Source organism: Pedobacter sp. (assembly GCF_041645105.1).
Classification (GTDB): Bacteria; Bacteroidota; Bacteroidia; order Sphingobacteriales; family Sphingobacteriaceae; genus Pedobacter.
On sequence record NZ_JBAZQQ010000005.1, the window covers coordinates 576,715 to 618,399 of the forward strand.

A 41,685-nucleotide genomic window follows, 5' to 3' on the forward strand; every position below is an offset into this window, starting at 1 on the left:
TGAGTAAGGGGAATTCTAGATTTTCGCGAATGGTCATAGAATCATATAGTGCATTACTTTGAAATAAAAAGCCGATTTTTGACCTGGCTTGATCGAGTTCATCTTCAGCCATCTTGGATATATTTTCATTAAATACATTAATACTCCCGCTATCGGATTGAAGCAAGCCAATGATACATTTGATCAATACAGATTTACCAGAACCTGATTTCCCCAGTATGACTACATTAGTGCCTTTTTCAACCGTCAGATTAAATCCATCTAATATTTTTTTGTCTCCAAAGGCCTTAACTAGATCTTTAATGATAATTACAGGTTCTTTTTTCGCTGTTTCCATGATTTGTTAATTAAGTCCAAGTAATTCAGTGATCTGAACAGCAAGTAGGTCGATGATAAATATCAGTACAGAGGATAATACTACTGCTGAATTTGCTGAAATTCCAACTCCCTGTGTACCTTTTGTTGAATTAAATCCCTTATAGCAACCTACAATACCAACTGCAAAACCAAAGAAGAAGGTTTTAGTTATTGCTGGCAACACATCACTAAAATCCAGGCTTTTAAAAACCTGCAAAAAAAACAGGTCAAAACTTGTTACAGACCTAATGTTTACACCCAGATAAGCTCCAAATAAGGATATGGCATCTCCGAGAATAGTGAGCAGTGGAAGCATTAAGGTGGTTGCAAGAACTCTTGTCGCCACAAGGTATTTAAAAGGCTTAATACCACTAACAGTCATTGCATCTATCTGTTCAGTTACTTTCATCGAGCCTAGTTCAGCTCCGATGCTACTTCCGATTTTTCCGGCGAAGATCAAGGCTGTGATGACAGGGCCGATTTCTCTTACAATTGCAAGACCCACCATTACCGGCAGCTGTGATTCGACTCCATAATCTACTAGTGATGGCCGTAACTGCATAGTGAGCACTAAGCCCATGATGAAAGCGGTGAGTCCAACTAAGGGGAGGGAAAGGTAACCAATGGTATAACATTGGTTAAAAAATTCCTTAAGCTCGTATCTGGGTTTTATTCCCAGCGAAAAGAATCGCCCTGTGAAACGTGCTATGTTTCCGGTTTCATCCAGAAAGTTTTTGAAGCGAATGACTAATGACATATTTATAAAGGTAAGGGGTGAAAAGAGGGCTTGCTATGATGTCAGTTCGCAACCTAATGACCTTTATCATCATCGTTGATGATAAAGGTCATTTAACAACCAGGATTTGTAATACACTTTTGTAAGACTAGCTTTTATGCCTTGTTTAATAAATATTGAATTAATGAAAAGGAAATTAAACGATCAGGTATCATCTGATGAAAATGAGTTTTTGGATAAGCTTCATAAAATTGTAGCTGTTATTTTATGCTGGATAACCATGTTGATTGGTATTGTCCCTTTCACTTATGGCCAGGGAAATACCATTTCAAAAGAATTGTCTGGACAATTAAAGAATCAGACCAGTCAATTCAAACTTTACTACCCTAAATCTGTGAAACGTTATTATCATCAAAATGGATTTCAGCTTATATGGATTAAAAATAAAAATGAAGCAAAACAAACCTGGGAGGCAATGATGCTATTGGATTGTGTGCTACAATTTGGGTTGTCTCATGCTGATTATCATCCTCAAGAGTTGATATATGACAATTTACGCACTATGATCAATAATCCTGAAAAAGTGCCGGTTGGAGCACAGGCACGTTTTGATGTGTTGTTAACCGATGCCATAATTACCTTGATAAATCATCTTCACTACGGTAAGTTAAATCCTGAATTTTCATCAAAAAAGATAGATGGTATAAACAAGACTACTGGGTTTAATGCGGTAGTAGAACTTACAAAATCGCGTCTGGAACCTGATTTTATGGCTGCAATTTTAACTGCTCAGCCTAAATCAAAAGCTTACGTTGATTTGCAAAATTATATGCGGCTCGTAAAGGGACAATATGTGGGTGATTGTTATCAAACACCTGAATCAGAGGTAAGGATAATTGCCATAAACATGGAACGTCTGCGCTGGGCGGAGTCGTATACAAAGCAGACGGGAAATAAAACTTTGCCTTACCTGACTTGTGAGATTAAAGACGGACTTCCGGTTTTTCATAAAGATGTCCGCCATCTCGATGCATCTTTAGAGGCTGCGATGTATCCTGCTATTAAACACAAGCCATTAAAAATTAAAGCGCTGCCACTTCCCGACATACGTTTAAAAAAGGAATGATGAAAACAATATTAGTAATTGATGAGTGTCAGTTCCATTGATGATACTTATCATCTTTTTCGGGCACATTATTAAGGAGATTTGCTAATAAGAAACCATATTCCAGGAATTATGAAGACACTACTTTTATTAACAGATTTTTCAACCGATGGAAACCATGCGGCTGAATATGGCTATAACCTTGCGAAGGTATTAAATGCCGATGTAGTAATATGCAATGCTGTTACCATTCCTGCCCAGCTTTCTGAGGTTGGGGACATAGATTGGCCATTAAATCGATATGATGGAGTTATTGACGATAGTGATGAGGAACTAAAAAAGCTAAAGAAACATTTTGAACATACCGATCACAGCTCTGGTTTTCACCCGCAGATCAGCACCATGAATAAAACAGGGAGACTTGCTGACGTGGTGGAGAATGTAATGAATAGTTGTAATGCAGATATGGTGGTAATGGGTACCCACCGAAAAGGAATTTCTCATTTTTTATTAGACAATAATTGTAGAAATATGATTAATGCAACAACCTGTCCGCTGCTCCTGATTCCTGCTCATACGCCTTTCCGGGATTTCCGTAAAATAGCTTTCGCTACAAATTTTGACTATCCACAGAATGATATTGAAAATATTTGTAATATAATATCGCTGGCGAGTGTATTTGGTTCAGATATTTTGATGACCCATGTTCATCTAGCATTTCCTCAAAATTTAGATCATCAATTTATAGCAAGCGAATTGCTCACTGGGATAATCCAAAAAGCCAAATATCCAAAAATCTTCTATAGATCTGTTGAAAACGAAGATACCAGAACGGGCCTCGATTTGTTCTGTGAAGATGAGCAAATTGGATTATTGGTGATGGTACATCGTCCACACGATTTTATAGATGTTATTTTGAGGGGTAGTCATACGCAAAAAATGGCTGCAAAAGTCAATATTCCATTGCTTGTTTTACCAGACGACAACAATAGCCATAGAGTAAACTAAAAAAAAAACTTTTAGATGCCTGAAATTTCAGTTTTGTTAAATTCAATAGATTTGATAGTCCCTTTAAAGTATTCGTAGTCGCCATTGTCTGTATGCCAGGTCGCACTAAATTTAGTAGGAAATCTGATACCATTTTTTAGCTTATAATCATTTGCAGTTGCTGTCCAGCAGGTCTTTTGATATTTATTATTCTTTTTGGTAAAATATCTGTCTTGTGTGACAAACCGGATGCACTCGCCATTCTGATTGAAATGAAAAATCCCGCTTACTGAAATACCATTGTAAGTGATTGTTCCTTTTATACTTGAAGCATCAATAACTTCCCATGTAATGTATTTTTGCACAGCATAGTGTGGAATAATCATCGTTTCGGCAAGGATTGTAACTAGTTCTGATGCATCTATCTCTTTTCCTGCAGTGTTACTGATGGGGATTATTTTTATGAGTTTAATTGACATACTACCATGTGCATCTTTGTAAAGATCAAGAGCTTCCAGTGTAAGTAATCTAAAAATGCTGATCTTCATATAAACCAATCTTACAGGCTGTAACAGAAAATTAATCTGGTAGCAACTCATGGAACTCCATTTTGCCGTAGGGCCGAGTTTAAGCATGGTGTCATTCCATTTAATATGGGCACATTCTATCTTTTCAAATCCTGTATAGCCACATTGATGGAAAAATTTTTGCAGCAATTCCGGTAAAGTATTAAAATTGTTTGAAAGGGCAGGGGGCACATATGCAGATTGCTGACCTACTGAATTGATTGCTTTTAAAAAGGTATATCTTAGGCTTTCCATTGCTAAACGATTGTTTTTTAATATTTACACCCTGAGAAATTCTACTTCTGGTACGATAACGGCAGGACATCTGGCCTTACTTACCACTGAGGTGATTTCTGTTCCAAAAAGGATATCATCGTTGTGTGCTTTAAATCCACTCATTACGAGCATTAAAATGTTTTTTCTTTCTTCTATAATATTGCAAACATTCTCTGTAATACCTCCACCTTCACTCAGATATTCAATTTTCGGAATGAAATCACTGGAAGATGTTTTGATACTGTTATTCAAACGGCCTTTCTCTTTTTCCAGACTTGATTTACTGGTTTTGGCCAATAGTCCATAATTTGTGATTTGCAAACATTCGGATTCCGTGGCCGGAATGTAGTAGGAGTGATATAACAATATGTTTGTCTTTAATTGGCTTGCTAGATACAAGGCGTAATCGGCAGCATTTAAAGCACTATTTGTAAAATCCGTGAGTACAAGTATTATTTTTGTTTGATCGATTGCTTCCATGATACTTTGGTTAGTTTTAAGTTGAAGCGGATATTAGTTGTGTGCGATGTGCTCCAGCAACTCATTTTTAGTTTCATGGAAAGTCAACAATATGTTTTCCATTTCACGCTTTAAAAGCTGATGCTCTTCGATTAAACTTAACTTGATGTTCTTTATCGGACCATAGGTTAATGGCTCTAGTCTTTTTTGCAAATGAGTAATTTTGAGCCTTAACTTTGAAAGTTGTTGTTCTTGTCCATTGAATTTGACAAGATATTTCTTAATAACTTCAGCTTGCGAAACTTTATGACTTAGGTTTTTGATAATATTTGATTCGTCATGGACGAATTGCAGATCCGTCAACCATTGTTTTGTGATCAGGTAAAGTTCTTGTAGTTCTGCGCTTAATGCATTGTCTTCTATTGTCGTAGTCATGATCTTAGGATTATATACAAAGGTTCAGTTAATAATCTGTTATAACCATGATGGCTATCAGTCCATTAGATGATAGATGTCATCAGATGGTGTATTCAGTACCAAAATAGGACACGATTAAAGATAGTTTTAGATTTGATATAAATGGCTATTGAAACTGCTAAGCTGGGCACCTAGAAGTTATCCCCTGAGAGCTGGATTCTCTGAGTTCCGTGCCGGCATTGGTTAGAGAAGATTATCGGGAGCCGGTTGACCAGAGTTTAAAGAAGGTTATGGATACTGGGGGAATGTTTGAATTGGAGTATTCTTTCAACGACTTCATCAAGTTTATGCTTTTCTTTGTAAAGTCATAGCTATTAAACTCATCAAAGTTTAATTCCTGTTTACCATCACTGACGTGACTGCTCAGCCGGTGAGACAGACATGTTTTTATCTGGTCTGAACATCTGAATCACCATGAAAATTTAGTTCAATAGCTATAATTGTTAGCTATTTGCTGTGAAATAGCTAAATCCAATTAGGTTGGATACAAATATCATTTTGAAGAAGAACCTGAACCATCTTCATTTTTATGAAACGCGATTATTATTCCGGCTTTTAACGTATATTTAAGTATGAGGATATTGTTAACAGGTTCTACAGGTTACATAGCTCAGCGGTTACTTCCTATTTTGCTTGAAAATGGGCATCAGGTGATTTGTTGCGTTCGGGATAAAAGCCGATTTGATAAAAGTAAATATGCCAGGTTCGATTTGGAAGTTGTTGAAGTTGATTTCCTGAATAAAGAAAGTCTTTACCATATACCTACAGCTATTGATGTTGCCTATTACCTTATGCATTCTATGTCGGCAACAAAGGGTGATTTTTCCGAAGCTGAGCTGTCGACCGCAAATAATTTTAAGAGCATCATAGAACGTACATCCACAAAACAAGTTATCTTCCTAAGTGGAATTGTAAATGGTAAGAATTTGTCGAAACATCTAAATTCACGTTTGAGTGTTGAGGAAGCCTTACAATCGCATATGTATGCTTTAACTACTTTAAGGGCGGGGATTATTGTAGGTTCGGGAAGTGCGAGTTTTGAAATTATCAGGGATCTTGTAGAAAAACTCCCTGTGATGATTGCACCTAAGTGGATAAATACGCGTTGTCAACCCATTGGTATTCGTGATGTACTTTATTTTCTTGAAGGTGTGCTGATGCAAGATTATGCTTTCAATAAAACATATGATATCGGTGGATCCGAGGTGATTACTTACAAGGCTATTCTTTTGCGTTTCGCTAAAGTGAGGAGACTTAAGCGATGGATTTTTACAGTCCCGTTAATGACACCAAAGCTTTCTTCTTATTGGCTATATTTTGTGACCTCAGTTTCTTATCCTTTGGCTGGCAGTTTGGTAGAGAGTATGAAGGTTGATGTGGTGGCAAAGCCAAACGATCTGCAGGAAAGATTAAATATTAACCCCATTACTTATGAGCAATCTATCGAATTGGCTTTTGATAAAATAGAACAATGTCAGGTCATATCAAGCTGGCGGGATGCGATGAATGGATATGTCTATCCAGATCGGTTTAAAAAACTCATTGAAGTTCCCCTGGAAGGCTGTTTTAAAGATGTAAGATCAATGAAAGTAGATGATCGGGAGCGGGTACTAAAGAATGTTTGGGTCATAGGTGGCGAAACAGGATGGTATTATGCAAATTGGCTTTGGGGTATTCGGGGCTTCCTGGATAAATTATTCGGAGGAGTAGGATTGAAAAGGGGAAGAACAAATTCCAATACGATATCGACTGGAAGTGTAATTGATTTCTGGAGAGTAATTCTTGCGGATAAAAAAGATGGACGGTTATTGTTGTATGCAGAAATGAAATTGCCAGGTGAAGCCTGGCTTGAATTTAAAATAGATAATGAAAATAGGTTTATACAAACTGCGACTTTTCGACCTTTAGGTCTTACAGGTAGATTATATTGGTATGCAGTTTTACCTTTTCATGCTTTTATTTTTAAAGGAATGATGAAGAATATTGTTGGACTGACTTTCATCTTCACAATTATCTGCGTTTAGACATACTCATTGAAATTAAGGGCCCTGAAGGAATGCCTAATTGATTTAAGTTAAAATACACTGTAAAATAGGTTATAGAATTTGTTATTTTTCTATCAAAATATCTCTGCAAAAGATAAACTCATTTATTAGTTTCCCTGATAGAGATAAAATTTGATTTTTATACACATCAAAAACAGTGTACTAGATATAAAAGTGGAATTAATCCTGAATATTCTCTGGTATACATAATGGCTATTTTCTTCAAATCATCGTAATTTCTTTTGAGTTCAGTGCTTGGGTGAGTAATTCACCGCAGTGAAAATTTTAAAAGTTTTTACTCCGTTTTTTTATGTTTTAACCTGTTGTTAATGTGGTAAGGAGTGCTGTTTAATTTACTTCAGGGGTTGTTTCACCGTCGAAAATCCATTTGTTTTGAAAAATCGAACCAATAATTGTTTACTTTACATCGGAATCTGATTTTGCATAGAAATCAGATAGCTTTTTAAGATTTTATTACTCAGTCTGCTGAAAAACGAAGTTGATAACTCCCCAATAAGCATTTCTTTTTTCACTACGTGATCATTAACTTAAAATGACCAGTAATCTGGTACTTTATTTTATTCGGCAGATAAGTTAATGCTTGCCCATACATTAATCTTTTTTAGTAATTTTTAGATCTGTGAAATATCCCTCTGTACCAATATCGACCCATAGTCCTATACCTCCGCTTTTAGGTATTATATTTTTCGGTGAGTTGATAAAAATTGATGGCTGTTCTCGGTTATCTAAATATAATTTAGCCTGGTTACCTTCCACTTCAATACGGAGTGTGATCCATTTGTTCAGTTCCATATCGGTATAGGATTCATATTGTTCAGGAGCGTCTTTACGCAATCTATCAAACTTATAATCCGGATAGGCGTAATACTGGACCGAGTGGTTTCGCCGTACCTGATCTTCAGACCGTGCATTGGTCGGACGCAAATAGATACTTTCGTATGTAGAATTGTCATCGTTTATTCTATAGGCTACACCAATAAAACCACGGGCAAATTCAGGCGCTGTTTTAAGCAGCCTGCTCAATACTTTAACTTCAATGGTGCCATTTTTAAATTCGGTGCCTGCCAGCCGGGCAAAAGTAGGTTCATCGAATTTTGATACCGTTGAATCTTTGGTTATGCTCACAGCACGTTTGCCGTCGATTTTTACTTCATGTAATGAAACCTGGTTTGCCTTAAGTTCATATTTGCCCAAACTAGCTGTCTGGGCGAATATGAACGGGGCAAATGATAGACATATCAATGTTAAAATTAGTTTTTTCATTTGCGTTTATTTCTGTTAAAAATTAAATCTTTGTTTTTGCTTCTGATAAATTTACAGTTTTTCCAAGTGCACCAAACTCATGCAGGTCACCGAATACTTCTATACGAATAGACTGATCGATACCGCCGATGCGGAGAGCCTGAAAACCATTGTCGCGGATAAGTTTTTCGACCTCAGTATCAATTGATTTATCATCACTTGCATAAAACAATACTGCTTTTTCCGGAGATTGATAGGCAGCTTCAGTAAGAGATGCTACACCTAATGTACCCAGGGCTTTTACCAGCTTTGCTTCATTTGGAAGGAGAGCTGAATTGATTTGTCCCGCAGAGGCATTTGAATCAATTATTTTCTTGAAGCCACCATTTTCGTCCGGTGCGATTGGATTAGAGGGATCAATGATAATTTTGCCCTCCAGATCTTTTTTGTAATCTTTTAGAAAATCCGCGATAGCTTCAAAAGGAATGGATAGTATAACGATACCTGCGTTCTTTACCGCTGAAGCAATATCCCTTGGCTTTGCATTTGCTCCACATTGTTCAGAGAAAGTTTTTGCTTTTTCTAAATTTCTATCTGCAGCTATGAAAACCCGGCCAGATTTTGAAAGATTGGCTGCCACTGCCTGTCCAATGTTTCCCAGCCCTATAACGGCTACTGTTTGATTTGTTGTCATGATGTATTTCTTTAATATTGATGTATAAATTGATAATACAAATCTCAGCTAAAGTAAGAGCTTGTACCAATGAACTACATCAAGAAATACTATTGATCTGGTTTAAGATCTTACACGCTTATTCCTAAGTCGGCTTAAAAATTCAGGTGTAATTCCTAGAAAAGCCGCAATCTGAGTTTGAGGGAGGCGATTTGACAGATGTGCATAAGTCTCTGTGAAAAGTTCGTAACGCTCTTCTGCTGTCGAACTGATCGTTTGCAGCATTCTTTTTTGTAATCCTACGTAACTGTTCTCAATAAGTACCCTAAAAATCCGGTCGAACTTTGGGGCCTGGGTATATAATGAGATTAGGTTATCATAGCTGATCTGCAAGACCATGGTATCCTCAAGAGCGTCGATGCTTAATTCCGATGGATTTCTACTGTGAAAACTGCCGATGTCAAGCGTCCACCAGTTTTCTGCGGCAAATTGTATAATGTGGGAATTCCCTTTATCATCAACTTTATACATCCGCAAACAGCCGCGCACAACAAAGTTCATCTGATTGCATTGATCGCCTTCCTGCAAAACATATTGTTTTTTTCGGTAAAGACGGGGTTTGAAAAAATCCCTCACCAATTGTTTTTCATTATTATCAAGTAGAATTAACCTTTCGAAATATTCTATCAAAGGTGCCGCTGAAACATCTGGTGTATTCACTTGCATATGTACAATTATGTGAGTATAAAATTAGTTATTAATTTTCGGAAACGATAACGCTAGGTCATAGAAAGAAACATTGTATCAATACATCCTTTTCTTTATAATTTTGACCAACTTATGTTTTAATATTTGCATTGTTCAAAAACAATTTCTAGTTTTACATAACTAGTTATGTAAATAGTGATGATAAATGGAGATATTTGAGAAAACTGGCAAATCTGCCTTGGGAAGTCGCTTGAGGTTGTTTAGTTCTATGATTACCGATGATGCGGCTAAAATTTACAAATGGTATGGTCTCGATTTTGCACCAAAATGGTTTCCGGTGTTCTTTGTATTGGCTCAGGGTGTCGAAAAAACCATTACAGAGATCGCAGTTCAAATTGGACATTCTCAGCCCTCTGTGAGTAAGATTGTAAGGGAAATGACAAATGCGGGGCTGGTTAAGGAAAATCAGGAATCCTCTGACAAACGTCGTAATGTGGTGGCGCTAACTGAAAAAGGTAAATCATTTTCTGATAAATTGACACTGCAACTAGCAGATGTTGATGTTGCAATAGAAGGGATCATCAATGAAGCCCGGAATAACTTGTGGGAAGCATTGGCAGAGTGGGAATTTCTTTTAGATCAAAAATCACTATTTAAAAGAGTGCAGGACCAGCGCAAGCTTCGTGAGAGTAAAGATGTTCAGATCGTTTCCTATAAGGAAGAGTATCAGGCTGCTTTTAAATCGCTTAATGAACAATGGATTTCTACCTATTTCGAAATTGAGGAAGCGGACAATAAAGCATTGGACAATCCAAAATCTTATATACTTGATAAAGGAGGGAAAATCTTTGTGGCATTATATAATGAACAACCAGTCGGTGTATGTGCACTGATAAAGATGGACGATCCTGATTACCAGTATGAAATGGCAAAAATGGCCGTTTCTCCCGATGTACAAGGTAAAAGCATTGGCTGGTTGCTGGGGCAGGCAGTGGTAAGTGAAGCAAAGAATCTTGGAGCGTCAAAACTCTACCTGGAGAGCAATACCTTACTGAAGCCAGCGATCAACCTCTATCATAAACTGGGCTTCAAAAAAGTTGTAGGAAGATCAACACCTTATGCCCGATGCAATATTCAAATGGAACTATTACTTAACAATTAAACCTGTCAAATGAAAAATGTTGTAAAACAAGAAAATGGTGTACCTAGGCAGTTCCTGGGTGTGGATTTCGTTGTTCTTTCTATTGGAAATGATTCAATGGTCGCTAAGATGTTATATAAAAAAACTGATAATGTGCCTTTTCATCAGCATCCAAATGAACAAAGCGGATATGTGTTATTTGGCAAGTATATCTTAAGCTTTGGAGGTGAGGAGTATGAATTGACCACTGGCGATAGCTATTCAATACCGGCAAATGTGGAACATAGTATCCAGATCATAGAACCTGGTGAGGTATTGGATGTGTTTACTCCAATCAGGCAGGATTATTTGTAATTTCAAATGAAAATAGCAATTCTATATCAGAAAAATCCAGTTCCAGTAGTAGATGGAATTGTAAAACCCCACTAAGGAAGGTGGCTATGCCGACAGTGGTGCGGATATTGCATTTTCTTTAAAGAAGCAAGGTTTTAATGTTATCTTTCCAATTGCACAACCAGATGTACTCACTGATCTAGATTGGGTATTTCCCGATACTGAGGAGGGAATACAACAAGCGATAGATTTCGGTGCAGATACTTTCTGGCTCAATACTGTTCTTTACAGAAACCATCCTATAGAAATATTTATTAAAAAAGGCTTTCAGTAGTGGGTCAGATTCCTTCTGTTGTAGATACGTACGACAACAAAATTAAAACGAATTTATTGCTAAGTAATAAGGGACTAAAAATACCTGCATATAGGTTAATCAGTGGCGAAAAAATAGATCAGCTTAAAATCGATTTATCTTTTCCGCTTGTTGTGAAGCCCATACGTGGCAGAGGTAGTCAGGGAGTCAAGCTAGTTTCGTCTGAAAAAGAAATGCTAAGTGTGCTCCAAGGAATGTTTGAAGCCGCAACATTTGGGGACATGGTATATGTAGAGGAGTTTTTGCCAGGGGAGGAAATCACCATTAGTGTAATGCCACCTGGCAAGTACCAAATTAACGGATCAGATGTGTCAAAACCAGGATATTGGTGTCTGCCTCCGGTTAAAAGAATGAATCATAAGGATGGAATAGCGCCGTACAATGGTATTGTGGCGGTTACGCAAAATAGTGTCGTTATGGAAGACGCTGAAGTGTTGGAACCTTATGTTCAAAGTGTAATGAAAATGTGCAAGGCCGCTGCCCGTCTTGTTCAAGCTAGAGCCGTAATAAGGATTGATTGCCGGGCAGACTCAGTAGGAAATTTTTTCCTATTTGATCTGAACATGAAACCTAATATGACAGGCGCATCCCGACCGCATCGTTCGGATCAGGATAGTCTCACGGCAATAGCAGCACGCAGGATTGGATGGAGTTTTGATGACTTTTTAAGAAATATGCTTAACCAACGATGGGGCTTGGAACAAGGTCTCGAAAAACCTTTGTAATTACGAAAGACCAATTTTACTGATATTTTTAAAACAGGAAAATGAGTAAATAAAAATTGAATTTAGAAAAATGAGATGATTAAAATTTTTCCCGATGAAGTTACTTTTAGTTTAGCGTATTTTCAACTGTATAATTTTCTATTTTTATTTAATTTAGGGTAAAGTGTGCTGAATCGTGTTGATTTAATAATTGTTATACCGTTTTAACGTCAAAAAGGTAGCCTACAGCGGCAGTTATTGCCATGGCAGCTGTGCCCCAGAAACAAATTCTGATAACAGCTTTGATAATATTTGATCCACCGGCTTTTGCAGCAATAAAGGCTGATATGGCTAAAAATACAATAGAAAGCCCGTATTGGTAAATAACCATAAGATTTAACGGTGCAAAGATAGAAACCAGCATTGGAAGTATGCCACCTATAACAAATGAAGCTGCTGAAGCTAAAGCCGCTTGCATAGGTTTTGCCTGGGTAATTTCATTGATACCCAGTTCATCCTTTGCATGCGCACCCAACGCATCATGTGCCGTAAGTTGTATAGCAACCTGCATAGCCAATTTTTCTTCAACTCCTCTCTGTTGATAGATATCTGCCAATTCTTTTAACTCCAGATCAGGCGTGTTTTTTAGCTCAGTTTTTTCTCTGGTTAAATCGGCAATTTCTATGTCTGATTGTGAACTTACCGAAACGTATTCTCCGGCAGCCATGGATAAAGCGCCAGCAACCAGTCCTGCTAAAGCTGCCAAAACAATTGGTTCGCGTGTGGTGCTGGCAGCTGCGATGCCAATGGCCAAACTGGTTGTGGAAAGAATACCGTCGTTGGCACCTAAAACGGCTGCTCTTAACCAGCCACTTCTATTGGTATAATGTTCTTCAGATTGCATACTATGTTCGTTTTTCAAAACTCAATTACTTAATAACAGCTTTAAGTCCTTTTGCCCAGGCAATAATTTGGTCTTTCTCCTGAGTGGAAAGGACTGCCTAATCATTTCAATTACTTCATCAAGTTTATGCATTTTCTTTTTAACGTCCTAGCTATTGAATTCATCAAAGTTTAGCTCCCGTTTACCATCATTGATGTGACTGCTCAGCTATGAAAATTTACTCATAAAACTTTACAGCTTCTGGTACATCCTTAATATAGTTGAAAACTTTTAATTTTAATGGAGCTTGGATAGTGGATGCTGCAAATAAATGATTACCAGATTGAGTAGCAAGAAAGGAAGTTCAATGGCTACGCCTTTTAGGTCTTTATCTAAAAGAGATAAACAAATAATCATTAAAATGCCTGCTGCCATTAGGAAATTTCCCCAGACAAATGTTTTAGGAAACAAGATCATTAGTGCAGCGATGATGGTAATTGCTCCGTTTACCATTACTGCGGTTTTAGAAAAGTTCCATTTGCTGAACATTTCCAGCATTTCGGGCTTGCCCGAGAGCATTGCCCAGCCTTGTTTTAAGCCCATTGCTACAGCTACAAGGATAAGGATGGAATTCATAATTTTTAATATCATAAGATTTGTTTTTAGTTGTTTACAAAGGCAATTGATGTTGTCATTTGCCTTTGTAAAAGATAAAGATATTTTATCTTGTTGTGTAACCACCGTTTGCAAAAATGGTCTGTCCGGTAACCCACCATCCATCAGTAACTAAGAATTCTACTAGTGGAGCGATATCTTTAATGTCGGTGAGACCACCTAGTGCTGATGCAGATTTGTGGTAGGCAACTGCTTCTGGTGCTTCTTGTCCGTAGAAAAATGGGGTATCCATTGGGCCTGGTGCAACTGCTGTAACTGAAATCCCACGACTGCCGAATTCTTTTGAGGCCATTCTTGTAAAGTGTTCTACTGGTGCTTTTGCACCTGCATACGTAGAATAGAGTCCGGTGTAAGCGGCCAGAAGGGAGGTTACAATAGTGTTTATTTTTCCATTGTCGTTCAAATGTTTCCCCGCTTCCTGGATAAAGAAGTAAGCCACTTTTGAATTGATATCGAACATATTGTCGTATTCTGTTTCTGTGGTTTCCAGGAAAGGTTTTTTCAAAACCATTCCGACTGTATTAATGGCAATATCGATGCCCCCGAAATTTTCTTTTGTGGCTTGAAAAAGCTTTGTAATGTTTTCTATTTTAGTTAAGTCTGCCTGAAACAAGAATGCTTCACCGCCTGCATTTTTAATATCTGCCAATGTTTGTTCCGCATCAGCCCTTGTACTGTTACTATTGTAGTGGATAGCTACTTTTGCACCTTTTGATGCAAAGCTGCGGCTCAATAATCCGCCAAGATTTTTTGCAGCTCCTGCAATTAAAACTACTTTTCCTTTTAAATCGTTTCTTTCCATGTTAGGTATGTTTATTGGTTTTTGAATCATACTAAGGTCTGGAAGTGATTTATTTATATCATGGTGAACTTTTGGGAACTTTTAAACTGGTGAGTTTTTGTTGCTTTCTAAATTCGCCCGCAGTTTGTCCAGTGAATTTTTTAAAGAATTTAGAGAAATTAGAAGGGTCGTAGGTAAGGCTTTTAGCAATGAAAGCAATCGATAAGTCGGTTTCTTTTAAAAGTGATTTTGCTTTTTCAATAATTTTCAGGTCATAGAAATGGCAGGGGTGATGTCCGGTCGATTTTTGCAAGCTGTCGGAAAGATGGGAGTGGGTAATGTGTAATGCGTTAGCAATTTGATTTAACTCCAGAAAGTCAGTTGCATTGCCGTTGGCAACATCTTCAACATGCTGATCTAAAAAAGCAAAGTATTGTTCGGTTATTTGCGCAGAACGCTTGGTCTCGTTATGTTCCATATCACAGGTATTATAGAATTGACTTTCAAAGTTCGGTACTTTAACATAAACAAACATGGTGAACTTTTAGGATCTTTGCAGAGTTCTCTTTTTTTTGATTGGGAACATATTTCTTATTTTTACGCTTATAATTAATGAGTACAATTTAATTGTCTTGGGAGCACTTTTTATAAATTTTAATTTTGAATTACATGAATAGACTGTTTTGTATAGGGTTGTGGTGTTTATTTATTTTGACGTTTTCGATTTCAAGTTGTAAAAAAAAGAAAGAAATTGAGGAAATAAAGTTTTATAAAGTAGGGGACCGTTATGAAGTTGGAGCTGAGACTGGTATCATCTATAAAGTAGTGACCTTGTCTGGTAGTATGTTTGCCATGGCAGTTTCTTTGGATGAGGCAGATTTAGCCTGGTCAACTGAGTATGTAGAAACGAACATTAAAGACTTAAAAAATGGTTTAAATAACCAAAAGGCTATTCAGGCACTACCAGGTTGGGAAAGTAAGTATCCTGCTTTTAAATGGTGTGCTGATAAGAATAAAAACGGTACAGGAGGCTGGTATTTTCCCTCTCCTACAGAAATGCAGGAATTGTTTGCAGTTCGAATAGAGGAGAATGGAAGCAACATCTCATTAAGTGAATATTTAAAGAAAGTAGGTGGGATTGGCTTTGCTGAATCAGACGACAGAGGTTGGTCTCCATACTGGGCTTCATCTGAACTTTTTGGTGGAACATCAGCTAATTCAGCCACCTTTACTGAATCTAATGGTGTAAGTTATGATAAGAAAACTATTCATAAGGTGAGGGCGATCAAATATATCCAGATATATAAATAACCTGTTTAGAACATTTTATCTTGGCGCGTAACCAGGTATTAATATAAGATATGAGGAGAATTTTATTTAGGTTTTGGGTAGTTAACCTTCTGCTAATTATTGTGCTGTTTATGCTGTACAGAATCGTTATTGCTGAATTACAGCCTGCTGATGCCACTATTTTAGGAAGGTTTTTTAATTTTATGGATATTTTGTTAAACCTTGGTTTTTCAATGATCTATCTTGTTGTAATGGTTTCTGGTTCTTTCTCTGTTTTTCTAAATCAAATTGAAAAGATTAAGAATAGTTATTTGATGTCGTTTCTTACATTTTCAGGAATTCCGCTCAGTTGCGTTGTTTTTTTGGCTATAAATGTTTCAATGGATATTTATCAATATGACTTTACTCCCACTCCAGTAAAAACACTGTTGTGCTTCTCCATATTTTATTTAGTATGTTCTGTTATAGAATTTCTAATGTTCAGAAAAAAAGTAAAAAACCTTTTGAGGTGAATATGCAGCATCCAAGCATTGGTGCAAGTGGATTAAATTAGAAATAATATTATCGGTTATTCTAATTGGGCTTACTATTCAATGATTTATATTCTTATTGTTTAAATTTTGACGACATTTCCTTTAATTTACGCAATTCTGTAGGTATATCTGGGTTTGCCTGATAATAAATCGAGTAATATGATAATTCATTTAGCTGACTGGTAAAACTGGCTTTATCATAATTTATTTTAAATTTACTTACACTGGGGTTAATCTTACTGAAAGGCAATGCAGCACTGTTAATAAGTAGGTTACCAAGTACGGAAGCGATAAGATTATCTTTTATGTCTGTTAAAGAAGGTTCTTCATTTCCCCATTCATCAACGAATTTACCTTCGCCATTTAGCTTATACTTTGTGTTTTTATTCGTATTAGGAGTAAAGTTCTTTATTTCGTAACTTTTCTTAGGTACTCGAATTTTGATTGATTTTATAAACTGAAAAGGAATAGTTTCGATTCCTTTTTCAGAAGTAATGATTACGCTACTAGAATCAACTTTTTGCAATATCCCCTTGTGATTAGTATTGTTTTTTGCTTTTATTATGGCTAAATAAAGCTGAACAGATTGTGCATGTACAGAGATGAAACTGGCGGCGGTAAAGAATAATACAGTAAGGCAAATAAATGTTTTCATAGGGGGATTTTTTTTGGTGAATTTGAACTATAGTAATTTTAATAGTAGGGTGTTTTTTTCAAATCTGCTTCGAAGTTAAGTTAAATTTTAACACAAGCTTACTACTGGAAATATTAGTTACTTTTCATACATTTACTAATAATAAATCTGCAGTTATGAAGAAGAAAGTTGTCCTTATTCAGGATAATGAAGATATACTTGATATTATGGATCAGGTATTAGAAGAGGAAGGGTTTGAGGTTACGGCGTCACTGACAACTGAGCCTATAGAGAAACTTGATGAGATTGATCCTGATGTAGTTGTTGTGGATGAGCACATCAAGGGGAAAAAGAAAGGATCTGTGGTTATTGAGGAATTAAAGTCTCATCCTGATACGCAGGATGTTTCTGCGGTGTTGACCTCAACATCTGCTAACTTGTCTGAAAAGGCTACAGCATGTAAAGCTGATGACTATATTGAAAAACCGTTTGATATAGATCATATGGTAGAAGTCGTTAAGAAAAATACCTAGAAGTCGGGAGGGTAAATTAACACTGGATTTACCGTTGCCATTGTTGTTGGCCGGGCCAAACTATTAACGGCTCCTACCAATTAAAAGACATTAAGAATAGAAGTGTTGTAATGGATGTCTTCATTCAAGTATTTGTTGTTTTGCTATAATTAATTGGTTGTCAAGCAAATTGTTACCCCAGTCATTTAGTTTCCATAATGCTGCAACCAATTGATTACCTGAGGTAGTTAATTGATATTCCACCTCAAGAGGTTTTTGCCTTATAATAGTCTTGAAAATAATACCACTTTCCTCTAATTCCTTTAACTGCCTGCTAAGTACCCTTCTGTTCATATCAGCAATATGCATGAAAAAATCAGCAGGTCTTTTTATCCCTTGATTAAGATGCCATACAATAGGAATCTTCCATTTGCCACTGATCGTGTTAACCGCATGCTCCAAAGGACAAGTTTTATTTTCAGATACACGGAGTTTAGTTTTCATATGAAGATGATTTTACAAATGGTTGGGACAATTTTGTCCATTATTGTTTTGTATGGATCAGCTCCCGAAATTAGCATTTCTAATTACATTCATCAAAGAGAAAAAATAAATGGATAACTTATTGAGCAGGAAAGGTGCTTCAAAACCAGAACATATACCTAAAGAGGTGCTTGTTGAATTGAACAAAGGGACTCTTGAAAGTGTTAACCTAACAGAATGGTTGGCAGTTGATCACATAGAATTGATCGAAAATGTGCTTGCCGGATACCCGTATTTTCTAAATTTTGTGAAAAGGGAAATCGAGAGGTTAGAGTCGCCGAGTGTAAAAACCCTTATTGTTGAAATTGGAACTGCACTCTTACTGGCAACACATGAAAATCGAGATCAGGGATTGTTTAATTACCTGGCATCTCATCATTCTGATAGTGTAAGATGCTGGGCTGTATATATGGTTGGGTTAGATAAATCTCTTGATATTCATTCGAAATTTATAGCGATACGTCCTTTTGCAGCAGATCGTCATTTTGGGGTTCGAGAGTTAGCATGGATGGCCATGCGCAATGATATTGATGAAAATTTATCAGAAAGCATAAGGATTCTTGTAGAATGGACAGTTTCTGATGATGAAAATATCCGACGCTTCAGTACAGAGGCCACCCGTCCATGCGGTGTATGGTGTAAACATATCGCATTATTAAAGGATAAACCAGAAATCGCCTTAGCTTTACTCGAACCTTTAAAATCTGATACATCCGCTTATGTACAGCTCTCAGTTGGTAACTGGTTAAATGATGCTGGTAAAAGCAAACCAGAATGGGTTACCAAACTTTGCAATTCCTGGGTAGAAAATAATAAAAATGAAAATACATTAAAGATTGTGAAACGGGCAACTCGAAATATTACATAAACCATTTATTGATTGAAGTTTTTGCAGAGCGTATTATGAATTTGAGGAAAACCAGGCTATGCATTATTCATTAGCCTGGTTTTCTTAATGATTATGTGGCTCTTCTGATTACGCCAAGAATAACTGCTATGATTGCAATGACGATTAAGGTGTGAATGATTCCGCCAGTATAAAAACCGCCAAAGAAACTAATGGCCCATATGATGACCAAAATGACTGCGATGGTATAAAGTAGATTTCCCATGTTATTTGTTTTTAAAGGTTAATGTCTGTGTTTAGAACCACTTTGATCGTACTTTTGTTTTGCTGAACAGTTAATTTGTTCAAAAATGTCTTAAAAAAAGATGTACTCAGTACATAAAAACAACGAGACATTTCATGTGTTAAAAGTAGCGTAGCAACTAGATAAATTTAAGATAATCTAATTTTGATGGAAAAGGAACTGCCAGGTTATTACTCCGGTACAAGTGGCTTACTGCTCCCTGTAAGAAATAAACTGTTTTACCCTGAAGAATTTAAAGACAAGAGTCGACTTTGTTTTTATGCTTCAATGATAAATAGTATCGAAATTAATAGTTCTTTTTACAAAGTGCCTATGGCTGCAACTGTTGCTAAATGGGCGAAAGATGTACCAGAAGGTTTTAGGTTTACCTTTAAATTTTCTAAAGATATTACTCATCAGAAAGGATTGAGCTTTGATCCTGAGTCAGTGAAACACTTTTTTAAGGTGATTGATCAGGTGTCTGAAAAAAGAGGTTGTTTACTGGTGCAATTTCCACCAAGTGTGCGGATTGGGCAGATCAAACAGTTGGGATTCCTTATGGCTGTCTTGCGTGAATGTGATCCCCGAAAACATTGGAATATCGCGCTGGAGTTTAGGCATATTTCGCTCTATAATGATGAAATTTATCGTATGCTGAAGGTATATGATATGGGGATGGTAATTCAGGATATGCCGAAGGCAGTTACTCCAGTATTAGATAGTGAACTTCCATTTGTTTATCTGCGTTTTCATGGCCCGGATGGAAGCTACAGAGGGACTTATGCAGATGATTTTCTGTATGAATATGCAGGTTATATTAATGACTGGTTAGCTGAAGGAAAGACCGTTTACACTTATTTTAATAATACTATGGGGAGCGCTCTTGCAAATTTATTTACGCTTAAAGACTTTGTCATAAGGTATAATACATAATGAAACCTCAAATTATTCAGTGACCACAAAGGAAATTGAAGTGAAATCCGGAAAATGCTTCTGTTCAGGAAAATCCCTCTATATGATGCTTTATAAAAATAAAAAGCGTTGTCTGATCTAGTAGACACAAAGTTTTTTTTAACTGCTTTTAACCGGCTTTTTCCTTTTAAAGGGAAAGAACAACATCTGTTAAAATGAAATTGTTTGAAAATAATTTATTTAATATTAAATGGCTTAAAAAGGGTAGTTTATTAGGCTTTTGGTATATGTTTTGTCAAGTGTGTGACTGAAGACATTAATTTATTAACCTTACAATATCCCTATGAGTACGATTAATCTAAACAATGAAATCTGCAATCACCGATCTTGCCTGGAGAACTTTGCAATGAAGTTTACGGGCGATACAGAAGATGCTAATGACTTGGTTCAAGACACAATCATTAAAGCAATCCGATACCATAAACTTTATCGGGAAGGAACTAATCTTCGTGGATGGTTATATACCATTATGAGAAATACTTTTATCAATGATTATCGAAGAAATGGACGTAGAAAGAGTATTCTTACAGTGACAGACGATTTAAGTGCTCAGCAACTTAAAAAAAGCGCCACAATGAATTTGGGGGAAGGTAAATTCGTTATGGACGATATTCATAAAGCTATGGGTACACTTCAATCTGAATATTCGGTTCCATTTTTAAAATATTTCGAAGGTTATAAATACCATGAAATTGCTGAAGAATTAAATATTCCAATTGGAACAGTTAAAACTCGAATACATGTAGCAAGACAATTATTGAAATTGCAGCTTAAAATGTATGCAAAGCAAGTTGCTTCTATATATTAATTGAAGTATTTTAATATTCTTAATAAATCATAGCAGGTAATCCACCCTGCTATTTTTGTTTATGGTCCGCCCACACCAATATCTACTATTTCCGGACTGGAGTGTATAACTTTTTTAATCTAAACCATTATTAGAAAGTGCAAGAATTATACCTTTTTTAAATAAATTAGTTTATTATTGTACTTTAAATTGTTGTATATAGTATTTTTTAATACTATTTAATTGAATTGTTTATTCCCCATTTATGAATTACCAACTTGTAAAAGAAGTTATTGAACTTATTGAAAGATTTGATGAAAAAGTTGAAGCCAAATCTTATTCAAAAGATTTAGGCGGTTTTAAACGATGGATTTATGATAGCGAAAAGCGGCTGGAAGATTTAATTGAAGAACCTGATTGGGAGGGGAAGGACAAAGGAAGAAGTCCAGAAAGTGCCATTAATACCTTAATTGTGCATATGAATAGGTATGCAAAAAATTATTCTAAATCGGCTATTTACAGTTCCGATTTTTCTACGCAGGAAGATTTTATATATCTAATCAATTTGAAGGCTTTCGGTGCTATGACGAAAATGGAGTTGATTAGAAAGAATATTCAGGACAAAACTGTAGGTATGCAAATTATCAATCGACTTATTAAGCATGGTTGGGTTCAACAAAGCAATTCCTTGGAAGATAAACGCAGTAAAATTATTCTGATTACCGAAAAAGGAATAGAGGCATTAGCACAGATTATGGAAAAAATCAGGCAGGCCACTAAGATTGTTACTGGAAATCTTAGCTATCCTGAAAAATTAAAGTTGATTGTTTTACTTCAGAAGCTGGAGCATTTCCATGAACCCATATACTCTAAAAATTTAGACCTTCCTCATCTTGTAGATATAGCTTATAGTCAACTTACATAATTATATATGCAGTCGCCAAATTCAAAAAAAAACATAGTAATAATCGGGGCTGGGATTTCTGGCCTCTCAGCTGCAGCTTATGCGGCAAAGGCTGGTAATAATGTTCAGGTGTATGAGAAACATGCTCAGCCTGGAGGTAGAGCAAGGCAATTTAAAACAGAGAATGGATATGTATTTGATATGGGGCCAAGTTGGTATTGGATGCCAGATATTATAGATAATTTTTTTCAGGATTTCGGACATACAGCTGCGGATTTTTATAATCTGATATGCCTTAATCCTCAGTTCGAAATGATTTTTAGAGATGGGCTTATTGCGGTTCCTGAATCATATGAAGAATTAAAACATCTGTTTGAAACTTTCGAAACAGGTGCAGGTATTAAACTAGATGCTTTTATGAAATCTGCAAAGTATAAATACGAGATAGGAATGCGGGATTTTGTAAGTAAACCCTGTTATAGCTGGTGGGAATTTGTTTCTCCAAAAATAGCATTGAGTGCTTTGAAATTGGATTTACTTTCTGATTTTAGAACTTATGTTGGTAAATATTTCTCGAATCCAATGTTGAAAGCATTGATGGAGTTCCCGGTTATTTTTTTGGGTGCATCACCTAAAAATATTCCTGCGCTTTATAGCTTGATGAACTATGGAGGATATGCTTTGGGTACCTGGTATCCAATGGGAGGGTTTTATCAGTTGGTATTGGCAATGAAAAAAGTAGCAGAAGAACAAGGTGCTATTTTCCATTTTAATCAAAATGTAGAAAAAATCGTTACAGAGAATGGAGTTACCAAAGGAATTATTGTTAATGGAGAATTTATCGAATCTGATGCTATTATTGCATCTTCTGACTATCATCATACAGAGCATTTATTAAGTCCTGAGTTACGGAATTATGATGATAAGTATTGGGAAAGCCGGACATTTGCTCCTTCTTGTCTAATTTATTACTTAGGATTTAAAGAGAAGATTCCTAATCTTAAACACCATACTTTGTTTTTTGAAAATGATTTTGATGAGCATATCCATAGTATTTATGAAGATAAAAAATGGCCTGAAAAGCCTTTGTTTTACGCATGTTGCCCTTCTAAAACCGATCCTGATGTGGCACCTGAAGGCCATGAAAATGTTTTTTTGTTAATGCCTTTGGCAACGGGACTTGCTGATGATGAGCAGATTCGAGAACGCTATTTGCTTGATATGATCAGAAGGTTAGAAAAACATACCGGACTAAAAGATTTAGTTTCAAAACTGGATTATAATAAAAGTTACTGTATCAACGATTTTGTTAAGGATTATAATGCTTACGGTGGAAATGCTTATGGCCTGGCTAATACACTTTCACAAACGGCTGTTTTGAAGCCTAGTATCAAGAACAAACACCTGTCTAATCTTTTTTATACTGGTCAGTTAACGGTACCAGGACCTGGCGTTCCTCCTTCGATCATCTCTGGTAAAATTGTAGCAAATGAAGTAAATAACCTCAAATTGGACAAGAATGAAAAAGTTATTTGATGAACTAGCTTACAAAGTAAGCAAAGTGGTTACCGAAAAGTACAGTACTAGTTTTTCATTAGGAATTCTCGCACTAAAGCCTTCCATTCGGCCCGCTATATATGCTATTTATGGTTATGTACGTTTGGCTGATGAAATTGTAGATAGCTTTCATGATTATGACAAGGAGCGGTTATTACAACGTTTAAAAACGGAAACCTGGAATGCTATTGATGAAAAGATTTCGCTTAACCCTATTTTACAATCCTTTCAGGAAACTGTAAATAAGTTCAACATTGACAAAGCTTTGATTGAACAATTTCTACATAGTATGGAAATGGATTTACAAAAAATCGATTACAATTCAGATCTATATAAAGAGTATATTTTAGGTTCTGCTGAAGTAGTTGGTTTGATGTGCCTTCAAGTGTTTACAGAAAATAAGAAAGAAACGTTTGAAATGCTGAAACCTTATGCCATGAAATTAGGTTCAGCTTTTCAAAAGGTGAATTTTTTGCGTGACTTGAAAGATGACTATCATATTTTAGGTCGTACATACTTCCCAAGTATCGACATGAAAGTTTTCAACAATAGAATTAAATTACAAGTTGAAAATGAGATAGAAGAAGATTTTAGAAATGCATTGATTGGGATCAGAAGATTGCCATCTTCTTCCAGATTTGGTGTGTATCTGGCCTACAAATATTATTTATCATTATTTAAAAAAATAAAGAATACATCGGCAGAGAAAATTATGAATCAAAGGATACGTATTCATAATGGCCAAAAATTTTCCCTGGCAATGAGTAGTTACATAAAGTATAAAATGGCGAAACTATGAGGCACATCAAAGTGTTGATTTTATTTATTGTTCCAATCTGCATGGTTTTCAAAGCTAAAGGTATGGAATTGGAGAAAATTAGAATTAACTATGAGAAGGCTGTTTCAGATAAAGAAATTTGTCAGGCAATGATAAAGCAATTGAGTACAAATACAGATGCCCTACATATAGCTTATCTTGGTGCATTTCAAGCCGTATGGGCAAAGCATACTATTAACCCCATTTCAAAACTAAGCACTTTCAAAAAAGGTAAAAAAAATATTGAATTGGCTGTTAAATCCAGGCCTGATGATGCAGAAATTAGATTTGTCCGACTATCTGTACAGCTAAACTGTCCTTCTTTTTTAGGTTATAGCAATAAAATAAATGAAGATAAAAAAATAGTGCAATCGAATATCCATAACATTAAGTCTGTTGTTTTGAAAAGGATGATATTGGTACTTATTTAAATATAGTAAAATGAGGTATAAGCTAACACGAAGCCAACAATTGTATAAGGATATTGAAAGCGTCTGGAATTTTTTTACATCTCCAGATAACCTTTTGCATATTACACCTAAAGATATGAACTTTAGAATATTACATGAAATAACTAACAAGGAGATATATGAGGGAATGATTATTAATTATACTGTTGCACCTTTTTTAGGTATCCCACTAAACTGGCAAACAAAAATTACCCAGGTAGATCATCTAAAAAGCTTTACTGACTTTCAACAGAAAGGACCCTATAAATTGTGGAACCATTATCATGAATTTATACCAAATAGCGAAGGCGTATTAATGATAGATACTGTGGAATATGAATTGCCATTTGGTGTAGTAGGAACGATGGTTCATAACTTAGTTGTCAAGAAAAAGCTGGATGAGATTTTTAACTATCGTTATCAGGTACTGGAAGAATTACTTAACCAAGAAAAAAATCAAGTATGAATTTTCTCATTTTACTTATAACTTTTGTATTAATGGAAGGAGCTACCTGGCTTATTCATAAGTATATAATGCATGGATTATTATGGGTTCTGCATCGAGATCATCACGACCATAGTACTGAAGGGCCTTTTGAAAATAATGACTTTTTCTTTGTGATTTTTGCTTGCCCTGCTATCGCTTTAATGTATTACGGTTCATTGGGTCATTTTAATTACTTGTTTTATATAGGGCTAGGGATTACCCTTTATGGAATGGCTTATTTTCTGGTACATGATATTTTTATTCATCAACGCGTCAAGTGGTTTGCTAATACTCAGAATCCTTATTTTCTTGCTATCCGCAGGGCGCATAAACAACACCATAAACATGTAAGTAAAGAGGATGGGGAATGTTTTGGTTTTTTGTATGTGCCTCTTAAATATTTCAGAATGTATTATAAAAAATCAAAGGAATGAAACCATATACTTATTTGTTGATTAATTTTTTGACCGTTATAATTTGTTTTGTTTTTTCTTTTGACAAAAGAATTCAATTCAATAAGCATTTTCCGGCCTTTATTAAAGCCAGTGTGTTAACAGCCATCCCCTTTATTGCTTGGGATGTATGGTTTAATGCCCATGGAGTGTGGTGGTTTAATACCAATTATACTACTGGATTGATCCTTTTTGGATTGCCTATTGAAGAGTGGTTGTTTTTCATTTGCATTCCTTTTTCATGTGTTTTTACCTATTTCTGCCTGGATAAATTTTTCAACCTTGATTGGGCAAATGCCTTTAATACTATTATTGTTTTTTTTAGTGTGATCGTTTGCGTTTTAATAGGTCTGTTACATTATGATAAGATCTATACTTTTGTTACTGCCCTCGTGACGACACTAACTTTAATTTATCTGCATTTTTTTGCTCGTGTTCAATGGATTGGAAAAGCTTCACTAATATTTTTTATTCTAATGTTAGGCTTTTTTCCGGTTAATGGGGTATTAACTGGTACCGGTTTAGAATCGCCCATTGTAAATTATAATCCAAAACAATTTTTAAATATCCGATTGCTTACCATTCCAATTGAAGATGCAGTTTATGGTTATACACAATTTTTACTAAACATCTATTTATTTAAATTCTTCCAAAAGTCTGTAAATCCTGAAAGTTAGCAGCCTTTTTTAAGGCTGTCTCAAGATGGATTTAAAAAAAAGCAAACATGCACAGTGATAAACTGTTAAATTATAGACTAGAATAATTATGTATGGAAAATTTGAATAATGTTGATGATCCAAATAACAAACCACATCCAAAGCCTACTGATGATCCAGGGGCTCAGATTGAAACGGTGACTCCAGATTCCCAGAAAGAAAGCTTGCCGAATGATAAAACTGAGGCTAATGAAAAAGTTGAAGATGAATCTGTAAAAGATAATGAAGAAGTGGATTCTTCGGAAGAAGAAGAGGTTGTTCCCGAAGAAAGTAATGGAGAACAAGAAGCTGATGATGTCGGGACAGGTATTGAAACTGTGACTCCAAGTTAAATATGGAAACAAATAGTAATGAAAATAGTCCAGGATCGGCACATGTGCCAGATCAACAAACAGGATCAGAAATGAATGCAGTGGAAAAGATTGAAATGGCTTCCGAAATGGAGGCCGTTCACTTTTTTGAAACGGTAAAGGAACGTCTTTTGGATGTAAACCGTTGGACAGAAATAGCAGGTGGGGCAATGTCTGAATTCCTTTTGACTGATGAGAATGGCAATCTGGTTCAACGTAAAGCTACTGGAGGAGATCATATTAGAATCGATATCCCCGGTCCTGGTACTCATACAGGTGGAGGATACGATTGGGTAATTATTGAAGATATTAACGCAGAGGTATCAGATAATGCCGAGGTGTTGAGCATTACTGCAAGGCCATCCACAAACCCTTTAACAATAAGCCAAGATACTGCACATTTTTTAACAGAAAAAGCAACATCTACTTTCCAGGTGAAACGTATTGGCAATATGATATATGCAGAAGAGCACGGTCGCAATGAGATTCCCAATACATATACAGGTAACATATTGGATAACCTCCGAAATACTTTTGTGGGTTGGGGAGCAAAAGTAGGTTTCTCTTATCCCCAGTGGAAGGCTTTGGTTAAGGGGCTGTTGAATCAATCTTCATGATAGTTATTAAGATTCTGTAAAAGAGTTGATTAGTGAATTAATTAAAACAATTTTTGTTTAAGCCAGTTTATATATCAGCTATTTCTACCCCTACAATTAAACTTTGACTTATGGCAAAAAAAGATGTTCAGGTGAAACCGGGAAACCAGCCTGAAAACGAAAAAACTAAATCTCTTCAAATGCATACTTCTGATGCAACAGGAGAACTGATGACAACTGATCATGGTGTAAAGATCAATGATGATCAGAACTCTCTTAAGGCAGGAGAACGGGGAGCTACTTTACTTGAAGATTTTATTCTCCGGGAAAAGATTACCCATTTTGATCATGAACGCATCCCCGAACGTATTGTGCATGCAAGGGGATCAGGTGCCCATGGAGTATTTAAGTTGTATAAGTCTCTGGCGAGCGTTACCAAAGCTAACTTTTTGAATGATACAGAAACGGAAACTCCTGTATTCGTGCGATTCTCTACAGTTGCAGGATCCAAAGGCTCTACAGATCTTGCAAGAGACGTGCGGGGTTTTGCCGTTAAATTTTATACTCAAGAGGGAAATTTTGATCTGGTGGGTAATAATATGCCGATATTTTTTATCCAGGATGCTATGAAGTTTCCTGACTTGGTTCACGCAGTGAAACCTGAACCAGATAATGAAATGCCACAAGCAGCATCTGCACATGATACTTTCTGGGATTTTATTTCATTGATGCCAGAATCTACACATATGATCATGTGGCTGATGAGTGACCGTGCCATCCCTAGAAGCTTACGTATGATGGAAGGATTTGGAGTGCATACCTTCCGTTTTATCAATGAAAAAGGAGAAGCAAGTTTTGTGAAATTCCACTGGAAGCCATTGCTTGGGGTACATTCAGTTGCCTGGGATGAGGCACAGAATATTTCTGGAAAAGATCCTGATTTCCATCGGAGGGATCTTTGGGAGGCTATAGAAAGTGGTGCATTTGCTGAATGGGAATTAGGTGTACAGATTGTGCCTGAATCAGATGAGTTTAATTTTGAGTTCGACTTGCTTGATCCAACGAAACTTATTCCTGAAGAATTAGTTCCGGTACAACGCATTGGCAAAATGACACTGAACCGGAATCCAGATAATTTCTTTGCAGAAACTGAACAAGTAGCTTTTCACGTTGGGCATATTGTACCGGGTATAGATTTTACAAATGACCCCTTAATGCAAGGAAGATTGTTTTCTTATACAGACACACAACTGATCCGATTAGGCGGGCCTAATTTCCACGAGATTCCAATTAATCGCCCTGTAGTTCCTGTGCATAACAATCAAAGAGATGGCTATATGCGACAAACCATTAACAAGGGGAAAAGCAGTTACGGGCCGAATTCATTGGGGCAAAATGATCCTCAGCAGGTAAAAGCAGCTGATGGAGGATTTACTTCTTACCAGGAGCGCATTGATGCTAAAAAAATACGCGCTAGAAGTAAAAGCTTTTTTGATCATTTCAGTCAGGCACGGTTATTTTTCAATAGTCAGTCTGATCCTGAGAAAAATCATTTGATTGATGCATTCAGCTTCGAATTGGGTAAGGTGAAAACTGTCGCTGTACGTCAACGGATGATTGGTATTTTATCTATGGTCGATGAAGAATTGGCTACTAAGGTAGCTTTTGCTCTTGGTCTTAAAGTACCCAAAGTTCCGGAACAACCAATAAATCATAGTATTCCTGCTGATGGTAATCCTGCAGATTATCAACCTTTGCAAGTTGAAGGAAAACTTAAAAAATCTGCGGCTTTGAGTATGGAAAACACCATAAAAGAAAGTATCAAAAGCCGTAAAATTGCCATACTTGCAGCGGATGGGGTTGAAGCCAAATCATTAAACACAGTTAAATCTGCTATTCTTGCAGAAGGTGGCGTAGTTCAGGTAATCGCGCCGAGACTTGGTATTTTGAAAGCCGCTGATCAGTCAGAAATTGCTGTAGATGAGAGCTTTTTAACTGCGGCCTCAGAATTGTACGATGCGGTCTATGTTCCAGGAGGTACTAATAGCATTGATACATTGAAAGTTGATGCAAATGCAATTCATTTTTTAAATGAAGCATTTAAACATTGCAAAGCTATTGCTGCTGATGATAAGGCAATTGAAGTTTTGAAAGTAACTTATTTCTCTAAAGATTTGCCTAAAGAATTTTCAGAAGAAACAGTGCTTGAAGAAGGGCTGATTATGGGAAGCCATGCGGCCTCCCTCGCTAAACAATTTATTAAAGCTATTTCCCAGCATCGTTTTTGGAATAGGGAAAAGCCTAGAAAAGTTCCTGCTTAATAAATAAGCATAAAAAAAAATACCCGGTTATTGCCGGGTATTCTTTTTTAAAGTGATTTTCAATTTAGTGTTCTAAAATTGCTATAGCAGTCTCATTACCTTGTTGTGCGGCCAGGTCAAAGACAGAAAGTCCGCGGACATCAAGTAAATTTTTATCTGCCCCATGATTCAGTAGGAGTTGTAAAAGGTCATTTCTACCGAACATGGCTGCAAACATCAGTGCTGTTCCTCCATTGCCATGTTGGCGGTCTAAATCAGCACCATGATTGATGAGAAGTTTAGCTATTTCATTGTATCCTTTAAATGCAACGCCCATTAAAGCTGTATTGCCTCCATGATCTTGTGCATCTACATCAGCACCAGATTCCAACAATAATTTTGCAGCTGGGTATTGGTTGTTATAACATGCAATGATAAGAGGTGTATAACCGCGCTCATCTTTGGTATTGACATCTGCTTTTTGGCGGATCATTTCCTGAAGTACTTCAATGTTGCCAATTCTTGCTGCATGAATGATAATCTGAGTAGCTTGAGTCATATTTTTATCTATCGGTTACAGGTTTATCTTGTTAACACTTTCTCCCGCTATATTGTTTATGCTCATTTAAATAAAATATAATAATCACTACTGATTATTTATCTCTGATCAAAAAAATGATCTTATGCAGGGAAAAGGTAAGATTAAAGTAAGATGTTTTCATCATCCCGAATTAAGGAGTCATGATCCCCAGAAAAGATTTTGTTGAAAGATATCTGCCTTAGGACTAGGAATTGGATAAGAAATTGGATCTTTCTTAAAAATCAGAAACTGAATATCTGCTTTTTTAGTACTTTTAATGTATGCAAGAAAATGACAATTCAGAGAATGAATATTTAGAAGGGTTGAATGACGCAATTACTGAAAAAAGGTTGTCTGGGAAGCAAATGGATACAGTGGATGGAGATCAGGAGATCTTGAGAGCGAAGCTTCGTCTTGCAGAGCAGCGCAGTGCAATGTTGGCGGCCATAGTGGATGGTTCTGATGATGCCATCATTAGCAAGGATCTTAACAGCATTGTAACCAGTTGGAACAACTCTGCCGAACGTCTTTTTGGATATACTTCAGAAGAAATGATCGGACAGTCGATTGTAAAGTTGATTCCGGCAGACCGTTTGGAAGAGGAGCCAAAGATCATCTCAAAATTGAAGAAGGGGAAACGTGTAGATCATTTTGAGACCAAACGTATCACCAAGTATGGAAAGCTTTTAGATGTTTCTCTTACAATTTCTCCAGTTTTGGATTCGACTGGTAGAATTATAGGTATCTCAAAAATAGCGAGGGACATTACTGATAAAAAGCAGGAAGAACAACGTAAAAATGACTTTATAGCTATCGTGAGTCATGAACTTAAAACACCACTAACTTCCATGCGTTCTTATGTACAGCTCGCGCTGGCAAAAGCCGTCGAAAGAAAGGATGCATTTACACAAAATGTACTGGTCCGTGCAGAAACCCAAACCGGAAAAATGACAGCCTTGATACAAGACTTTTTGAATCTTTCTAGACTTGAAGAGGGAAAGATGTCGCTAAATCTTTCTGACTTTTCTTTAACCGGACTTATAGAAGAAGTATTGAGTGATACCTTAACACTGAGCTCTTCTCATCTGATTAAATATGAAGGTTGTGCTGAGGTAATGATTACTGCCGATAGGGAAAAGATTGGCCAAGTGTTGACCAATCTGTTAGGGAATGCGATCAAATATTCGCCAAACGGAACAACTGTTGTCATTAAGTGTGTATTAAATGAAAGCGCCGTAGAATTTAGTGTAACAGATCAGGGATATGGCATTTCCAAAGTAGATCAGTCCCGACTTTTCGAAAGGTTTTACCGAGTTGATAATAGCCGAAAACAACATGTCACTGGATTTGGGATTGGCCTTTACCTGGTTGCAGAGATACTCAAGTTACACGGTGGCAAGATTAGGGTGGAAAGTGAACTGAATAAAGGGTCGACGTTTTCATTTGCTTTGCCTATTTAATCATATATAAAATCAAGATAAGCTAAACATATCATGCTCATGTCTGTTAATATAAATAAGGTAATCTTTTTATCATGTAATTTTAACGAGTATGAAAAATCAACCCAATCAAAAAAATACTGGAAATGATCAGGGCAAACCTACTTCTGACAGGTTTTTCCATAATCCTAAACAAGACAAAAAACAGCAGGGTGTTTCCAATTCAGGCGGTCACCGTTCTGATCAAACCTCAAGTAAGGATAATCAGCGCAAACGCGAAAATGATTAAAATTTATAGTGTGTGAGGATAATAAATCCCTTGTATTCCCCAAAAGCATTCTCGCGAGAGGATGCTTTTTTAATTAAAAAATGTTTTTAGCACAAAAAGCTTTTTTTATTGAATATATGGCAAAATTGTTGCTGTATAAAAAGCAGAATTAACTGTAAACCAAAATTAACTATGATCAAAAGAATTCATGTGCTTGAGGATGATGAGGATATCAGATACATCATCGGTGTTTTGCTTAAAGATGAAGGTTATGAGCTACAACTTTCATCATCATTTAGTGAACTAAAAAGTAAACTGAAAGATTCTGTGCCAGATTTATTTATTTTAGATGTGATGTTACCTGATGGAGATGGTGCGGATATATGTTCTGATCTTAAAACAGACCCGTTTACCAAACATATTCCAATCATTGTAATGTCGGCGAGCGATCTTAATAAAGAAAAGAGCATTGCTGCAGGTGCAAATGATTATATCAGTAAGCCTTTTGATATTGATTATATTGTCAAAAGAATAAACAAGTTATTGTAACTGAAGCTGAAATGATTGATTGTTGTGATTCCATTGCAATCAGTTATTTCCATTGGGATCATTATATAAATAAAGGCTATGTATAAGTGCGTAGCCTTTATTTATATAATAAAATCACAACCCCTTATCTGCGTAAATAATAATATCCTGACCATACTTCCTAAAGTAGGACAGAAGAACTATTTATTAGACTACACATAAGTAATTTTCTACTGCTTTTAATAAATGTAATGGTATGTCATTGCAAGTTAGATTGTCCAGAGGATGTAGTTCCTGTGAATTCTGAGGGATGAAAACGCCCGCATTTGCGTCATACTTCAAATATCCTATGTCAAAAAAACGTTCCTGTACATAAGTTGAATCATCTCTTGAATGGAGTTGCAATACTTTAACATGAAGTGTGCTTTTATTGATCATTAACCAATGGTAAGATCTGGATGTCGGATCAGAAAAATTGGCTTTGGTCGAAATCTCAAGAATGGCTAAGCTTGTGTTATCTAAATAAGAATGGCAGTCAAAGCGATTGGATGGGTTCATAATTTGGTTAGGATAACTTACAAACCCTCCAATTGCAGCAATAATGCCAGTTTTAAAGATCAGGGCTTTTTATTTTTAATTTTTATGGAATACCTTTAAATCTTCACAAAAATGAAGTTTAAATGCTAAAAAATAAGAATGCATTTTAATAACCTGTTGAGTTTTTACCGGGGTTTAATGGGGAAATTGGTATAATATTCCCCATTAAACATTTCTTAATTCTCCAGTATAACAGATGCTATGACAAGCCAGTTAAACCCAGGATTTAGTTTTTCTGGCCTCTTTGTCTGATTTAGTATAGAAAACTATATGTAATACATTTTTGTTATATGAACTATCAAAACATAAATGTTATGGAAAATCAAATTCTTGAATTAGAGAAAAGGTATTGGAACGCGATGGAAAATCGTGATTTTGATACCGTTAAAAAGCTTACTCGTTTCCCTTGTATCATTGCTGGTAAAGATGGGATCAGGAGTGTGGATGAAGCTACATTTAAAAAGATGTTTGATTCTGGAGATGGAAGTGGACTAAAGGTTCTGAATATTTCTGAGCCTCAAGCCGACGTTATTTCTAAAAGTTGCGCAATAATCGCTTACCTGGTAGAATTGGAATACGGGGTACAAGATCCTAAACCTTCAGGTAAATGTGCATGTACCTCAACCTGGGTAAAGGAAGATTTCACTTGGGTGTGTGCCATGCATACTGAATCTGATCTGAATAAATAGAAGGAAAGATATAATTTCATATTACTTCCTGTAAAGCGGACAGCGTTTTAACAGATATTCCAGCGGACTGCTATATGATCCGTCAGTATTACTTAAGAAGGCCTTATGACTTTGATTGTAGATGCTGGCATTATTGTCCATATATATATGTAAGCTTACGGCAACGTCATATCGTTGTACAGCATTACTATAGCTGGTGTTGTAACCAGAAACACTTTTTAACTTATCGCTTCCGTCCCTTTTTACCTTATCGTTAGTAGTTCCGCTTGAAGATGTTGTAGCATATCCTTTGTTTTGAGTGACAGCACCATCAACTATATATTCTACACTCAAAACATCACAGATCTCCTTCATAGTAAACCCAATCATTTTGTCACGAGTGATACCTGCTTTGATTAGTTTAGCATTGGTACTCCTGGGGTCTAAAATCGAGTAACCAGCCGAATGTTTTGTTAAAAAGTCATATGTATCCTGTTGGGCCTTCATACCCACTTCTTCTGAACCAGGTTGATTATCCATCATAAAAGTAAAAGGCAGGATAGCAATCTTATTATGGTGGTCAGCAGGAGAGGCAGACATAGAGACAGCATCACTCTGACGGGTCTGTGCCGGATTGGTCGGTTGGCTAAAATTTTCCACCCTTCCGCTGGCATGAGTTATTTTCAGAATATCTGATTTCTTGATGGTATATTCCAATGTTTCATTGGAGTAGACAAATGAAATATCTGTATCTGTGATTTTTGTTACCTTTCCCTTCATTTCTTCGCCATTGGTTTTCAGAACTACATCTTGTTTGTTTCCTGATTGTGCAAATAGCTGGATGGAGAAAAGGATAGTTACAATGAATAGGTAAAGAGTTTTCATAGGAGTTTTGATCATCTTATCAAATATAACTTTTTTCTATTTGAAATACGATAAGTCGATATCTAAAAATCATTGCTGGTTAAGCTTCTATGATTAGAAAACTCAATTATTTTTTTTTAACATAAAGTTTGGATTAAAAATATTATTATCGTAATATTGCGATGTATAGTTATGGGAGTTACAAGAACAGAAATATTTACAGATGAGCAGAACCAGCTGGCGACCTTATTAAAAGCTATGGCACATCCTGCACGAATTGCTATCCTGCAAAGGATATTAATTTCAAATACTTGTATTTGTGGTGATCTTGTTGGAGAACTTGGTTTAGCGCAGGCTACCATTTCACAACATTTAAAAGAGCTAAAGAATGCAGAAATTATACAAGGAACAATAGAAGGGGTTAGTATCTGTTACTGTATCAATCCGAAAACCTGGAAATTGTTGGAGAAACAATTGGGGGGCTTTTTTGCCCAGTACAAAGGTGAGACGTCCTGTTGTTAACTTTTTTTGCTTACATCAATCGTTAAATTGCAATAATACTATAAATACATAAATTATGAAACTATCAGAAATAAAAGGAATCCTTGCCAAGGTTGAAGGTGTAAACTTTAAGCTGGAAAATGGTAATTCAGTACCCGAACATTTTCATGTAACCGAGGTAGGCATTATTACAAAAGACTTTATTGACTGTGGTGGAACGGTGCGTCATGAAAAAGTGGCTAATTTCCAATTGTGGGATGCTGATGATTATGAACACCGTTTAAAAGCAGGAAAATTGCTCCATATCATTTCTCTTTCAGAAGAGGTTTTGGGAATGGAAGATTTAGAGATTGAAGTAGAGTACCAGGCAGAAACAATTGGTAAATACGATTTAGGTTACGATGGTGAGAACTTTCTTTTGATAGCTAAGAAAACTGCCTGTCTTGCGATGGACAAATGTGGTGTCCCTGCCGAAAAACAAAAAATAGAAATGATAAATCTGGCTTCGGGTTCTACTTGTACGCCGGGTGGTGGGTGCTGTTAATCTAACGAATAAACATGACGATGAAAATGAAACTTTTTAAGGAACTTGAAAGTGTAGTTCTCACATTAAAGTTTGATAGCATCACACCAGATCGTAAGGTGATATTACAACCGCTAATTGATTTTATTCAAGATAAGCACAATGACCAAAAGGAAGTACGGCTTAACCTGATATGCACACACAATTCACGTAGAAGTCATCTTTCTCAAGTTTGGGCGCAGACAGCGGCAGCCTATTATGGTATTAAAAATGTGTTTTGTTATTCGGGAGGAACAGAAGCTACTGCATTGTTTCCTGTAGTTGCCGAAACCTTGAAACAATCGGGATTTAAAATTCATATTATTGACGAAGGTAATAATCCAGTATATGCCATAAAATATGGTGATAATGAACATCCTGTCATCGGCTTTTCGAAAACTTATGATCATGAGTTTAATCCATCAAGTGCATTCGCTGCAATATTGACCTGCTCACAGGCCGATGAGGGCTGTCCATTCATTTCCGGGGCAGAGAAGCGTATTCCTATACCATTTGATGATCCAAAAGCATTTGATAATACTCCACAGCAAACAGAAAAATATCAGGAAAGAAGCTTGCAGATTGCAACTGAAATGTTTTACATATTTTCACAAATCAAATAACGATGTCTGCAAATACTTGTGCGCCTACAGCAGAGCGAAAAAAACTAAATTTTTTAGATCGCTACCTCACGCTGTGGATTTTTCTGGCGATGGCTATCGGTGTATCCATTGGTTTTTTTATCCCATCCTCTTCAAGTTTTATCAATTCATTTTCAAGTGGTACTACAAATATTCCATTAGCAATAGGGCTGATTTTAATGATGTACCCGCCATTAGCAAAGGTTAAGTACGAGCAAATGGGTAAAGTATTTAAGGATATAAAGGTGTTAAGCGTTTCATTAGTGTTGAATTGGGTAATTGGTCCTGCATTGATGTTCTTTCTTGCTATTGCTTTTTTACAGGATTATCCTGAATATATGGTTGGATTGATTTTAATTGGTTTGGCCAGGTGTATAGCAATGGTTGTGGTTTGGAATGAACTAGCTGAAGGAAATCGTGAATATGCGGCTGGATTAATTGCACTGAATAGTATTTTTCAGGTATTGTTATACAGTGTGTTTGCATACTTATTTATTACTGTTCTTCCCCCGTATTTCGGTTTGAAAGGTTTAGATGTAAATATCACGATTTCCGAAATTGCTAAAAGTGTGGGGATTTATTTGGGTATTCCATTTGCGATGGGTGTAATCAGTAGGTATGCATTAATTGCTATGAAGGGAGAGGAATGGTTTCAAAACAAATTTATACCTTTTATCTCGCCAATTACTTTAGTTGCATTACTCTTCACCATAGTTGTGATGTTTAGTTTGAAAGGGGAACTTATTGTTCAAATCCCAATGGACGTGATAAGAATAGCTATTCCGCTTGTCATCTATTTCTCTATTATGTTTGTGATCAGTTTTTTTGCGGGACGGTATTTTGGAGCTGATTATGCTAAGAGTACTTCAATAGCCTTTACCGCTACAGGAAACAACTTTGAATTGGCTATTGCTGTTGCTATTGGTGTCTTTGGCATCAATTCCGGACAAGCATTTGCTGGGGTGATAGGACCTCTAGTTGAAGTACCAGCTTTAATTGCACTTGTAAATCTTGCTTTCTGGTTCAGGAAAAAATACTATAAAACAGCAAATCCGGCCAGTTAAGTCATAAGGTTATGGGTAATATGATACAAACCCATCATTGGAATTGGCGTGCAAAACAACATAACCAACAGAGTCCATTTCAACTTAGGTCCAAGAAAAATAATTTTCCTTTGTCTTATTGAAAAAACAATTAAGCTTACCAATGCAACAAGCCATACAAGGGACATTTCCAAATACAGAAAATGCAAGCCTGCCCAGTTACCAACGGGCTGGTTTGCATTAATTGTATACAGTAATTACGTCAAAAGATTGGCTAAAACAGTCGTAACAATTAGTGGTAGTAAACTATTCATTTTAATTGGCCTTATAATAATGCAGTTTATTGATCCATTCTTTCCATAAATATTGAGCCTTTTGCTGCAAATGTTCTGATGCCATTTCAAATTCTGTTCGTGTATCAGATGTATTTGAACTATACGCTGTATAGAAACACACATAAAAAGCATTGCGATCCACTATTTTTTTCGACAAACCAAAAAAACCACTTTCTACATCTTTCCATTCTACAAGTTCATACCTTATACCTAAGTCTTCTGATTTTAGATGGATGTAAAAAAACGAATCGTATATTTCCTCATTCTCAGATCTTTTTGTTCTAAGTTCAAAACCAATGTACATATCTTTCTCTACCCATGCGGACGACGAAGGCATTTTGTTATTGGTCACTAAATTTAAAATCTGTTTTAAATATTTAGTGTTTTCTTCTTTTGCCTTTAAAGGATAATCAAAGATTCGTGTAGGCTGAGTTTTATAAAGAGAAACAACTACTTCATCGAAGTTCTGTCCAGCATTTATAATATTCAATTTAGTTTTAGCAGCATCAACTACATCGCTTATGTAACTTGATTGCGTGTTTGCAAATTTCTCTGTAATTAGTTTAAAATACTTTTGAGCCTCATCTTTATCATTTAATCCCAGATGAGCATTAGCCATAAAATAGTAATTAAAACTCTCTGCTTTTTCACGTTGCATTTTCTGATAAACCGGATTGCTAAATAAATTGCTTATATAACTTATACTTTGATGGTGCATACCCTTAGCCATTAAAAAGTTGAAGTATACAATAGCCGTATCCAGAACTGTACTTACAATTGTTTTATGTTCATCTCCGTTTTCTTCAAATTTTTGGATAGTTTGCTCATAAATCTGTTTTGCCTCTTCATATTTATCTAATTGTCGGTAAGCAGTTATGAGGTAAAACATGACCTTATACCACTTTTCAGCTTCCAGAATATTTTTATAATAATCGAAATTTGCCAGAACCTCAAGACAGAATTTCTCCAGATTCAGGGCATTTTCATTTCTCCATGAAATTTCCATTCCATTATCTAAGTTTTCCCAAAAAGGAGAAATCTGATAACCCTGCCAATGTATGTCTGAGGCGAATTTACACTCGTCATTAAGATAGCTTTTGTGCTGATACCAGGACACTTGCTTAATTACGATGCCCAGATTATTGCAAAGCATTGCAAAAGTGTGCGGTTCATTGTTGATTGATAAGCCTTTATTACTATTAAAGTAAGTATCAAATGCATGGTAGCCAGCTAAACCATATTTGTTTGCCGTTTCATAATACATTTGAGCCGAATAATGATCATTTTTATCTTGTGCTTCATTGCCCTTTTCCAGATAGGTAGTGAGTATATGGTAGCAAACTGCACCATCGGGATAAATTGGAATATCGATACTTCGTAAATCGATATTTAAGTCTTCAGCAGTGTCATAATACCTTTCAATCGCTACATCCTTTACCTCTTCAACTATTTCATAATATTTGGTCAGATTATCAAAGCCTTTTTTGGCATTCTTATCATTAAAGTAATAGTTGTTACTCAACATCCTCCAGGCTATGGAATTTGTTGGATTTTTTTCAGTTTCATTAATAATAACAGGCAGATATTTCGCTACAAACTCCTGACGGTTTTTGTATCCAAATTCTGTTGGCATATCAAATGCAGTGGGATAAAATAAATTAAATAAATTCCAGTGTCTATTTAATTTTCCCTGGTTAAAGAGCTCCTCTATCTTTTCTGCATATTCTTTACACTCAGCAGGATCTGCTAATTCAAAATGTGATGATAATAATTGTTCTGCCTCATCAAATTTTTCTAATTCCAGCAAAAACATCCCACCCTCATAATTTCTGGGTGTCAGTTTTGGTGCATGTTTAAACGACTTCATGTAATATTTGACCGCTTCGGATTCATCTCCTTTTTCCTGAAAGAGAGCAGCCAATCGGTAATATGTATCGCCAAAAGCCTGGTCTTGTAAAGTGCAATTATCTTTTATGCCAGCAACCTCAGATAGTTTATCATGTAGGGTTTCGATAGCAATATCACTTAACGATAGCTTTTCCAGGTAAATATAGATCAACCAATCATAGGCTTGTAGTCTACTAGTTATATCTGTACTCGTATTTAGTATAAAATTACAGTCATCTTGTATGGCGGATGTATTGTTAAAATCGGGGCTGTTATTTATCCTTATACGCCACAATACTGCATCAAAATGATGTGGCTCTTTGCTAAGTATAGTTTGGACTATTGCCAGAATATTTTCGCAGGTGTTTTTGTTTTTAATTTCTGACAACAAATCGTCTTCATTTGAAAAATTAAGCGTATTGTATAATTCTATGATATGGTTAAGTTCGTTTGAAAATTTTTTCATTGAGGTGCATTTTCTAAGTTTTCTGTAATTTTTTTTCCTGCTTTCTTTTTGAATAGTTGTTAAAAATTGTGCCAATTACGTCATTAAGACTTTATCAATTCGAACCCCATCCATATCCATGATTTCAAATTTAAGATTATCATAAATGACAACATCACCAGCATGAGGCATGGTCTTTAAATGGTCGATCATAAAACCTGAAATGGTAGAATAGTTGCCGATTTTATCTTCAATCATTTCTTTAGAAAAATACTGGTTTATTTCAAATATCGTTGTCTTACCATTAAGCAAATAACTCCCGTCTTCTCTACGGATAATATTCATTTCATCTGTCTCATCTTCGTCAGGTAAATCTCCAACTATGGCTTCAATCAGATCATGAAGGGTGATTATTCCTCTTACGCTTCCGTATTCATCAACAACTACTCCCAAGTATTGCCTCTTGTCTTTAAATAGGCTGAGGATTTTAAATGCAGGTGTATTTTGAATGACGTAAATTGGCCTTGATATAATCTGATCAAGATGAAAATCTGGACGATTATAATTTTCCAGTAGATCTTTGATAGAAATCATTCCTTTAAGGTTATCGATGCTCCCGTCGCCAACAATAAATTTGGAATGAACACTTTCTTTTACTTTGTCAAATATGGTTTCCTTACTCCAATTGTAATTGATCCATTCGACTTCAGAACTATGGGTCATAAGTGATTTTGCAGTTTGATCTGTAAAAGAAAATAGGTTTTGCATGGCCTGGCTTTCTTCGTTTTCTAATACACCCTGCTTCCCTGCCGTTTTTAACATAAATCTTAATTCGTCTTCACTAATTCGCTCTGCTTCATTTTCCTTAATGCCAAAAAGTTTAAGCAATAAATTAGTGGAAACAGAAAGGAGTTTTACAAATGGAAAGGTTGCAAAAGTAAAAATTCGGATGATAGGTACGGTTACCAAAGCGATCTTTTCAGAATTGTTCATTGCAATGGTTTTGGGGACCAGTTCGCCTACTACAATAGTGAAATAGGTAATTCCGCCAATTACGATAACCAACGAAATGGTACGAACAGATTCACCAACAAAACCCAGTTGGGATAGGAGTCCTACCATATCATCTGTAAGTGCAGCGCCTCCATAAGCACCTGAAATAATTCCTATAAGCGTTATCCCAACCTGAACAGAGGAAAGGAAGTTCTCAGGATTTTCTAATAGATTTAAAATTGTTTTTGCGCTTTTGTTCCCCTGGGCAGCGAGGTGTTCAATTCTACTTTTCTTTACAGAAACAAGTGCAATTTCAGATAAGGCAAAAAAGCCATTTAATAAGGTGAGTATAAATATAATGATGAGTTCCAAACTGCTATGATTTGATTTTTTCAAATATAGCGAAAGATGGTGCCGCTGTTATGTATTAAAAATGATTGATATACAAGAAGGATATTTACTAGTTTTATCATAAAGCTACGTTTGTGTGATCTTAAAGTTAATTTTATTGCGCATGGGGAGTGTGTTGCTTCCGTATTATTTGCAAGGATTATGGTGGTTTGGTGTATAACAGCTACTGGTCAGCTACTGGTCTGCTACTGCTTTTCTAGTAACAAACCAGTGTTAAAGCAGTTGTGGTCTTATCCGTCTATAGCTATACAGTTTTTTGGAAAAACGTAAAGCAATATGGAAGAACAGTCATTATCAAGGTTTGAGTTCCCAGAAGAATTTAAAGAAAAGCTGATAGAATTGGTAGTTTACA

At 36.0% G+C, this 41,685-nt stretch carries 49 protein-coding genes (1 of these 49 only partly in view); 29 read left to right on the forward strand and 20 right to left on the reverse strand.

Features of this window, described 5'->3' with window-relative positions:
- On the reverse strand, window positions 1-337 hold the 5' end (the start) of the coding sequence (locus WC623_RS18235; protein ID WP_372853722.1) for an ABC transporter ATP-binding protein. 407 nt of this gene lie to the left of the window's left edge; the window shows 337 of its 744 coding nt (coding positions 1-337); it begins with the start codon at window positions 335-337; its stop codon lies beyond the left edge, outside the window.
- 6 nt (window positions 338-343) lie between these two features.
- A complete protein-coding gene (locus WC623_RS18240) occupies window positions 344-1,114 on the reverse strand; it encodes an MlaE family ABC transporter permease (RefSeq protein ID WP_372853724.1) in 771 nt (256 codons plus the stop codon).
- 163 nt (window positions 1,115-1,277) lie between these two features.
- Between WC623_RS18240 and WC623_RS18245 the strand changes: the two genes are divergently transcribed.
- Together WC623_RS18245 and WC623_RS18250 are read left to right on the forward strand one after the other, a co-directional pair.
- On the forward strand, window positions 1,278-2,219 hold the full coding sequence (locus WC623_RS18245; protein WP_372853726.1) for a hypothetical protein: 942 nt from the start codon (window positions 1,278-1,280) through the stop codon (window positions 2,217-2,219).
- Window positions 2,220-2,330: 111 nt separating this feature from the next.
- On the forward strand, window positions 2,331-3,206 hold the full coding sequence (locus tag WC623_RS18250) for a universal stress protein (protein ID WP_372853727.1): 876 nt from the start codon (window positions 2,331-2,333) through the stop codon (window positions 3,204-3,206).
- An 11-nt stretch (window positions 3,207-3,217) separates the two neighbouring features.
- On the opposite strand, the gene WC623_RS18255 is transcribed toward WC623_RS18250, so the two are convergent.
- Genes WC623_RS18255 through WC623_RS18265 form a run of 3 tightly spaced genes read right to left on the reverse strand, consistent with a single transcriptional unit; the run spans window position 3,218 to window position 4,921 of the window.
- Entirely contained in the window at window positions 3,218-4,006 is a 789-nt protein-coding gene (locus tag WC623_RS18255; RefSeq protein ID WP_372853729.1) for a DUF6544 family protein, read from the reverse strand.
- A 24-nt stretch (window positions 4,007-4,030) separates the two neighbouring features.
- Entirely contained in the window at window positions 4,031-4,507 is a 477-nt protein-coding gene (locus WC623_RS18260) for a universal stress protein (protein ID WP_372853731.1), read from the reverse strand.
- Window positions 4,508-4,540: 33 nt separating this feature from the next.
- The gene (locus WC623_RS18265; protein ID WP_372853733.1) at window positions 4,541-4,921 is read right to left on the reverse strand and encodes a hypothetical protein; all 381 of its coding nucleotides are present in this window, start codon (window positions 4,919-4,921) and stop codon (window positions 4,541-4,543) included.
- A 614-nt stretch (window positions 4,922-5,535) separates the two neighbouring features.
- Between WC623_RS18265 and WC623_RS18270 the strand changes: the two genes are divergently transcribed.
- Window positions 5,536-6,987 carry an SDR family oxidoreductase gene (locus WC623_RS18270; RefSeq protein ID WP_372853735.1) on the forward strand — a complete coding sequence of 484 codons (1,452 nt, stop codon included), beginning with the start codon at window positions 5,536-5,538 and terminating at the stop codon, window positions 6,985-6,987.
- A 633-nt stretch (window positions 6,988-7,620) separates the two neighbouring features.
- Here the strand turns inward: WC623_RS18270 and WC623_RS18275 are convergent.
- The 3 genes from WC623_RS18275 to WC623_RS18285 form a co-directional block, all read right to left on the reverse strand.
- On the reverse strand, window positions 7,621-8,292 hold the full coding sequence (locus tag WC623_RS18275) for a hypothetical protein (RefSeq protein WP_372853737.1): 672 nt from the start codon (window positions 8,290-8,292) through the stop codon (window positions 7,621-7,623).
- Between the two features lie 22 nt (window positions 8,293-8,314).
- Window positions 8,315-8,965 (reverse strand): NADPH-dependent F420 reductase, encoded by a 651-nt coding sequence (locus WC623_RS18280; RefSeq protein WP_372853739.1) that lies wholly within the window; start codon window positions 8,963-8,965, stop codon window positions 8,315-8,317.
- A 102-nt stretch (window positions 8,966-9,067) separates the two neighbouring features.
- Window positions 9,068-9,670, reverse strand: coding sequence for a Crp/Fnr family transcriptional regulator (locus WC623_RS18285; protein WP_372853741.1), 603 nt, complete (start codon window positions 9,668-9,670; stop codon window positions 9,068-9,070).
- 187 nt (window positions 9,671-9,857) lie between these two features.
- Here WC623_RS18285 and WC623_RS18290 point away from each other — a divergent pair, with 187 nt between their 5' ends.
- The 3 genes from WC623_RS18290 to WC623_RS18300 all read left to right on the forward strand — a co-directional run bounded on the left by WC623_RS18290 (window position 9,858) and on the right by WC623_RS18300 (window position 12,224).
- Window positions 9,858-10,814 (forward strand): GNAT family N-acetyltransferase, encoded by a 957-nt coding sequence (locus WC623_RS18290; protein ID WP_372853743.1) that lies wholly within the window; start codon window positions 9,858-9,860, stop codon window positions 10,812-10,814.
- 9 nt (window positions 10,815-10,823) lie between these two features.
- Window positions 10,824-11,147, forward strand: a complete 324-nt coding sequence (locus WC623_RS18295) for a cupin domain-containing protein (protein WP_372853745.1) — start codon at window positions 10,824-10,826, stop codon at window positions 11,145-11,147.
- A gap of 312 nt (window positions 11,148-11,459) precedes the next feature.
- On the forward strand, window positions 11,460-12,224 hold the full coding sequence (locus WC623_RS18300; protein ID WP_372853747.1) for an ATP-grasp domain-containing protein: 765 nt from the start codon (window positions 11,460-11,462) through the stop codon (window positions 12,222-12,224).
- A 193-nt stretch (window positions 12,225-12,417) separates the two neighbouring features.
- Here the strand turns inward: WC623_RS18300 and WC623_RS18305 are convergent, their stop codons facing one another.
- The 4 genes from WC623_RS18305 to WC623_RS18320 all read right to left on the reverse strand — a co-directional run bounded on the left by WC623_RS18305 (window position 12,418) and on the right by WC623_RS18320 (window position 15,020).
- Window positions 12,418-13,107, reverse strand: coding sequence for a VIT family protein (locus tag WC623_RS18305; protein WP_372853749.1), 690 nt, complete (start codon window positions 13,105-13,107; stop codon window positions 12,418-12,420).
- A 276-nt stretch (window positions 13,108-13,383) separates the two neighbouring features.
- Complete coding sequence (locus WC623_RS18310; RefSeq protein ID WP_372853751.1) at window positions 13,384-13,737, reverse strand: DoxX family protein; 354 nt, start codon at window positions 13,735-13,737, stop codon at window positions 13,384-13,386.
- A 70-nt stretch (window positions 13,738-13,807) separates the two neighbouring features.
- Complete coding sequence (locus WC623_RS18315) at window positions 13,808-14,563, reverse strand: SDR family oxidoreductase (protein ID WP_372853754.1); 756 nt, start codon at window positions 14,561-14,563, stop codon at window positions 13,808-13,810.
- 58 nt (window positions 14,564-14,621) lie between these two features.
- Window positions 14,622-15,020 (reverse strand): helix-turn-helix domain-containing protein, encoded by a 399-nt coding sequence (locus WC623_RS18320; RefSeq protein WP_372853756.1) that lies wholly within the window; start codon window positions 15,018-15,020, stop codon window positions 14,622-14,624.
- Window positions 15,021-15,211: 191 nt separating this feature from the next.
- Here WC623_RS18320 and WC623_RS18325 point away from each other — a divergent pair, with 191 nt between their 5' ends.
- Window positions 15,212-15,853, forward strand: coding sequence for a hypothetical protein (locus tag WC623_RS18325; protein WP_372853757.1), 642 nt, complete (start codon window positions 15,212-15,214; stop codon window positions 15,851-15,853).
- A 585-nt stretch (window positions 15,854-16,438) separates the two neighbouring features.
- On the opposite strand, the gene WC623_RS18330 is transcribed toward WC623_RS18325, so the two are convergent.
- Window positions 16,439-17,020 carry a hypothetical protein gene (locus WC623_RS18330; RefSeq protein ID WP_372853759.1) on the reverse strand — a complete coding sequence of 194 codons (582 nt, stop codon included), beginning with the start codon at window positions 17,018-17,020 and terminating at the stop codon, window positions 16,439-16,441.
- Between the two features lie 155 nt (window positions 17,021-17,175).
- Here WC623_RS18330 and WC623_RS18335 point away from each other — a divergent pair, with 155 nt between their 5' ends.
- A complete protein-coding gene (locus WC623_RS18335) occupies window positions 17,176-17,532 on the forward strand; it encodes a two-component system response regulator (RefSeq protein ID WP_372853761.1) in 357 nt (118 codons plus the stop codon).
- Between the two features lie 120 nt (window positions 17,533-17,652).
- Here the strand turns inward: WC623_RS18335 and WC623_RS18340 are convergent, their stop codons facing one another.
- Window positions 17,653-18,015: a winged helix-turn-helix transcriptional regulator gene (locus WC623_RS18340; RefSeq protein WP_372853763.1), complete on the reverse strand. Its 363-nt coding sequence runs from the start codon at window positions 18,013-18,015 to the stop codon at window positions 17,653-17,655.
- Window positions 18,016-18,124: 109 nt separating this feature from the next.
- Between WC623_RS18340 and WC623_RS18345 the strand changes: the two genes are divergently transcribed.
- The gene (locus tag WC623_RS18345) at window positions 18,125-18,922 is read left to right on the forward strand and encodes a DNA alkylation repair protein (RefSeq protein WP_372853765.1); all 798 of its coding nucleotides are present in this window, start codon (window positions 18,125-18,127) and stop codon (window positions 18,920-18,922) included.
- 91 nt (window positions 18,923-19,013) lie between these two features.
- Here WC623_RS18345 and WC623_RS18350 read toward each other — a convergent pair whose 3' ends face one another.
- The gene (locus tag WC623_RS18350) at window positions 19,014-19,166 is read right to left on the reverse strand and encodes a lmo0937 family membrane protein (RefSeq protein ID WP_372853767.1); all 153 of its coding nucleotides are present in this window, start codon (window positions 19,164-19,166) and stop codon (window positions 19,014-19,016) included.
- A 186-nt stretch (window positions 19,167-19,352) separates the two neighbouring features.
- Here WC623_RS18350 and WC623_RS18355 point away from each other — a divergent pair, with 186 nt between their 5' ends.
- From WC623_RS18355 to WC623_RS18410, 12 genes are all read left to right on the forward strand, one after another.
- Window positions 19,353-20,117: a DUF72 domain-containing protein gene (locus tag WC623_RS18355; RefSeq protein ID WP_372853769.1), complete on the forward strand. Its 765-nt coding sequence runs from the start codon at window positions 19,353-19,355 to the stop codon at window positions 20,115-20,117.
- A gap of 322 nt (window positions 20,118-20,439) precedes the next feature.
- On the forward strand, window positions 20,440-20,964 hold the full coding sequence (locus WC623_RS18360; protein ID WP_372853771.1) for an RNA polymerase sigma factor: 525 nt from the start codon (window positions 20,440-20,442) through the stop codon (window positions 20,962-20,964).
- Between the two features lie 244 nt (window positions 20,965-21,208).
- Window positions 21,209-21,868: a MarR family winged helix-turn-helix transcriptional regulator gene (locus WC623_RS18365; RefSeq protein WP_372853774.1), complete on the forward strand. Its 660-nt coding sequence runs from the start codon at window positions 21,209-21,211 to the stop codon at window positions 21,866-21,868.
- Between the two features lie 6 nt (window positions 21,869-21,874).
- The gene (locus WC623_RS18370; protein ID WP_372853776.1) at window positions 21,875-23,383 is read left to right on the forward strand and encodes a phytoene desaturase family protein; all 1,509 of its coding nucleotides are present in this window, start codon (window positions 21,875-21,877) and stop codon (window positions 23,381-23,383) included.
- A complete protein-coding gene (locus tag WC623_RS18375; RefSeq protein WP_372853778.1) occupies window positions 23,367-24,203 on the forward strand; it encodes a phytoene/squalene synthase family protein in 837 nt (278 codons plus the stop codon). The genes WC623_RS18370 and WC623_RS18375 overlap by 17 nt, the downstream gene beginning before the upstream one ends.
- Window positions 24,200-24,652, forward strand: coding sequence for a hypothetical protein (locus WC623_RS18380; RefSeq protein ID WP_372853780.1), 453 nt, complete (start codon window positions 24,200-24,202; stop codon window positions 24,650-24,652). The genes WC623_RS18375 and WC623_RS18380 overlap by 4 nt, the downstream gene beginning before the upstream one ends.
- Before the next feature lie 10 nt (window positions 24,653-24,662).
- On the forward strand, window positions 24,663-25,136 hold the full coding sequence (locus tag WC623_RS18385; RefSeq protein ID WP_372853782.1) for a hypothetical protein: 474 nt from the start codon (window positions 24,663-24,665) through the stop codon (window positions 25,134-25,136).
- On the forward strand, window positions 25,133-25,591 hold the full coding sequence (locus WC623_RS18390; RefSeq protein ID WP_372853784.1) for a beta-carotene hydroxylase: 459 nt from the start codon (window positions 25,133-25,135) through the stop codon (window positions 25,589-25,591). The genes WC623_RS18385 and WC623_RS18390 overlap by 4 nt, the downstream gene beginning before the upstream one ends.
- Window positions 25,588-26,286 carry a lycopene cyclase domain-containing protein gene (locus WC623_RS18395; protein ID WP_372853787.1) on the forward strand — a complete coding sequence of 233 codons (699 nt, stop codon included), beginning with the start codon at window positions 25,588-25,590 and terminating at the stop codon, window positions 26,284-26,286. The genes WC623_RS18390 and WC623_RS18395 overlap by 4 nt, the downstream gene beginning before the upstream one ends.
- A gap of 92 nt (window positions 26,287-26,378) precedes the next feature.
- Window positions 26,379-26,657: a hypothetical protein gene (locus WC623_RS18400; protein ID WP_372853789.1), complete on the forward strand. Its 279-nt coding sequence runs from the start codon at window positions 26,379-26,381 to the stop codon at window positions 26,655-26,657.
- A 2-nt stretch (window positions 26,658-26,659) separates the two neighbouring features.
- On the forward strand, window positions 26,660-27,292 hold the full coding sequence (locus WC623_RS18405) for a hypothetical protein (protein ID WP_372853791.1): 633 nt from the start codon (window positions 26,660-26,662) through the stop codon (window positions 27,290-27,292).
- Window positions 27,293-27,402: 110 nt separating this feature from the next.
- Entirely contained in the window at window positions 27,403-29,592 is a 2,190-nt protein-coding gene (locus WC623_RS18410; protein ID WP_372853793.1) for a catalase, read from the forward strand.
- Between the two features lie 64 nt (window positions 29,593-29,656).
- Here WC623_RS18410 and WC623_RS18415 read toward each other — a convergent pair whose 3' ends face one another.
- Complete coding sequence (locus WC623_RS18415; protein ID WP_372853795.1) at window positions 29,657-30,130, reverse strand: ankyrin repeat domain-containing protein; 474 nt, start codon at window positions 30,128-30,130, stop codon at window positions 29,657-29,659.
- A 302-nt stretch (window positions 30,131-30,432) separates the two neighbouring features.
- On the opposite strand from WC623_RS18415, the gene WC623_RS18420 reads away from it, so the two are divergent.
- The 3 genes from WC623_RS18420 to WC623_RS18430 all read left to right on the forward strand — a co-directional run bounded on the left by WC623_RS18420 (window position 30,433) and on the right by WC623_RS18430 (window position 32,407).
- The gene (locus WC623_RS18420) at window positions 30,433-31,611 is read left to right on the forward strand and encodes a sensor histidine kinase (RefSeq protein WP_372853797.1); all 1,179 of its coding nucleotides are present in this window, start codon (window positions 30,433-30,435) and stop codon (window positions 31,609-31,611) included.
- 91 nt (window positions 31,612-31,702) lie between these two features.
- Window positions 31,703-31,879 (forward strand): hypothetical protein, encoded by a 177-nt coding sequence (locus tag WC623_RS18425; protein WP_372853799.1) that lies wholly within the window; start codon window positions 31,703-31,705, stop codon window positions 31,877-31,879.
- A gap of 171 nt (window positions 31,880-32,050) precedes the next feature.
- On the forward strand, window positions 32,051-32,407 hold the full coding sequence (locus tag WC623_RS18430; protein ID WP_372853801.1) for a response regulator transcription factor: 357 nt from the start codon (window positions 32,051-32,053) through the stop codon (window positions 32,405-32,407).
- A 186-nt stretch (window positions 32,408-32,593) separates the two neighbouring features.
- On the opposite strand, the gene WC623_RS18435 is transcribed toward WC623_RS18430, so the two are convergent.
- Complete coding sequence (locus WC623_RS18435; protein WP_372853803.1) at window positions 32,594-32,944, reverse strand: hypothetical protein; 351 nt, start codon at window positions 32,942-32,944, stop codon at window positions 32,594-32,596.
- A 353-nt stretch (window positions 32,945-33,297) separates the two neighbouring features.
- Here WC623_RS18435 and WC623_RS18440 point away from each other — a divergent pair, with 353 nt between their 5' ends.
- Window positions 33,298-33,672: a nuclear transport factor 2 family protein gene (locus WC623_RS18440; RefSeq protein ID WP_372853805.1), complete on the forward strand. Its 375-nt coding sequence runs from the start codon at window positions 33,298-33,300 to the stop codon at window positions 33,670-33,672.
- Window positions 33,673-33,693: 21 nt separating this feature from the next.
- Here the strand turns inward: WC623_RS18440 and WC623_RS18445 are convergent, their stop codons facing one another.
- Window positions 33,694-34,536, reverse strand: coding sequence for a hypothetical protein (locus WC623_RS18445; protein ID WP_372853807.1), 843 nt, complete (start codon window positions 34,534-34,536; stop codon window positions 33,694-33,696).
- A gap of 171 nt (window positions 34,537-34,707) precedes the next feature.
- Here WC623_RS18445 and WC623_RS18450 point away from each other — a divergent pair, with 171 nt between their 5' ends.
- Genes WC623_RS18450 through arsB form a run of 4 tightly spaced genes read left to right on the forward strand, consistent with a single transcriptional unit; the run spans window position 34,708 to window position 37,283 of the window.
- A complete protein-coding gene (locus WC623_RS18450) occupies window positions 34,708-35,037 on the forward strand; it encodes an ArsR/SmtB family transcription factor (protein ID WP_372853809.1) in 330 nt (109 codons plus the stop codon).
- Window positions 35,038-35,092: 55 nt separating this feature from the next.
- The gene (locus tag WC623_RS18455; RefSeq protein ID WP_372853811.1) at window positions 35,093-35,560 is read left to right on the forward strand and encodes a DUF6428 family protein; all 468 of its coding nucleotides are present in this window, start codon (window positions 35,093-35,095) and stop codon (window positions 35,558-35,560) included.
- Window positions 35,561-35,586: 26 nt separating this feature from the next.
- Window positions 35,587-36,201 (forward strand): protein-tyrosine-phosphatase, encoded by a 615-nt coding sequence (locus WC623_RS18460; protein WP_372853813.1) that lies wholly within the window; start codon window positions 35,587-35,589, stop codon window positions 36,199-36,201.
- Between the two features lie 2 nt (window positions 36,202-36,203).
- Window positions 36,204-37,283 carry an ACR3 family arsenite efflux transporter gene (gene arsB, locus WC623_RS18465; RefSeq protein WP_372853815.1) on the forward strand — a complete coding sequence of 360 codons (1,080 nt, stop codon included), beginning with the start codon at window positions 36,204-36,206 and terminating at the stop codon, window positions 37,281-37,283.
- Between the two features lie 294 nt (window positions 37,284-37,577).
- Here arsB and WC623_RS18470 read toward each other — a convergent pair whose 3' ends face one another.
- Together WC623_RS18470 and WC623_RS18475 are read right to left on the reverse strand one after the other, a co-directional pair.
- Window positions 37,578-39,950: a tetratricopeptide repeat protein gene (locus tag WC623_RS18470; RefSeq protein WP_372853817.1), complete on the reverse strand. Its 2,373-nt coding sequence runs from the start codon at window positions 39,948-39,950 to the stop codon at window positions 37,578-37,580.
- 75 nt (window positions 39,951-40,025) lie between these two features.
- Window positions 40,026-41,294, reverse strand: a complete 1,269-nt coding sequence (locus WC623_RS18475) for a hemolysin family protein (protein ID WP_372853819.1) — start codon at window positions 41,292-41,294, stop codon at window positions 40,026-40,028.
- Window positions 41,295-41,685 lie beyond the last annotated feature (391 nt).

What these genes read in the sequence shown, in the direction of transcription:
- WC623_RS18240 (WP_372853724.1), bottom strand. Translation starts at nt 1,114, where the DNA reads ATGTCATTAGTCATTCGCTTCAAAAACTTTCTGGATGAAACCGGAAAC.
- WC623_RS18245 (WP_372853726.1), top strand. Translation starts at nt 1,278, where the DNA reads ATGAAAAGGAAATTAAACGATCAGGTATCATCTGATGAAAATGAGTTT.
- WC623_RS18250 (WP_372853727.1), top strand. Translation starts at nt 2,331, where the DNA reads ATGAAGACACTACTTTTATTAACAGATTTTTCAACCGATGGAAACCAT.
- WC623_RS18255 (WP_372853729.1), bottom strand. Translation starts at nt 4,006, where the DNA reads ATGGAAAGCCTAAGATATACCTTTTTAAAAGCAATCAATTCAGTAGGT.
- WC623_RS18260 (WP_372853731.1), bottom strand. Translation starts at nt 4,507, where the DNA reads ATGGAAGCAATCGATCAAACAAAAATAATACTTGTACTCACGGATTTT.
- WC623_RS18265 (WP_372853733.1), bottom strand. Translation starts at nt 4,921, where the DNA reads ATGACTACGACAATAGAAGACAATGCATTAAGCGCAGAACTACAAGAA.
- WC623_RS18270 (WP_372853735.1), top strand. Translation starts at nt 5,536, where the DNA reads ATGAGGATATTGTTAACAGGTTCTACAGGTTACATAGCTCAGCGGTTA.
- WC623_RS18275 (WP_372853737.1), bottom strand. Translation starts at nt 8,292, where the DNA reads ATGAAAAAACTAATTTTAACATTGATATGTCTATCATTTGCCCCGTTC.
- WC623_RS18280 (WP_372853739.1), bottom strand. Translation starts at nt 8,965, where the DNA reads ATGACAACAAATCAAACAGTAGCCGTTATAGGGCTGGGAAACATTGGA.
- WC623_RS18285 (WP_372853741.1), bottom strand. Translation starts at nt 9,670, where the DNA reads ATGCAAGTGAATACACCAGATGTTTCAGCGGCACCTTTGATAGAATAT.
- WC623_RS18290 (WP_372853743.1), top strand. Translation starts at nt 9,858, where the DNA reads ATGGAGATATTTGAGAAAACTGGCAAATCTGCCTTGGGAAGTCGCTTG.
- WC623_RS18295 (WP_372853745.1), top strand. Translation starts at nt 10,824, where the DNA reads ATGAAAAATGTTGTAAAACAAGAAAATGGTGTACCTAGGCAGTTCCTG.
- WC623_RS18305 (WP_372853749.1), bottom strand. Translation starts at nt 13,107, where the DNA reads ATGCAATCTGAAGAACATTATACCAATAGAAGTGGCTGGTTAAGAGCA.
- WC623_RS18310 (WP_372853751.1), bottom strand. Translation starts at nt 13,737, where the DNA reads ATGATATTAAAAATTATGAATTCCATCCTTATCCTTGTAGCTGTAGCA.
- WC623_RS18315 (WP_372853754.1), bottom strand. Translation starts at nt 14,563, where the DNA reads ATGGAAAGAAACGATTTAAAAGGAAAAGTAGTTTTAATTGCAGGAGCT.
- WC623_RS18320 (WP_372853756.1), bottom strand. Translation starts at nt 15,020, where the DNA reads ATGGAACATAACGAGACCAAGCGTTCTGCGCAAATAACCGAACAATAC.
- WC623_RS18325 (WP_372853757.1), top strand. Translation starts at nt 15,212, where the DNA reads ATGAATAGACTGTTTTGTATAGGGTTGTGGTGTTTATTTATTTTGACG.
- WC623_RS18330 (WP_372853759.1), bottom strand. Translation starts at nt 17,020, where the DNA reads ATGAAAACATTTATTTGCCTTACTGTATTATTCTTTACCGCCGCCAGT.
- WC623_RS18335 (WP_372853761.1), top strand. Translation starts at nt 17,176, where the DNA reads ATGAAGAAGAAAGTTGTCCTTATTCAGGATAATGAAGATATACTTGAT.
- WC623_RS18340 (WP_372853763.1), bottom strand. Translation starts at nt 18,015, where the DNA reads ATGAAAACTAAACTCCGTGTATCTGAAAATAAAACTTGTCCTTTGGAG.
- WC623_RS18345 (WP_372853765.1), top strand. Translation starts at nt 18,125, where the DNA reads ATGGATAACTTATTGAGCAGGAAAGGTGCTTCAAAACCAGAACATATA.
- WC623_RS18350 (WP_372853767.1), bottom strand. Translation starts at nt 19,166, where the DNA reads ATGGGAAATCTACTTTATACCATCGCAGTCATTTTGGTCATCATATGG.
- WC623_RS18355 (WP_372853769.1), top strand. Translation starts at nt 19,353, where the DNA reads ATGGAAAAGGAACTGCCAGGTTATTACTCCGGTACAAGTGGCTTACTG.
- WC623_RS18360 (WP_372853771.1), top strand. Translation starts at nt 20,440, where the DNA reads ATGAGTACGATTAATCTAAACAATGAAATCTGCAATCACCGATCTTGC.
- WC623_RS18365 (WP_372853774.1), top strand. Translation starts at nt 21,209, where the DNA reads ATGAATTACCAACTTGTAAAAGAAGTTATTGAACTTATTGAAAGATTT.
- WC623_RS18370 (WP_372853776.1), top strand. Translation starts at nt 21,875, where the DNA reads ATGCAGTCGCCAAATTCAAAAAAAAACATAGTAATAATCGGGGCTGGG.
- WC623_RS18375 (WP_372853778.1), top strand. Translation starts at nt 23,367, where the DNA reads ATGAAAAAGTTATTTGATGAACTAGCTTACAAAGTAAGCAAAGTGGTT.
- WC623_RS18380 (WP_372853780.1), top strand. Translation starts at nt 24,200, where the DNA reads ATGAGGCACATCAAAGTGTTGATTTTATTTATTGTTCCAATCTGCATG.
- WC623_RS18385 (WP_372853782.1), top strand. Translation starts at nt 24,663, where the DNA reads ATGAGGTATAAGCTAACACGAAGCCAACAATTGTATAAGGATATTGAA.
- WC623_RS18390 (WP_372853784.1), top strand. Translation starts at nt 25,133, where the DNA reads ATGAATTTTCTCATTTTACTTATAACTTTTGTATTAATGGAAGGAGCT.
- WC623_RS18395 (WP_372853787.1), top strand. Translation starts at nt 25,588, where the DNA reads ATGAAACCATATACTTATTTGTTGATTAATTTTTTGACCGTTATAATT.
- WC623_RS18400 (WP_372853789.1), top strand. Translation starts at nt 26,379, where the DNA reads ATGGAAAATTTGAATAATGTTGATGATCCAAATAACAAACCACATCCA.
- WC623_RS18405 (WP_372853791.1), top strand. Translation starts at nt 26,660, where the DNA reads ATGGAAACAAATAGTAATGAAAATAGTCCAGGATCGGCACATGTGCCA.
- WC623_RS18410 (WP_372853793.1), top strand. Translation starts at nt 27,403, where the DNA reads ATGGCAAAAAAAGATGTTCAGGTGAAACCGGGAAACCAGCCTGAAAAC.
- WC623_RS18415 (WP_372853795.1), bottom strand. Translation starts at nt 30,130, where the DNA reads ATGACTCAAGCTACTCAGATTATCATTCATGCAGCAAGAATTGGCAAC.
- WC623_RS18420 (WP_372853797.1), top strand. Translation starts at nt 30,433, where the DNA reads ATGCAAGAAAATGACAATTCAGAGAATGAATATTTAGAAGGGTTGAAT.
- WC623_RS18425 (WP_372853799.1), top strand. Translation starts at nt 31,703, where the DNA reads ATGAAAAATCAACCCAATCAAAAAAATACTGGAAATGATCAGGGCAAA.
- WC623_RS18430 (WP_372853801.1), top strand. Translation starts at nt 32,051, where the DNA reads ATGATCAAAAGAATTCATGTGCTTGAGGATGATGAGGATATCAGATAC.
- WC623_RS18435 (WP_372853803.1), bottom strand. Translation starts at nt 32,944, where the DNA reads ATGAACCCATCCAATCGCTTTGACTGCCATTCTTATTTAGATAACACA.
- WC623_RS18440 (WP_372853805.1), top strand. Translation starts at nt 33,298, where the DNA reads ATGGAAAATCAAATTCTTGAATTAGAGAAAAGGTATTGGAACGCGATG.
- WC623_RS18445 (WP_372853807.1), bottom strand. Translation starts at nt 34,536, where the DNA reads ATGAAAACTCTTTACCTATTCATTGTAACTATCCTTTTCTCCATCCAG.
- WC623_RS18450 (WP_372853809.1), top strand. Translation starts at nt 34,708, where the DNA reads ATGGGAGTTACAAGAACAGAAATATTTACAGATGAGCAGAACCAGCTG.
- WC623_RS18455 (WP_372853811.1), top strand. Translation starts at nt 35,093, where the DNA reads ATGAAACTATCAGAAATAAAAGGAATCCTTGCCAAGGTTGAAGGTGTA.
- WC623_RS18460 (WP_372853813.1), top strand. Translation starts at nt 35,587, where the DNA reads ATGAAACTTTTTAAGGAACTTGAAAGTGTAGTTCTCACATTAAAGTTT.
- arsB (WP_372853815.1), top strand. Translation starts at nt 36,204, where the DNA reads ATGTCTGCAAATACTTGTGCGCCTACAGCAGAGCGAAAAAAACTAAAT.
- WC623_RS18470 (WP_372853817.1), bottom strand. Translation starts at nt 39,950, where the DNA reads ATGAAAAAATTTTCAAACGAACTTAACCATATCATAGAATTATACAAT.